This is a genomic window from Amycolatopsis sp. cmx-11-51 (assembly GCF_047608665.1).
In the GTDB taxonomy this organism is placed as follows: Bacteria; Actinomycetota; Actinomycetes; order Mycobacteriales; family Pseudonocardiaceae; genus Amycolatopsis.
In genome coordinates, this window is the sequence record NZ_JADNQO010000018.1 from 56,679 (window position 1) to 113,835 (window position 57,157).

Below are 57,157 nucleotides of genomic sequence, written 5' to 3' on the forward strand. Positions count from 1 at the left end.
CTTCCGCCTCGACTGGTCCAGTGCGGAACAGGTGGGGCGCAAGGCGGTCGCGGTGAACCTGACCGACATCGCCGCGATGGGGGCGCGCCCGACGTCCGTCCTGATGGGATTCGCCTGTCCACCGGACACCGAGACGTCGCTCGTCACCGAACTCACGCAGGGCATGTGGGCCGAAGCCGACCGCGCCGGCGTCGGGATCGTCGGCGGCGACATGGTGCGTGCCGATCAGATCGTGATCAGTGTCACCGCCTTGGGTGACCTCGGCGGTCGTGAACCGGTGAAGCGCTCCGGCGCCCGCCCCGGCGACGTCGTCGCGGTCTGCGGACGGCTCGGCTGGGCGGCCGCCGGGCTCGCCGTGCTCGGCCGGGGTTTCCGCTCACCGGTCAGCGTGGTCAACGCGCAGCGCTGCCCCGAACCGGACTACGAGGCGGGCGTCCGCGCGGCCGACGGCGGCGCGACGTCGATGATCGACGTGTCCGATGGGCTCCTGTCCGACCTCGGCCACCTCGCCTCGGCTTCCGGCGTGGGGATCGACGTGCGGACGGCGGATCTCGACGTGTCGAGCAGGCTGACCGAAGTCGGTACCGCGCTCGGCGCCGACCCGCTGAAGTGGGTGCTCACCGGCGGCGAGGACCACGCGTTCGCGGCCACCTTCCCCGCCTTCGCCGACCTGCCGGAGGGCTGGGCCGAGATCGGCGTGGTGACCATGCCCGATTCAGGGGTGACGGTGGACGGAAAGCAGTACGGACACAGCGGCGGCTGGGAGCACTGGCGCTAGGCGCGGGTCAGCGTGCGGCCCACCAGGTCGACTGGGCGGTGAGGGTGACCGGCCGCCTGGCCAGGGAGCCGAGCATCACCGCCCGTCCGACGCCGCGAGAGCGGAAGGCCTGCGGAGTGCCGACCCAGTAATGGCTGCCGAAGCCGTTCTAGACGGCCGTGACGCACGCCCCGGCGACTTCGCCGTCGAGTCGCGCGACGAACACCTCGACCGCCGGATGTCCGAGCAGAGCCGTGGGGAACACCTCACGCGCGCGGTAGGGCTCGAAGCCCGTGATCACCGCGCGTTCGGCCGCCCGCAGGTCCGTCTCCGCGTACCCCCGGACCACCTCCATCGCGGGTTCGGCGGTGAGGTCGGGCTCCTGGATCAGGACACGCAGTCCCGGGCGCTCGTCACCGGCGACGGCGAGGAAACCGCGACGGCGGATCACCTCGTGGCCGCGGGACCGGCCGGTCGCGGCCCGGAACGCGGCGGGGGGTTGCGGGCCTGGCGCAGTGGCGCCCCGGCTTCGGTCGACATGACCGGAACCCCAGGTGCGGAACGGCTTCGGCGACAGTGCCGATCACGCGGCGTCCGTATGGGCCGATCCCGGACGGCACGAGCTTTCCCCGCGGCACGGCTGCTCGCTAATCTCGCGCTCATGGACCTTCGTGTGCTGCCCTATGACCACCCCGACGCGGTGAAGCTGCTGGCCGAAGCCCAGCTCGAGCTGGCCGCCCGGTACGGCAGCGAAGACGCGACGCCGATGGATCCGGCCCAGTTCGCCTCGCCGCGGGGACTGTTCTTGGCCGCGTACCTCGATGACGCCCCGGTCGCGTGCGGCGCCTGGCGGTCGCATGACGGGCCCGACCCCTTGCTGCCCGGCGACGCCGAGATCAAGCGCATGTTCGTGCTGGCCTCGGCACGGGGGCGAGGGATCGCGCGGGCGATCCTCGCCGGCCTGGAGCGGACTGCCACCGAGGCCGGACGGCTGCGCATGGTGCTCGAGACAGGTGACAAGCAGCCGGAGGCCATCGCGCTGTACAGGTCGGCGGGTTACCGGGAGATACCGAGTTTCGGGTACTACAAGGACGAACCGGAGAACATCTGCTTCGGCAAGGCGCTGGTCTAGGAGAACGCAAGCCGGTCTACGCACTGGGCGACCTCGAACCCTCGATCCACCCGGCCGCCTACGTCCACCCCGACGCGACGGTGATCGGCGACGTCCGGATCGCGGCGTTCGCTTCGGTGTGGCCGTAGACGGTGTTGCGGGGCGACCACGGACACATCGAGATCGGCGAGGGCTGCCTGATCGCGTCGGGATCGGTGGTGCCGAACGGAACTGTCGTCGAGGACGGCGGGAATGGTCGTCGACGGGTATGTCGAGCGTGCGGCCCGGTTCCGGGTCGAATTCCGGCGGCTGGACCAGCGTCTTCCCCCTCCAATCACGCGAGATCGCCGTCTAAGCACGCGAGTTCGCTCTCCGATCACGCGAAACCCGTGGAGTAGAGCGCACTCGCTGGTGACCGGCGTCTCAACGCGGGCGGAAGAACCGGCCCCGACCGGCCTGGGTAAGCTCGCTCGCCGTGACCGCACGACCGCTGCAGGACATCGTCGAAGCAGGCTGGGCGCAAGCCCTCGAACCGGTGGCGCCTCAGGTCGCCGCGATGGGAGAGTTCCTCCGCGCGGAGATCGGCGCGGGCCGGACCTACCTCCCGGCCGGGGAACATGTGCTGCGGGCCTTCCAGCAGCCGTTCCACGACGTCCGGGTGCTGATCGTCGGCCAGGACCCGTACCCGACGCCCGGGCACGCCGTCGGGCTGAGCTTCTCGGTGGCGCCGGACACCCGGCCGATCCCGAAGAGCCTGATCAACATCTACAAGGAGTATTGCGAGGACCTCGGGCATCCGTTGCCGTCGAACGGCGACCTGACGCCGTGGGCCGACCAGGGTGTCCTGTTGCTCAACAGGGCGCTGACGGTGCAGCCGGGCAAGTCGAACTCGCACCAGGGCAAGGGCTGGGAGGACGTCACCGAGCAGGCCATCAAGGCCCTCGCGGCGCGGGACGAGCCGATGGTGGCGATCCTGTGGGGCCGCAACGCGCGGAACCTGAAGCCGATGCTGGGGAAGGTGCCGTGCATCGAGTCGGCCCACCCGAGCCCGCTTTCGGCGCACGCCGGGTTCTTCGGCTCGCGTCCCTTCAGCCGGGCGAACCAGCTGCTCGCCGACCAGGGCGCCGGTCCCGTGGACTGGAAGCTCCCCTGACCGACCCCCCGCAAGTAGTCCTCTAGTTGCGGTACTTGCACGCGCAACTACCGCAACCAGAGGACTAAACGGGCATAAAAAATGGCGGGTGCTCCGAAGAGCACCCGCCATTCCCCAAAACCCCGGCTCAGCCGCGAACGACCTTGCCCGCCTTGATGCACGAGGTGCAGGCGTTCAGGCGCTTGCGCTGGGACAGACCGATCTTGGCGTGAACGGTCTGGATGTTCGGGTTCCACCGGCGGTTGGTACGCCGGTGGGAGTGCGAGACCGACTTGCCAAAGCCCGGTCCCTTGCCACAGACGTCGCACACGGCAGCCACGTCGAACTCCTCTGGATATGGGACGAAAGAATGGTGCCCAGCACGCTGGGCAACTCGACCATAGTAACCAGTGGCTCAGAGCCCTCCGGCACCGGGTCGATACCCTCGCTGGAACAGCGAGGAGGTTACGGCGTGCGGGTGCTGGACGTGGCGGCGGTGTCGGCTTGGTCGGCGGCCTGTGTGCACAGCCTGTCGGTGCTGCGGCCGGTGATCGACGGCATCAACGTCTACCCGGTCGCCGACTCCGACACCGGCTCCAACCTGCTGTTCACCATGACCGCGGCCCGCGACGCGCTGGCGGAGGCCGAGCCGAGGACCGCCGCCGAGGCGCTGGCGGTCTTCGCCAGGGGCGCGGTCGCCGCGGCCAAGGGCAACTCCGGCGTGATCATGTCGCAGGTCGTGCGCGGGATCGCCGAGTCGGCGGCGGCCAGGGAGATCGACGGACCTGGGCTCGCGGAGGCGCTCGGGTGCGCGGACAGGGCCGCCACGGGTGCGGTGAGCCGTCCGGTCGCCGGGACCATCCTGACCGTCCTCCACACCGTCGCCGCGACCGTCCGCGACGCGACCGGGTCACTCGAAGAGGTGGCCGCCTCGGCGGCGAGTGTCGCCGCCGAGGCTCTGGAGGAGACCCCCAAACAGCTGCCCGTGCTGGCCGTGGCCGGGGTGGTCGACGCGGGTGCCCGCGGCCTGGTCGCGGTCCTCGACGCCCTTTCCGGCGTGCTCTCCGGCGGCGTCACCGAGCCGGCACACCCGCTCGAGGCGCATCACCACCACACGATCGAGGCACCGACGGCGTGGGAGGTCATGTACCTGCTCGACGGCGTCGAAGAGGAAAGCCTCCCCGCGCTGCGCAAAACCCTCAGCGGGCTCGGCGACAGCGTCACCGTGGCGGGTGACGGCGCGGGAAGCTTCGCCGTCCACGTGCACTGCGCGGACATCGGCGCGGCGCTGGAGGCCGGGATCGAGCTGGGCCGCCCCCGGAAAGTTCGGGTCGAACCGCTGATCACGCCCACGCCGGTCGAGGTCGGCGGCGGTATCGACCGCTCGGTGGTCGCCGTGGTCCACGGCGGGCAGCTGGCCGAACTGCTGCGGGCCGAGGGTGTCGCGGTGCTGTCCGTGCCGCCGGGGGGCTCGCCGACGGTCGAAGAGATGCTGGGCCTGATCAACGAGGCCGCCGGGCACCACGTCACCGTCCTCCCCGGCGGCCAGCGGCTGACGGCGGCCGCCGACGCGGCGGCGGGCCACGCGATGGCCGCGGACCGCGACGTCGTCGTCATCCCGTGCGTCTCCCCCGTTCAGGTGCTGGCCGCGCTGGCCGTGCACGACCCGGACCGCCGCACCAACGACGACGTCGTCGCGATGGCGGAAGCGGCCGCCGCCACCAGGCGTGGTGAGCTGCGGATCGCGCAGGAGGAGTCGCTAACCTGGGTGGGCAGGGCGCAGGCCGGCGACGTCGTCGGCCTCGTGGACGGCGAGGTCGTGCTGATCGAGCCCGCGCCCGCCTCGGAGACGAACCTGGTCGCGGCCGCGGTCAGCGTGCTGAACCGGATGCTGGCCCTCGGCGGCGAGCTGGTCACCGTGCTGACCGGTGTCGACGTGCCGGTCCGGCTGCCCGGCGAGGTCGCCGATCAGCTCCGCCTGGAACATCCCGAGATCGAGTTGACGAGTTACGCCGGCGGCCAGCCCGACGCCGTGCTGCTGATGGGGGTGGAGTGACCGCATGACGAACCTGCGCGCGGACCTGAAGCTGGTCGTGGGCGCGGCGACGGCGAAGGCACTCGCCAAGGGCCTCAAGATCGAGACGGTCAGCGACCTGCTGCGCCACTACCCTCGCCGCTACGCCGAACGCGGCCAGCTCACCGACATCGCCGGGCTTGAACTCGGTGAGCACGCGACCGTGATGGCGCGGATCGAGCGGGTCAACAAGCGCCGGATGAAGGCCCGCAACGGCACGCTGCTCGAAATGGTGATCACCGACGGCAAACGCCGCCTGCAGTGCACCTTTTTCAACCAGGCCTGGCGCGAAAAGGACCTCGTGCCCGGCAAGAACGGACTCTTCGCGGGCAAGGTCACCGCCTTCCGTGACGTCCTGCAGCTGGCGAACCCCGAGTACGAGCTGTTCGAAGCCGACCGGGAAGCCGAGGCGCTGGACGACTTCCTCGCCGAGATCATCCCGGTCTACCCGGCGGCCCAGGGGATCCCGACCTGGGTGATCGCCAAGAGCGTGCGGCAGGTGCTGGACGTGCTGGAGGTCGACGAGGACCCGATGCCGACCGAACTGCTCGCCCGGTACGGCCTGCCGGACCTCGAAAGCGCGCTGCGTGGCATCCACCGCCCGTCGGGCTGGGACGCGCTGAACTCCGCGCGCCGCAGGCTCAAATGGGACGAAGCCATGGCGGTGCAGCTGATCTTCGCGCAGCGACGGCATTCCCTGGTCTCCCGGCCCGCGAAAGCCTGCCCGCACACCGAGGGCGGCATCCTCGACGCCTTCGACAAGCGGCTCCCGTTCGCGCTGACCTCGGGCCAGCAGGAGATCGGCGAGGAGATCTCCCGGGATCTGTCCACCGAGCACCCGATGAACCGGCTGCTGCAGGGCGAGGTCGGTTCCGGCAAGACCGTGGTGGCGCTGCGCGCGATGTTGCAGGTAGTCGATTCCGGGCGGCAGGCGGCGATGCTGGCGCCCACCGAGGTCCTCGCCGCGCAGCACGCGAGGTCGTTGCGCGAGATGCTCGGCGACCTCGGGCAGGCCGGTGAACTCGGCGGCGCGGACAACGCGACCCGGGTGACCCTGCTGACCGGTTCGATGGGTGCCAAGGAACGCAAGAAGGCGTTGCTGGAGACGGTCAGCGGCGAGGCCGGGATCATCGTCGGCACCCACGCGCTGATCCAGGACACGGTGTCCTTCGCCGACCTCGGCCTGGCCGTGGTCGACGAACAGCACCGCTTCGGGGTGGAGCAGCGGGACGCGCTGCGCTCCCGCGGCTCCGACGAGACCAGCCCGCACGTGCTCGTCATGACGGCGACGCCCATCCCGCGTACGGTCGCGATGACCGTCTACGGCGACCTGGAGATCTCCGCCCTGCGCGTGATGCCGGTCGGCCGGTCGCCGATCGCGACCTCGGTCGTGCCGGTCGCGGAGCGGCCCGCGTGGCTGGACAGGGCGTGGCAGCGGGTCCGCGAGGAATGCGGCAAGGGGCACCAGGCCTACATCGTCTGCCCGCGCATCGGCGACGAACCGGCGTCGGACAAGGGCGACAAGCGGCCGGCGCTCGCGGTACTCGAGGTGGCACCCGAGCTGGCCGAAGGACCGTTGAAGGGGTTGAAGATCGGGGTCCTGCACGGCCGGATGCACGCCGACGACAAGGACGCCGTGATGCGGGCGTTCGCCAAGGGTGACCTGGACGTGCTCGTCGCGACCACGGTGATCGAGGTCGGTGTGAACGTGCCGAACGCGACCGCGATGGTGATCATGGACGCCGACCGGTTCGGCATCAGCCAGCTGCACCAGCTGCGTGGCCGGGTCGGCCGGGGCAGTGTGCCGGGGCTGTGCCTGCTGGTCACCGAGACCCTGGACGGGACGACCACTCGCGAGCGGCTCGCCGCCGTCGAGTCCACGACGGACGGTTTCGAACTGTCCAGAATGGACCTGGAACTGCGCCGCGAGGGCGACATCCTCGGTGCCGCGCAGTCGGGCAAGAAGTCGACCCTGAAACTGCTGTCGCTCCTGCAGGACGAGGACGTCATCGCCGAGGCGAGGGCTCGCGCGTTGGAAATCGTCGAGAAGGATCCGGCTTTGGGGAATTACCTGGGGCTCGCGCATATGATCGCCGACGTCGTCGATGAAGATCGTGTGGAGTATCTGGAAAAAAGCTGACGTGAACATCTCTGCCCGATCGGACCTTGTAGCCGGACGGGCCAAGGGCTTTCCTTGTTCTGCACAGCCTCGTTCTGTGCGCGCGAGGGAGGCTGGGGATGACGTCAGCGGTGCGGGTTCAGCTCGGTGAGGACGGGGCCGACGCCGAGCGGGTCGATCAGCTCGCCGGGTACCTCCGAAGCGAACTGATCGATCGCGGGGTCGCCGAGGTCAAGGCGCTGCCCGCCGGTCCGGCGCCGCTCGGCTCGCGCGCCTTCGATGTCGCGACGGTGGGCGGACTGCTGGTCACGCTGGGACAGTCCGCCGAGGGTCTGCGCTCGGTCGTCACGGCCGTGCGGGAATGGCTTTCGCGCGGCGGCCGGGTCAAACGCACGGTCCGGCTGGAGATCGACGGCGACGTGCTGGAGCTGTCCGAAGCGAGCCTCACCGACCAGGACAAGCTTGTCGACCTCTTCGTGAGCAGGCATTCGGCGTCATGACCGGCGAGCGGCGGGCCTTGATCATCGCCAACGGGGAGTACGACAACCCCGGGCTGAGCGCGCTTCGGTCCCCGGCGGCCGACGCCGAAGCGCTCGCCGAGGTCCTCGCCGACCGCGACATCAGCGAGTTCGACGTCCAGGTGGTGCGCGACGAGACCGCGCACGTGATCGCGAGCCGGGTCGAGGACCTGTTCGCCGACAGCGCGCCGGACGACGTCCTGCTGGTGCATTTCTCTTGTCACGGCTTGAAAAGCGAGTCCGGTGAGCTGTTCTTCGCCGCGCGCAACACCCGGCCGGAGCGGCTGGCGTCGAGTGCCGTTCCCGCCGACTTCGTCCAGCGCTGTATGCGGATGAGCCGGTCACGGAGCATCGTTCTCCTGCTGGATTGCTGCTACGGCGGCGCATTCAGCCAAGGGGTCGCGGTACGCGCCTCCGGTGAGGCCAACGTGCTCGACGCGTTCCCCGGCGGCGGTTTCGGCGGCCGTGGCCGTGCGGTGATCACCGCGTCGAACTCCATCGAGTACGCCTTCGAGGGTGATCACCTCGCCGACGACCACGTCCGGCCGTCGGTGTTCACCTCGGCACTGGTCGACGGTCTCCGGACGGGCGACGCGGACCGTGACGAAGACGGCTGGATCGCGCTCGGCGAGCTCTACGACTACCTGTTCGACAGTGTCCGCGAGCGGAACCCGAACCAGACGCCCAGCCGCGACATCGAGATGCAGGGCGAGCTGTATCTGGCCAGGAGCAGGCGCCGCCGGATCAAACCGGCCCCGGTCCCCGCCGATCTGCGCGCGGCGAGCGAGGATCCGAACATGTTCACCCGCCTCGGCGCGGTGACGGAACTCCAGCGGCGGCTGGCGAGCGACAACCTCTCCGTCGCCATCGGAGCCCACGAAGTCCTCACCACGATGGCGCAGACCGACATCCAGCACCTCGCCGAGGCCGCCGATCTCGCCCGCCGGGAAGCACGGGTGCGCGCCGAGTCCGACGTGGTGCGCTTCGGTGAAGTCGTCCGAGGATCGCGTCCGGTGGCGAGGATCCGGCTGGAGGGACCGCCGATCGCGCGGGCCTGCCGGTTCGCGCCGTCGCATGCCTGGCTGCAGGTGACCGAAGTCGCCGGCGGAGCCGACATTTCACTGGATCTACTGGAGATCGGGGCGTTCGACGGGCAAATCACCGTGACCGGGCCGACCGGGGAACTGGTGGTGCGGGTCGAGGGGCAGCTCGTCCAGGAACCGGCGACGCGTCCGGCACCCGCGCCGGAACCTGAACCAGCGCCGGTTCCCGTTCTCCCGCCGCCGCCCGAACCCGTGCGGCAGGCCGGATCCGTGGTTCCACGGGCCAAGGCCGATCCGTTCACCCGCGTGGCAGGCGGGTTCGCGATCGTGGCCGCGATCTACCTGGTGGTCATCGCGTCCACACTCGGTGGCAGCATGGAGGATTTCTTCGAGGACGGTGGCTGGACCGTGATCCCGCTCGTCGTGCTCGCTCTCGGTGTGGCGGTCGCGATGCTCGCCCCGAAGACGCGCCGGATGATCGGTCCGGGATCGCTGTGCGGGCTGGCGCTGCTCACGGCGACCCCGTCCGGCTCGGCCGTCTTCGTGCTCGCCGACGGGTGCCTGCTCATCGCCGCCATCTGCGCCTTGGTCGCGCTGCGGCGTGACCGGAGTTTCCGGCTCGGACTGGGCAAACCTCGTGACAATTTCGCCGTGACCGCCATCGTTCTCGCCGTCGTCACCATGGCCGGGCTGGCGATCCAGGCGGGCGAGCTGATCGGCTACTCGTCGAGTCGCGCCGACGAGGCCGCGAGCTACCTCATGGTCTCGGTGGTTCTCCTGCTCGGGACGGTGCTCGGCGCGCTTCTGCGGCCGGCGGCGTTCGGGACCGCCTTCCTCGGCGGTGTTGCCGGGGGCGGCCTCGTCATGGTGTGCGTGCTGTCCTACGCGCTCCCGAGCAGTTCGTCCGTGACCGGTGCGGGCTGGTGGATCGCACTGGGGGCGGTGCTGGCGCTCGCCGTCGTCACCGGCTTCGCCGCGTTCAGAAAGCCGGCGAAGGCCTAACGGGATCGCGGTCCGTGAAGGACTCCTTGAGGGACCCAGAGTCCCTCAAGGAGTCCTTCACGGACCCGGCACAAAAGCGCCTTCCCGCGCCGCCACCGCCACCGCCCGTGCCGTGACCCGGGCGTCCGCCACCGTGACACCCTCCCGCGACAAGAACAGCCGGTAGAACAGCGGTCCGCACACCGCCCGGATCATCTCGTCGCCATCCGTGCCGGGAGGGACCTCGCCCCGCGCGACGGCCCGCTCCGCGATCGGCGCCATCCGCACATGCCGGTCCTGATAGAAATCGTGGAGTGCCTCGGCCGCCTGCGGCGACTGGAAGGCCGCCAGTACCGACGCCGTCGGCAGTTCCTTCAGCGCCGGCTCGGTGAAGTATCGCACCACCTCGGCCGCCACCCCGTACAGATCGTCCTCGAGAGATCCGGTGTCGGGCGCCTTCCAGTCATCCTCCGCGCCCATCTGCAGCGCGGCGGCGACGAGGCCGTCCGATGACGTCCACCGCCGGTACACCGTCGTCTTGTGCACGCCGGACCGCTCGGCGACCGCGTCCACGGTCAGTTCGCTGAAGCCGCGTTCGGCCAGCAGTTCGAGGGTGGCGTGCAGAACGGCCTGGCGCGTGCGTTCGGTCCGGCCACCGGGCCGCTGGGTACCGGAGGTTGCCAATTGCTACTCCTGTTGCGTTAGTGTGGCCAGTATGTCAGACCCAGCGAAGATCGCCGAAATCATCGGGGACGCGAAGATCGTCGCCATCGGTGAGAACAACCACCACCTCCACGAGTTCGGGGACCTGCGCAATCGTTTGCTCCGCCACCTCGTCGAGCATCGCGGTTTCCGCGTGGTCGGTTTCGAATCCGGTTTCGCCGAGGGGAAGCTCGTCGACGAGTGGCTGAACGGCGCTCCTGGAGACGTCACCGACATCGGCCGCGACGGCTTCACCTTCTCGCTCGGCGAGTCGCCCGAGGCGCACGAAATGCTGACCTGGCTTCGCGAACGCGGCGACGTCCGGTACTTCGGCCTCGACGTGCCGAGTTCCGCGGGCTCGCCCGTGCCATCGCTGGCAGCCGTCCGCGCCTATCTGTCCACTGTGGACGAGCCTGCCGTGAGCCTTGTCGACGCGGCGATCGAGACGACAGCGGGTTACGCGTCGGTCAGCAGCGCGGAATCCCCGGCCAAGTACGCCGCACTCGACGCGGTCGCGAAAGACAGGGCCACCGCGGCGCTCACCAGGCTCAAGGCGCATCTCACCTCGTTGCGCCCGGTGTACGGGAACACCGATGCGCAAGCCGTCGCGGAGCACCACGCCGAAGGCGCACTGCGCGTCGACACCTACCTCGCCGAGGTGGCCGCGATGATGTCCGGCGACGCACCCGCCCTGCAGAGCGGTTCGCGCGACACGTACCTTGCCGAAACCGTGCGACTGATCAGGCGGCTGCACGGCGACGACACGAAGATCGTCGTGATGCTCCACAACGGACACTTGCAGCGTGTGCCGTTCTCGCCGTTCCCCGGACTCACCTCACCCTCGGCCGGAACACACCTCGCGGCCGAGTTCGGCGACGACTACTTCGCGCTGGCGCTCACCGCGGTCGAAGGTGAGACCACCGGCCTCAAGCCGGATCCGGCCGCTCGGCTCGGTTTCACCGTGTACCGCCAGGAACTCGACGCACCCGCCGACGGCAGCGTCGAAGCCGAGGGGCCTGGGCTGATGGACCTCCGCGCGCGACGCGGAACCGAGGGACCCCAGAGCATCCGTCACGCGCATATGTTCAACCCCGTCGATGTCGTCAACGCCTTCGACGCATTGGTCTGCTTCCCGGAATCGACGGTCAGTGGACACCTCACCTCCGACCAGCCCCAACCGATCGGGTGACGACCGGAGGTTGAGGTTGCCACCCGCGAGTGACAGGCGTAGGCCCGAGGCATGATCATTCGACTGGTACGGGTCATGGCCGCGCTGCCCCTCGTGGTGCTTCTGGCGCAGCCCGCCTCCGCGACGGAAGTCCAGCAGAACCCGCCGAACTGGGGGCTGGACCGGATCGACCAGCGAACGGGCCTGGATCAGCTCTATCACTACGAGACCGACGCCAAGGACGTCACCGTCTACGTGATCGACAGCGGCGTCGACGCGGCGCATCCGGACTTCGTCGGACGGGTGAAGCCCGGTAAGGACTTCCTCGACGGCGGCACGGACACCTCCGACACCAACGGCCACGGCACCTACCTGGCGGGCGTCGCCGCGTCGAGGACGTTCGGCGTCGCGAAGGGCGCGCAGATCGTCCCGGTCCGGGTGGTCGACGCGCAGGGTGGCGGGTCGATGAACAAGATCATCGCGGGTATCGACTGGGTGACGCAGAACGCACGGCAGCCCGCGGTCGCCGTCCTCGGCATCGGCGGCGCGCCCAACGACCGGCTCGACGCCGCCGTCCGCGCGCTCGCGGCGGTCGTCCCGGTCGCCCTTCCGGCGGGCGGCGAGGCCACCGACGCGGGGCAGTTCTCACCCGCCAGGGTGGCCGAGGCGCTCACCGTCGGCTCGACCGACGCGAGTGACCGGATCGACCCGACATCGAATCAGGGCCAGGTCGTCGACCTGTTCGCTCCCGGCGTGGACGTGCCGGGACCCAACGTCGGCGGCAGCGGCGGCAGGCTGCTCAGCGGGACCTCGTCGGCCGCCGCGCACGTCGCCGGGGTGGCCGCGCTGTACCGCGCCCTGCACCCCGCGGTCTCGGCGACGGACGTCACGAAGGTGCTCGTGGACCTCGCTTCGGCCGACGTGCTGACCGGTGTCCACGCGGGCACGGCGAACCGGTTGCTCCAGAGTCCTGGCGCGCAACTCGGGCGGGGATGACGTCCATCACCTGGGCAACAACTCCCGCCGTCCGAGACCGAGCAGGTAACGTGCCCCACCTACCGATCCGAAGATGGGAAGGACCGGCATGTTCCGCAAGGTACTGGTCGCCAACCGGGGTGAGATCGCCATCCGCGCGTTCCGCGCCGGATTCGAGCTCGGCGCGGGCACGGTGGCTGTGTTCCCGCACGAAGACCGCAATTCGCTCCACCGGCTGAAGGCCGACGAGGCCTATGAGATCGGCGAACCCGGTCATCCGGTGCGGGCCTATCTGTCGGTCGAGGAGATCGTGGCGGCCGCCAAGAAGGCGGGCGCGGACGCCGTCTACCCCGGCTACGGCTTCCTCTCCGAGAACCCGGACCTCGCGCGCGCGTGCGAGGAAGAGGGCATCACCTTCGTCGGGCCGAGCGCGGACATCCTCGAGCTGACCGGGAACAAGGCCCGCGCGGTCAAGGCCGCTCGCGAGGCCGGGGTTCCGGTGCTGGGCTCCTCCGAGCCGTCCTCCGACATCGACGCGCTGATCGCCGCGGCCGAGAAGATCGGCTTCCCGGTCTTCGTGAAGGCCGTCGCCGGCGGTGGCGGACGCGGGATGCGCCGCGTCGGTGACCCGGCGGTGCTGCGCGAGTCCATCGAGGCCGCCGCGCGCGAGGCCGAGTCGGCCTTCGGCGACCCGACGGTGTTCATCGAGAAGGCCGTCGTCGAGCCCCGCCACATCGAGGTCCAGATCCTCGCCGACGGCGAGGGCAACGTGATCCACCTCTTCGAGCGCGACTGCTCGGTCCAGCGACGGCACCAGAAGGTCATCGAGCTGGCCCCGGCGCCGAACCTGCCGTCCGAACTGCGGGATCAGATCTGCGCCGACGCGGTGAAGTTCGCCCGCCAGATCGGCTACCGCAACGCCGGCACCGTCGAGTTCCTGCTCGACAAGGACGGCAACCACGTCTTCATCGAGATGAACCCGCGGATCCAGGTCGAGCACACGGTGACCGAGGAGGTCACCGATGTCGACCTCGTCCAGTCGCAGCTGCGTATCGCCTCCGGCGAGACACTCGACGACCTCGGGCTCTCGCAGGACAAGGTGTACCTGCGCGGCGCCGCCCTGCAGTGCCGCATCACCACCGAGGATCCCGCCAACGGTTTCCGCCCGGACACCGGGATGATCAGCGCGTACCGCTCGCCCGGCGGCTCCGGTATCCGCCTCGACGGCGGGACCGCGTTCTCCGGCACCGAGATCAGCGCGCACTTCGACTCGCTGCTGGTGAAGCTCACCTGCCGTGGCCGTGACTTCCAGACCGCCGTCGGCCGCGCCCGCCGTGCCGTCGCCGAGTTCCGGATCCGCGGGGTGGCCACGAACATCCCGTTCCTGCAGGCCGTCCTCGACGACCCGGACTTCCGCGAAGGCCGCGTCACGACCTCGTTCATCGAGGAGCGCCCGCATCTGCTCACCGCGCGCCACTCGGCCGACCGTGGGACGCGGCTGCTGACCTACCTCGCCGACACGACGGTCAACAAGCCGCACGGCGAGCGTCCGCGCACCCTCGAACCGCAGGTCAAGCTGCCGAAGCTGCCCAAGGACCTCGAACCGGCGCCCGGCTCGAAGCAGAAGCTCACCGAACTCGGCCCGGACGGCTTCGCCCGCTGGCTGCGGGAGTCGCCGACCATCGGTGTCACCGACACCACCTTCCGTGACGCGCACCAGTCGCTGCTCGCCACCCGCGTGCGGACGAAGGACCTGCTCGCCGTCGCGCCGGTCGTCGCGCGGACCACGCCGCAGCTGCTTTCGCTGGAGTGCTGGGGCGGCGCGACCTACGACGTCGCCCTTCGCTTCCTGGCGGAAGACCCGTGGGAGCGGCTGGCGAAGCTGCGGGAAGCGGTGCCGAACATCTGCCTGCAGATGCTGCTGCGAGGCCGCAACACCGTCGGCTACACGCCGTACCCCACCGAGGTGACCCACGCCTTCGTCGAGGAGGCGACGGCGACCGGTATCGACATCTTCCGGATCTTCGACGCGCTCAACGACGTGGAGCAGATGCGCCCGGCGATCGAAGCCGTCCGCGAGACCGGTTCCGCGGTCGCCGAGGTGGCGCTCTGCTACACCTCGGACCTTTCGGATCCGGCCGAGAAGCTGTACACCTTGGACTACTACCTCAAGCTGGCGGAGCAGATCGTCGGCGCGGGGGCGCACGTCCTGGCCATCAAGGATATGGCGGGCCTGCTGCGGGCACCGGCGGCGGCACGACTGGTTTCCGCGCTGCGCAAGGAGTTCGACCTCCCGGTGCACATCCACACGCACGACACGGCCGGTGGGCAGCTGGCCACCTACCTCGCCGCGATCCAGGCGGGGGCGGACGCCGTCGACGGCGCCGTCGCCTCCATGGCGGGCACGACCTCGCAGCCGTCGCTGTCGGCACTGGTCGCCGCCACCGACCACTCGGACCGGCCGACCGGGCTGGACCTGCAGGCCATCGGTGACTTGGAGCCGTACTGGGAGAGCGTGCGCAAGATCTACGCGCCGTTCGAGGCCGGTCTCGCGTCGCCGACCGGGCGCGTGTACCACCACGAGATCCCGGGCGGGCAGCTGTCGAACCTGCGCACGCAGGCGATCGCGCTCGGCCTCGGCGAGCGGTTCGAGGACATCGAGGCGATGTACGCGGCCGCGGACCGGATCCTCGGACATCTGGTGAAGGTCACGCCTTCGTCCAAAGTGGTCGGTGACCTCGCGCTGCACCTCGTCGGCGCCGGCGTTTCGCCGGAGGACTTCGAGGCGGAGCCCAACAAGTTCGACATCCCCGACTCGGTGATCGGCTTCCTGCGCGGTGAGCTGGGCGACCCGCCCGGTGGCTGGCCGGAGCCGTTCCGCACCAAGGCCCTCGAAGGCCGCGCGAAGCCGAAGCCGGTGCAGGAACTGTCCGAAGAGGACCGCCAGGGGCTGGCCGAGAACCGGCGTTCGACGCTGAACCGGCTGCTGTTCCCCGGGCCCACGAAGGACTTCGAGGCGCACCGCGAGCAGTATGGTGACACTTCGGTCTTGCCGTCGAAGGACTTCTTCTACGGGCTGCGCCCTGGCGAGGAGTACTCGGTCGACCTGGAGCAGGGTGTCCGGCTGCTGATCGAGCTGGAGGCCATCGGCGAGGCCGACGAGCGCGGTCTGCGCACGGTGATGTCCACCCTCAACGGCCAGTTGCGCCCGATCCAGGTCCGCGACACCTCGATCGCGTCGGACATCCCGGCGACGGAGAAGGCCGACAAGTCCGATCCGAAGCAGGTCGCCGCGCCGTTCGCGGGCGTGGTCACACTGCAGGTGTCCGAGGGCGACGAGGTCGAGGCGGGTGCGACGGTCGCGACCATCGAGGCGATGAAGATGGAGGCCTCGATCACCGCTTCCACGGGCGGCAAGGTGTCGCGGCGCGCGATCAACGCCGTCCAGCAGGTCGAAGGCGGAGACCTGCTGCTGGTCCTGGAGTGACGTGAGCCGAAGGGGCCCTTCACCGCATGCGATGCGGTGAAGGGCCCCTTCGTCGCGTCTTACGAGGGGAAAGTCCCCTTCAGCTCAGCCGAACAGGCCGCGGATGTCGTCGGCGTCGAGTGAGCCACCGAACGCGTTGCCGTCGTCCATCACACCGGCGAACAGCTCGGCCTTCTTCTCCTTGAGCGCCATCACCTTTTCTTCGATGGTGTCCTTGGCGATGAGGCGATAGACCATCACGTTGCGGGTCTGCCCGATGCGATGCGTCCGGTCCACGGCCTGTGCTTCGGTCGCCGGGTTCCACCACGGGTCGAGCAGGAAACAGTAGTCCGCCTCGGTCAGGTTCAGCCCGACCCCGCCCGCTTTGAGACTGATCAGGAACACCGGCGCCGTTCCCTCTTTGAATCTCTTGAGCACCGACGCCCGGTTCCGCGTCTTCCCGTCGAGATAGCAGTATTCGACACCTTCGGCGTCCAGCCGGGTGCGAACGATGTCGAGGAACCCGGTGAACTGACTGAACACCAGCGCCCGATGCCCCCCGGCCACGACGTCGCCGAGTTGTTCGAGGAGGGCGTCGACCTTGGCACTGGCGAGATTCCGGTGCTTCTCGTCCACCAGCCCGGCGTGCAGGCTCAGCCGCCGAAGCAGAGTCAAGGAGCGGAGGATGGTGAACCGGTTCCGGTTGAGGTCGTCGATCAGGCCGAGCACCTTCTGCCGTTCCCGTTGCAAATGCGTTTGATAGATCTTGCGGTGCCGCGGCGGCAGCTCGACTTCGAGGATCTGCTCCTGTTTCGCGGGCAGATCGGTGAGCACCTGTTCCTTGGTGCGACGGGTGATCAGCGGTTTGATCCGCCGTCGCAGCTGGGCGAGCAGGTCGGTGTCGCCGTCCCTCTCGATCGGGCGCGCGTAGAACTCGGCGAACCGCGTGGGGTGGGGGAACAGGCCCGGCGCGGTGATCGACAGCAGCGACCACAGTTCCATCAGGCTGTTCTCCATCGGGGTGCCGGTGATCGCGAGCTTGACCGGTGCCGGCAGCCTTCGCGCGCATTGGTAGATCCGCGAGTGGTGGTTCTTGGCGAACTGCGCTTCGTCCATGATCAGCCCCGACCAGGACAGTGCGGCGTAATCGTCGAAGTCGAGCCGGAACAAGGTATGTGAGGTGACGACGAGGTCCGCGCCCTCGGCGATCTCGTCGAGGGCCGTACCCCGGCGTCGCGCGGTGTCCGAGATCGCCACCACGTTCAGTCCAGGGGAGAACCGCGCCGATTCGGCAGCCCAATTCGACACGACGCTGGTCGGCGCGATGATCAGGAACGGTGGGAGATCGGGGTCCTGCTGCTTGGCGTGGCAGATCAGCGCCAGCGACTGCAGTGTCTTGCCGAGCCCCATGTCGTCCGCGAGGATGCCGCCGAGCTGAAACCTCCACAGGAAAGTCAGCCAGCGGAACCCATCGAGCTGGTACGGGCGCAGGGTCGCGTCGAGTGTGTCCGGCGGTTCGACGACGTCGACGGTGTCGACCGAGCGCAGCGCGTCGAGCTGGCGCTGCCACTGCTTCGCCTGGCGGCCGACGACGCCGAGCGCGGCCAGTTCGTCCCAGAGACCGACCTGGTACCGGCTGATCCGCAGCGGGTCGCCAGGCGAGTCCTGCAAGGCGCGCGCTTCTTCGATCAGGGTGCGCAAGGTCCGCAGTTCGGCCTTCTCCAGGGAGAAGTAGGCGCCGTCCGGCAGCAACAGATGGGGATGCCCCGCGGCCAGAGCCAGGAACACCTCGGTGAACGGGACCTCGCGGCCCTCGGCGGTGATCGTGATGCCGAGGTCGAACCAGTCTGTCTCGCCGTGGATCTCTTCGGTGGACACGCCGATCGACAGCGTGTCGCTCACCTCGCGGTAGTCGGCGGGGTCGCCGCTGATCTCGACGTCGATTTCCGGCCGGTCCGCGAGCAGCGGCAGCGATTCCGTGGTGAAGTGGAGGGTTTCGTTGCCACGCAAAGTTTTCGGCTGGTTCGAGATTAAGGCGAGGTCGAGCCCGGCCAGGATTTCGGTTTCCTTGGCGAGGTCGCGGTACCCGCTGTCCGATTGTTCCGCCTGGTTCAACGGGACGTGCAGCAGGGAGTCCCCGACCGTGTAGGTCCACTCCCAGCTGAGGTCGACCGAGTGCCCCGACCCGTAGGCGGCGTTCAGCCTCAGTTTCGGATCGGAGATCACCGGAGGGACGAACGACTCGTCGGAGGAGATCATCGGCGCGATATGACGCAGCCGCGGGTAGTAGCTTTCGCGGAACCTGGTCACCTGCTTTGCTGGAATCGCGATCCGCTCGTTGGCGAGCACCAGCTGCTGAAGTGCCTGAGGGGCGGGCGTGGCGAGCCGTGCCAGCCGAAGCGGACGGCGGGTGGGATCGGGTTCCGCCTCGGCGTCCGCGCGTTCGTTGTACAGCAGCCCATGGCCTTCGGTTCCGAAGAAACCGAGCGGAACGGCGTCGACCGGGTATCCGCCGACGGTGAGGGCAGGCGTGATGGAGAGTGACCCGGACGCCGTGGCCTGGATGGCGTCCAACGAGTACTCGGCGCCCTCGGCGAGGACGACGTCGCCAAGGTGTTTGTGCGAGTGGATCAGGCGTAACCCGGCAGCCCGTGCCTCCTCCAGGATCGGCCAGAGCCGCCCGCTCTGGAACGAGCACAGGTCGATCGTTTTGGCTTGATAGGACTGATAGCCGTAGCCTCCGGCCTGATACAGGGCGTACAGCTCGTTGAGTATGCGCACGTGCGTGGGGTCGAGGCCTTGATAGCCGAGGTAACCGACGGAGTGCCAGGCCAGGTTGCCACTGACCCAGCCCTTTTTCTTACCCGGCTGCATCAGCTTGGCGAAAAGCCGCGCCGGCGTGTGCCCCTGCCTGCCGCGCTGGTTCCGCGAGCCGGGAACGACGGTCAGCTCGAGTGCCACCGGTATGGTGCCGGACGCGGTCTTCGGTTCCGTGCCGAGCAGCGGCCGCAGCACCGACTCCCAGGCGGGGACCTTCGGCTTGGCTTCTCGAACCGGGCGGGAGCCGATCGCGGTCAGGACCAGGGCCGCGACGTGTTTGCAGTTGTAGCCGACCGGGCAGGTGCAGCTACCCGCCTCGAAGGTCTCGCGTCGGTCGCCGAAGTCCGCCATGGTCTCGTAGACCGCGCCCCTGCCGCTTACTTGCCCGGTGAGGACGCCGAGCTTCGAATCCCAGGCCATGGTGAGCACGTGGCCGTTTCGCGCGTAGGCGCGGCCCCTGGCGTAGGAGGTCCTCCCGACGACCCGCTCGACGTCTGAGGGCTGACCATCGAAAACCACCCGCTGCATCACGGCAAGATATCGGCCGCCGTTCGCCTGCCCCGCCCGACCCGCCGGTGGGGATCCGGCTCAGTGATACAAGAGGTTTCTGTGGCTCCTGGGGCGCACTACTGTGTCGCGGGTGCTGATCAACGCCGTACCCCAGTTTCAGGGCGCGCTGACCGAGCGTGCGCCGGAGTTGCCCGAAGGCTGCGTCGCGCTCGCCGAGCTGGCGGGCCACGTCCTTGGCGTGCCGGTGCACCACATCCGGCAGAACCGCGAGACCTCGCCGGTCGTCGACGGCGTCGCCAACCGTGCCGTCCTCATCGGAGCGAACCGGGTGGCGCAGCTCGCCGCGCTGGAGGCGCCGGGCGGGCCGGTGCTCACCATCGGCGGTGACTGCGGTGTCGAACTCGTCCCGATCGGGGTCGCGCGCTATCGCTTCGGCCCTGGTCTCGGCGTCGCCTGGTTCGACGCGCACGCGGATCTCAACACCGCGGCGACGTCGCCGTCGGGCGCGTTCCACGGCATGGTGCTGCGTTCGCTGCTCGGCGAGGGTGATCCGGACTTCGCCGCGAACCCGCCGGTCGAACCAGGTCGTGTCGTCCTCGCCGGGACGCGGGTCTTCGACGAGGCAGAGCAGGCCGTGGTCGACCGGGGCCTGGTGGTCGAGTCCGCCGACACCGCCGCCGGACTGGTCGGCGCGGACAAGGTGTACGTCCACCTCGACCTCGACGTGCTCGACCCGGGGGAGTTCGACGGCCTGAACTACCCGGAGCCCGGTGGCTTGACGATCGAGCGTCTGGTGGCGATGCTTCGCGGGCTGAGCGGCTTCGAAGTCGTAGGCGCCGGGATCACCGAATGCGCGGGCACCGAGGTACGCGTGCTCGAGCCCGTGCTCGAAGCCCTCGGGGATTTGCTCACTGGAAAGCAGTGACGCTCCGTCACGGCTGACTCCGCTTCGGCCGTTCGTACGTATCGCGCGAGGCGTTTGCCGGGCACTTGTCATCAAAATTCAGGGATGACCCGTGAATTTGTCACGATGGTGACAAGAAATCGGTTTCTTCTGCGGAAGGTGACACATTTACGAGCTAGTGCGCGATGTGTTCGTTGTCACCTCACGACGATTGTGCGGTGCGCGGACGCTGGGCGGAGCAAAGGAGCTGCGATGTCGTTGGAGCGCGGAATCGAACACACTCCGTCTCCGGCTGCGCTGCCGCGCAAACTCGCCGACATCCTGAGGCCGGAACTGGGCAGTCTCGCCAACGAGATCGTCGACGAGATCCGGGCGACCATCCCCGCGTACGCGCGTCCGCTCGACGGGCCGTACGGCAAGTCGATCCGCGCGGGTGTCGAGTACGCGATCACGCTGTTCGTCGCCCAGATCGCGGAGCCCACCGTCTCGAAGGAACAGTCCCACGAGGTCCACCATCGGCTCGGGCAGAACGAGATGCGGGAAGGCCGCAGCCTCGACACCCTGCAGTCCGCCTATCGCGTCGGCGCACGCGTCTCGTGGCGGCGCATGATGCGCGTCGGCCGCCGCAGCGGGCTTTCGTCCGCCGTGATGTCGCAACTGGCCGACACGATGCTCGCGTTCATGGACGAACTCGCGTCCGTCGCGCTCGACGGGTATCTCGAGGCGAAGGCGCGTACGGCGGGCGCGTTGGACACCTGGCGCCGGAAACTGCTGCACCTGGTGCTGGAAACCCCGCCCGCGCCGACGAAGGCGATCGCGGAACTCGCGCAGCTGACCGGCTGGACGGTGCCCGAGCGCGCGACCCCGGTCGTGCTGCACCCGGTCAACGACACCGTCAGACCTCGGCGGCACAACGTGGTCGATTCGGACGTCCTCGCCGAACTCGACTGTGCCGAACCGCGTCTGCTCGTACCCGGCGAGATCTCCGCCGCGCGCCTGACCACCCTGCAGGCCGCGCTGCCGGACTACCGGCTGTCGATCGGCCCGTGCCGTCCACTCGACTCCGTCGCCGACGCGCTGCGCTGGGCGCGCGACGCCCTGCACCTTTCCGAACGCGGGATCATCCCGGCACGCCGGGTGATCCGCGCCGAAGAACACCTCGCGACGCTGCTCGTGAACGCCGACTCCGCGCTGACCTGCCAGCTGCGCGACCGCCTGTTCGCCCCGCTCGCCGAGATGACCGGGAAACAGCAGGAACGGCTGCTCGAAACCCTTCGCGCCTGGCTCGACAGCCAGGGCAACGTCGTCGACATCGCCGAGCGGCTCCAGGTCCACCCGCAGACCGTGCGATACCGCATGCGGCAGCTACAGGCGACCTTCGGCAAGCACCTGCGCGACCCGGGGGCACGGTTCGAGATGGAACTCGCGCTGCGGGCCGGGGTCGCTCCCGCCTCGGCGCCGGCCGGTTACGCGTTGCCGGACGTGCTTCCGGTGCCGCGCAAGAGTCCACAGTGGACGCCGAGCGGGTCGTAGTCCATGTCCTGTAAGTCTTACACATGATTGGACGGCGATCTCGTGTGATTGGACGGCGATCTCACGCATGCACGTGAGATCGCCGTCCAATCACGTGAGATCGCCGTCTGATCACGCGTACCGCACGTCAAGCATGCAGGATCTCGGGACACTAGCCAGCTGGGTGTCAGAAAGGGGCTTTCGGGACGAAACGTCCTGAAAGCCCCTTTCATGACACTCGCGCGAGCCAGGTCAGCGGCGCCCCACCGGCGGGTCCGTGTTCGGGCACTTGCGTTCGGCCTCCCAAGGAAGGCCTACCTGGTTGACCCCGATGCACGCCTGGTTCCCCGGTCCTGACCCCATTCCGCTCAGCAGGGAGTCGAGGTCCTCCTTGACCCCGCAGCCGGAGAACTTGGGCAGGGTGAAGCCCCTGAAGGCGGGGTCTGGATCGTGCCGATCGGTACGCAGCACACCGCCGGTGAACGCGTTCCAATTCGGCCCGCGCAGGTTCAACACGATCGGTTCGCTGGTCATGCAGTTGGCCCCGACATCGAGGGGGACGCCGTTGATGGTGATGTCTCTCAGTTTCCCGAAGAGTTCGATCCGTGCGATGGCTGTCGTCGTGGTGTCCCCATGCAACATGGTCTCGACGTCGAGGACGGTGTTGCCGGTTTTGTAGTCGGTCGGCAGGAGCTCCATCGTCCCGTTGATCGGGACGAAACCGAAGCCGAGGAAGGTCATCTTGCTCGGCGGCAAGATCGTGGAGCCGGTGCTGCGATGGGGAGGCGCGGGGTAGAGATAGTAGAAGGCGTTGAAGATGAACGAGGGGGTCAGCCGGACGAACGCCCCCAGTTTCTCCACCGACGACGTGCCTTGCGACTCGAAGGGCTGCAGGGGGAACACGGCGTCCGGCGGCGGATCTTCGTTCGCGGCGTGCGCTCCGGCGCCTGCCTTCTGCCCGGGTTTGTCAGTCTTCGGTTTCGCGACGCCCATCTCCAGCAGGGTGACGCTGCCCAGCTTGGTGTCCTGATCCGGGGCCTGCGTGCAGCTGACCGGTTTTGGCGGCGCGTCCGCCTGCTCCGCGGTCAGCGCGAGGGACGGCGCGCCCGTGGTGAGCCGGAGTTCGCCGGAGCGGGTCGCCACGATGTCGGGAACCTTGCCCGTCGCGACCAGCTTCAGCTCACCGGCGGCGGGCACCTTGGTCGCCGGGATCTCGAGGGTCACCGGAATCTGGGACTTCTTGTCCTCGCGGGCTGCCGTGAGCTCGATCGTCGCCGTGCCCGCCACCTCGGTGAGCGCGCCCAGTGCTCCCTCGCCGAGAATGAAGGTGAGAGAGAAGTCCTTGACTTGCACCGGCTTTCCGGTTTGGACGACCTTGGGCAGGGTGGCATGGACGTCCATGGTGACCGGACGTGCGCCGACCGGATCCGGGAAGACACAGGTGTTCGCCAGAGTTTGGCGCGCGGGGGAGGCCCCCTGCAGCGGCGCCTTCGGCGGGACCGTCGGATCGGTCGCCGCCGAGGAGGCCAGCGCACCGTTCACGCCCGCGAGCAGGATCACTCCCGCCAGCACGGGAAGCCTCCCGAGTGTCCGGCGAACCTGCTGCGTCATCTGAGTTTCCTCTCGCGTCAAACGACGGGGATCGCCGGGGCGAACGCGCGGTTCTGTGCCGGGTCGGTGTTTTTGACCGTACAGTTGAGCGTCCACGGGGTCCAGGTGCCGTCCCTCTTGTGGAAATCGACTTCGAGTTTGAACGTGGTGCCGAGCGCGACGGTCGCCTCGCCGGGGGCACCCGCCGTGAAAGTGGGGACGATGGTGGCCGCGTTCTGCGTGAAGCCGACCGTGCGAGGCCCTGGCACGTACGGGGTGATCTGCTCGGGCATGTCCAGTCCGGTGACGGTCGCCGAAGCGGGCGTGGTGTTCGTCGTGGTCAGCGGCGCGGTCACCTTGCCGCGGAGGCCGTCGTAGTTGGCGGCGCTGAAGATCGTCGCGTTGTGGATGGCGTTGAAGGTCGCGGTGCCTGCGATCGCCGCCGGGGTGAAGGTGCCGCCCGCCGCTACCGGGCCCGGGCTGTCGAACCTCGCCGTGATGTCGAGCGGTTGCTGTCCGATCATGGGGAAACCGCACAGGTGGACGACGGTTCCGGTCGCGTGCGAGGTGGCGGCCGAGGCCTGTCCGGTGGTGAGCAGGGAGGCCACGCCGGACACGATGACGGAAACCATGCCTGCCCGGCGAACCTGCTGTCCCACAAGGATTCCTCTCGCGCCGACGCTGACGGTCAGTTGATCGTGATCGCCGGGCTGAACGCGCGGTTCTGTGCCGGGTTCGTGTTCTTCACGGTGCAGTTACCCGTCCAGGGGCTCCACGATCCGTCCCTCAGGTGAAAATCGGCGTCGATGCGGAGCGTGGGACCGAGCGAGATGACCGCCTGGCCGGGTGTGCTCGTCCCGAAGGTGGGAACGACGGTGCTCGCGTCCTGGACGAATTGGACCGTGCGCGGCCCTGGAACGTACGGCGGGACCTGTTCGGGAATCCTCAGGTTCGTCACGGCCACCGAAGCCGGAGTGACGTTCGTCCCGGTGATCGGTGTGGTCACCGTCCCGCGAAGGCCGTCCCGGTTGGAGGCGTAGAGCACGGCGTTGAGCGTGGCGTCGAAGACGAAGCTCCCGGTGATTCCGGTCGGGGTGACGGTGCCACCCGCGGCCACTGAACCGGGGCCGGTGAAGTTCATCCTGACTTCGAGCGGTTGCTGGCCGAACGGAGTGCCGCACATGTAGGCGATGGCCCCCGTGGCGAAGGACGTGCCGGCCATGGCCGGTGCGGCCGTGAGTGTGGAAACCGCGCTGATCATGATGACGGAGGCCACGCCTGCCCGGCGGATCAGGCGAACCTGCTGTCCCATAGGGGTTCCTCTCGTGACCGGCGGTAAAGACCGTGCGGGGCGGGCGTCCCCGCCCCGCACGGGTGGTTCATCAGGTGATGGTGATGGACGGGCTGAACGCCCGGTTCTGTGCCGGGTTGGTGTTCTTCACCGTGCAGTTGAAGCTCCAGGCGGTCCAGGAACCGTCTTTCTTGTGGAACTCCAGCGGCGCGCTGATCGTGGTGCCGAGGGAGGCCGTCGCGGAGCCGGGCGTGCCGGCGGTGAACGTGGGAACACCGGTGCCCGCGTCCTGGGCGATGTTGAACGTCCGCGGTCCCGGCACGTACGGGTTGATCTGTGTCGGGACGTTGAGGTTCGCCACCGTCGCCGAAGCGGGGGTGGCGTTGGTGACGGTGACCGGCATGTTCACCTTGCCGCGGACGCCGTCGTAGTTGGCGCTGTTGAGCAGCGCGTTGATGGTGGCGCTGATCGTCGCGGTACCCGTGATGTTCGACGGCGTGAAGGTGCCGCCCGACGCGACCGAAGCCGGCCCGTCGAACTTGGCCGTCACGTCCAGTTGCTGCTGGCCGATGGCGGGAAAGTTGCACATGTACGCGACTTTGCCCGTCGTGTAGGGGGCGAGGGCGGCGGCCGTGCCGGCGGTGAGCAGGGCGATGGCGCCGAACACGATGCCGGTGGTGGCGGCACCGGCTGACAACTTGCCAAGTCTGCGGGACATACCTGTCATCTCCTTTGATCCAGTTTACGTCTCGGGCAGCTTTCCCCATGCGCCTTTCGGCGATTTTTTTGATCTTTTATGCTCGACTCGAGCGACTTTCTCGGTGGTGGGGTAAACCGAGGTTACCCGCGAGTTATGTACGTAACAAGGATTCATGTCGACATGTTTCGGAGTGGGTGCGGAACCCGTTCTTTCTTGTCAGCGCGCGCTGAATGCGATTATGAAGTTTGTCCGTGGATGACAAAGAAGCCGCCGATCGGCGGAGCCGGGTTAATATTTCCCGCATGGCTTCTGTCAATCGACGAACCGCGACACGGCGCGTGACGACTACCACGATAGCCGTAATGATCGCCACGGTTTCCCTTTCCGGCATCGCCCAAGCCGCGCCCACCGGCGAACCGCGGCCGTGGGGGAGCAACGACTACCAGCAAGGGCAGGGCACCGTTCCTCCCTCGGCGTTCGGCGCGAGCGCGGTCTCCGCGGGCGGGCTCACCCATCTGGCCCTCAAGGACGGCGGTGTGATCGCCTGGGGCAACGACAACTACGGCCAGGTCACCGTTCCGGCGGCGGCCACCTCGGGAGTCTCGGCGATCGCGGCGGGCTGGGCGCACGAACTGGCGCTCAAGAACGGCGGCGTCATCGCCTGGGGCAACGGCTTCTACGGCCAGAACGTGGTCCCGGCGGCCGCCAAGTCAGGGGTCACCGCGATCTCCACCAGCGCTTACTTCAACCTTGCGCTCAAGAACGGGGGCGTGCTGAGCTGGGGGTCGCGGACCGCCGTCCCCGCGACGGTTTCCTCGGGGGTCACCGCGATCTCCGCGGGTGTCGATCACGGCCTGGCGCTCAAGAACGGCGGCGTGCTCGGGTGGGGCAGCAACGTGAAGGGCCAGATCACCGTGCCGGCGGCGGCGACCTCCGGGGTGACGGCGATCTCGGGCGGGTTCCGCCACAGCATCGCGTTGAAGAACGGCGGCGTCATCGCCTGGGGTGACAACACTTACGGTCAGGCTTCGGTGCCGCCCGAGGCGCAGTCGGGCGTCGTCGCCATCGATGCGGGCTTCAACCACAACGTGGCGTTGAAGGCCGATGGGAGCGTCTTCGCCTGGGGTAGCAACCTGAAGCAGGAGAGCCGGGACACCAGCTCGGAACCGCCGATGGACATGTGGAAGTTCTCCGGTGCCTGTGCCCCGGTCTACGCCGTTTCCGCAGGTGACGGCACCGGCGTCGCGCTGGTCGATCCGAGCGCGCCGCAGTTCTGCTGATCACGGTGAGGTGGGTCTCGTGAGTGGTAAGGACGATCGCAGGCCCGTGAAAGCCCCTTCCCTACCTTGAGAGTCAGGGTCCCGGCGAAGTCGAGGTCTTGCAGGTCAGGCGGCTCTTCGTCGCGGGGTCACACCGGTCGCGGAACTTGGTCAACAAAGGTTCAGGGGCAGGTCTCCGCCAAGAACCCCGGCACACGCCCGAGTGGGGAGGATTTGGGACGTTCACCGTCCGAAATCCTCCCCACTCGGGCGTGCAGGCACTAGCGATACCAAGCCCGGATCACCGCCAGCAGTGCTGACCAGCAGGTCCGCGAAGGCCTCCTTTCCTACCTTGCGAGTAGGGAAGGAACCCTTCACGGCGGCCACCACAACGCTCACCTTGATCCCGGAAGCGATGCGCAGCAGGTGAAGGCAAACGGCGCGCCTGGGACGCAGGGGGTGGGTCTCGTGGAGGTAAAGACGGGTCAACAGAGGTTCCGGGACTTGCCCCCCGGCACACGCCCGAGCGGGGAAGATTTCGGACGTTGAACGACCTGAATCCTCCCCGCTCGGCCCTTGCAGGCATTAGCGATGCCAAGCCCGGATCACCACCAGCAGCGCTGACCAGCAGCTCCGCGACTTTGCCGGGACCCTGACCTACGCGCGAGCAAGGGGGCCTGAGGGTTGCCTAGACGTTCGACTTCATGTTCAGGTTGATCGTGTTGCCTGGACCGGAGATCAACGCGCCCAACGCGAGGTCGTTGATGAAGCAGTCCTTGAACTCGGGGATGGTGAACACACCCGACGAGGGAATCGTCTCGGCGAACAGGTCCACGTTCTTCGACACCAGGGTCAGGTCGAGCGGGGTGACCGTCTTGCAGGCCTTCGGCGCCGTCGGGAGCGGGATGACCGGCCAGAACAGGCCGACCACGATGTTGTCGATCAGCATGTTCGCCTGCGAACGGGTGGTCAGATCGCCGTTGGCCAGCGTGCCGGTGACCGGGCCGGTCGGCTCGATCCGCACTCGGGCCTTGATCTTGAAGACGCCCGAGACCAGCGAAATGTTCGCTGTCGAGGGCGGTAAGGACAGATTGCCTCGGATCCCGACGTTGTCACCGTCGATGACCAGGGCGCCGTCGAGCTGGCCGGGGCCAAGGTCGAGGGAGCCGCCGGTCTTCTTGACCACGGTCTTCCCGGTGACGGTGTAGGACACCGGGATCTCCACCGGGTCGTCCGCGAGGGCGGGGGTGGCGGCGAGACTGCCCGCCACGGCGATCGCGGAGGTGAGCGCGACGACCGTGCCGAGACGGCGACGGGCGGTTTTCGGGCGCGTTCGACCGAACATGGGATTCTCCTCGTTTTCTCTCCTGTTTTATAACGCGGACGAAAGGGGGAATGCCCGGTTTGTCACCGGGGTATGAGGTCGGTGATGACCCAGCCGTCGCCTTCGCGTTCGGCGGTGACCGAAAGCTGGGCAGCGGCCGTCGTCGAAGAATTGTTGTCGGCCCGGGTCGCCGCTTGATCGAGGAATACCAGCAGTCGTGCTTTGCCGCCGTCGAGTTCTTGGACGGCGGATGAGGAGACGCGGGTAGTGAGGACGAGTTTCTGCGCCGGAGCCTTTTCCCTGACTTGGGCGAACAACAGGTTGTACGACTCCAGCGCCTTACCTCTCAGCGCCGAAGCGGCCGCCTTTTCGGTGACGTCGGTCCGGTCGTAGGAATAGGAGAAGACCTTGTTGAGCGCCACCGTCACCGCGGAGTTCACCTCGGCCGTCGCGCCGACATCGGTGAGCGCGGTGTTGGCCGCCGACGGCGCCGCCGAGATCGACCTCGCCTCCAGCGTGAACCAGGCTCCCGCCGCCACCAGTACGGCGGCCGCGACCAGCAGGATCAGCGAGGTTTTCAGCCGTCGGGACGGCTGCTCGGTGACGACCTCGGTCTCGATTTCGACTGCGGTTTCGACTGCGGGCTCGGGGGTGGGGGCGGGTTCGGTGACGGCGTTCGCGTCGGTATCGGCCGTGGCGGTCATCGCGCACCCACCGGGAGCTGGTCGAGCGCGCTGAGCTTCCAGCCTTCGCCGGTCCGGGTCATCCCGGCGGCGAACCGGTTGCGCTTCGTCGTCGGCGCCGCGCCCTCCCGCGCCATCATGATCTCCACCGAGGCCAGCAGCTTGGCCGTTCCCGCGTGGTCGTCCAGTTCGCTGATCGCCGCGTCGAGCACCTTGCCCGTCGAGACCGTCGCGTTCTTGGTCAGCGTTTGCTTCGTCACGTCGTCGGTCTTGCCGAGCTGATCGCGCAGCGGACCGGTCGACGCGGCGAGCCAGTCGGCGATGCCCTGGTCGATCCGATGGTGGTCGAGGCTGGTCAGCCGGGCGACGAGTTCACGTCCGGTCTTCAGCGCTTCGTCACGCGAGTTCCCGTAGGCAACGGCCTCGGAACCCGTCGCGGTGAACCAGGTGTACCCGGCCCATCCCGCGAACGCGCAGGCCGCGACGAACACGGCGATCGCGATCTTCAGTTGCGCAGCCACAACATCTCCTCGAGGCTGGTGGACGTCGGCTGGCCGTCGGCGCCGAACCCGCCGGGGACGGCGGCGGGCGGGACGCCGCCCTTCGGCGCGTTCTGCGAACCGCGGACCGAACTCGGGTTGCCCTTTTCGAGCGTGCACGCGGCACCGGTGTTGAACGGCAGGGCCGAGAGGTCCCTGCTGTCGCGGATCTTCGTGTCCCCGTAGCCCTTGGTGCACGGCATCGGGTCGAAGAAGGTCAGGACCAGCTCGATCTTCCCGGACTTGTCGTCGACCGACGCGTCGACCGCCGATACCGCCTTCGGGGTGTTGATCAGCAGTTGCCGCAGGCCGTCGGTGCGCGCGGAGAACACCTGCGAGGTGGTGAGCAGGTTCGCCAGCAGGATCGGCAGACCCGGTTCGTTGTCCCGCAGCAGCCCGGAAATCTGGGTCGCCGCTTCGGGCGCGGTCGCGATCAAGGTGCGGAGGTCACCGTCCGAACGGGACAGCTGTTCGGCGAACTGCTTGGCGTTGTCGCTGAACTGCCGCCACGCCTGCGACGAGTCGACCTGGGTCTTCAGCACGGTCGCGCCGTCGGTCAGCAGTTTCTCCGTCTGCGGCAGGTGGTTCGCGGCCTGCTTGGTGAAGTCGGTGGTGGAATCGAGCAGCACCTGGAGGTCCGCGCCGGAACCACGTAGGGCGTTGTCGAGTTCGTCGACCACGATCCGCAGGTCTTCGGTCGGCACGGACGCGGTCAGTGAGTCCAGGTCGGTCAGCAGGTGCTGCACCGGCAGCGGCACGCTCGTCGCCTCACGCGGGATGACCGAACCTTCGGCGAGGAACGGGCCGTCGCCGGTCCGCGGTTGCAGGTCGACGAACTGCTCGCCGACCGCGGACCGGTTCGCCACGACCGCCCGTGAATTCGCGGGGATCCGCGGCGCGTCGTCGTCGATCAGCAGATCCGCTTCCATGCCACCGGCGGTGAGCCGCAGTTCGCCGACCCGGCCGACGGCGACGCCGCGGTAGGTCACCTCGCCGTTGGTGAACAGGCCGCCCCCGTCGGTCAGCGCGAGTTTCACGGTGTACCCGCTCGCCCCGAAGAGACGGTCGAGCCCCGCGTAGCTGGCCCCGACGAACGCCGTCGTGGCCAACGCGATGATGACGAACGCGATCACCTGGATCCGGACACGGGCGGTGAGCATCAGCTACCTCCGGAGGAGGGCAGCGGCAAGGTCGGGAGACCCGGCGGGACGCCTTCGCCCGGAGGCGGGAGTTCGACGCCCGGTCCCGGGATGAGGGAGGCGTAGACGTTCAGGTAGTCGCCCTTGATCCCCTCTCGCACGGCGTCGGTGAACGGGAACGTCGGCAGGATCTCCAGCGACTGGGGCAGGCTCTCGCCGGCGTCGGCCAGCCGTTTGAGGATCGGCGCGAGCGCGGTCAGATCGGCGACGAGGTCGTCGCGGCTCTTCTTGATCACGTCGACGCCGACGCCGGAGAGCTGGTCCAGCGCCTGCAGCATCGAGACCAGCTGGGTGCGCTGATCGGAGAGGCTCCGCAGACCAGGGGTGAGGTCGGTGAGCGCGCCTTCGACCTGCTTCTTCCGGTTGGCCAGTGTCGTCGAGAGGTGGTTGAGCCCGTCGAGCGCCGAAGTGATGTCGGTGCGGTGCGTGTCAAGGTTGGCCACCAACTGCTCCACAGTGGACAGGAACGAGCGGATCTCCTCCTCGTTGCCGTCCATCACCTTCGACAGTTCGCGGTTGATGGTCTGCAGCTGGCCGATGCCACCACCGTTGAGCAGCAGGGACAGCGCGCCGAAGATCTCCTCGAACTCGGGGTTGCGGTTCGTGCTCGCGACGGGGATGGTCGCGCCCTCGCCCAGTCTGCCTTCGGCTTTCGCCGCGCTCGGCGCGAGTTCGATGAACTTCTCACCGAGCAGGCTGGACTGCCGCAGCCGGGCGATGGCGTTGGCGGGCAGGAGAACGTCGCCGTTGACCACCAGGACGGTTTCGGCCGTCCAGCCGTCTTCGCCGAGCTGGATCGTCTCGACGCGGCCGACCGGGACGTCGCCCACCTTTACCGCGGCCTGCGGGACCAGGTCGAGCACGTCGGCGAACTGCACGGTCACCCGGTACGGATGGTCGCCGATGTCCGCGCCACCGGGAAGCGGCAGGTCGTAGACGCCCTTGAAGTCGCCGGAGCAGCCGGTGAGCGCGACGCAGCAGGCGGCGAGCACGGCGATGGCGCGTTTCCCGGTCATCAGCGCCCCCCGACGTAGGTGTCACCGGTGGGAGGCAGCGGGAGCGGGGCGTATTCGAGCAGGTTGCCGCGGCTCTGCAGTTTCCCGGTCTTCGGGTCGACGGCCTCGAGCACGTTCGTCACCGCCAGCGGGATCGTGTCGAGGGTTTCGGCCAGCGCGGCGCGTTTGTCGACCAGTGTCCCGGTGGTCACCGCGAGCTTGTCCACATTGGACTTGATCAGCGCACGATTGTCGCGGATGAACTTCTGGATCTCGGCCAGCGCGCCGCCGAGACCCTTGAGCGCGCCGGCGAGTTCGTCCTTGTTCCGGGCGAGGGTGCCGGTGACCGACGCGAGCTGCTTGTTGACCTCGCTGACGTTCCGGTCGTTGGTCGCCAGCATCGAGGTGAACCGCTGCAGTTCGTCGACGGTGGCGAACAAGCTTTCCGAGTTCCCGGACAGGGTCCTGGCGAGGTCGGCGAAATTGCGCACCGACTCGTTGAACGGTTTGCCGTTGCCCTGCAGGTTCTTCGCGCCGGTGCGCAGCAGTTCCGAGAGCGCGCCGTCGGCGTTCGCCCCCTTGGGCCCGAGCGCCTTGGCGAGGGTGTCGAGGCTGGAGTAGAGCTGGTCGAGTTCCACCGGCGTGCCGGTACGTTCGACGGGGATCACCGCGCCGTCGCCCAGCCGGTTCCCGGAGCGGGTGAGCTTGGTGAACTGGACGTACCGGTCGGCCACCACGCTCGGTGCCACGACCAGGACGCCTGAGTCGACGGCGATCGGCGTGGAACCGTCGACGGTCAGCACGACCTTGACCTGTTCCCCTTCCGGGGTAACCGATTCGACCTGCCCGACGCGGACGCCGAGCACCCGCACGTCCGATCCACTGTAGACACCGACGGCGCGGGAGAAGTACACGGTGACGCGGTCGAGCCCGCTGCCGGAGAAGATCCACCAGAGACCGCCGACGACGGTCAGCGCCAGCACGAGTGCCAGGGTGACGAATCTGCTGGTCATCGGCCACCTCCCGGCATCTTCGGGGTGCACGGGTCCCGATTCTCCGGGACGAGACCGCACAGGTAGCCGTCCACCCAGCGTCCGTTGCCGAGCGAGTTGTTCACCACGCGGAAGTACGGCGCGGCGAGGTCGAGGCTCTTGGCGAGATTGTCGTTCTGCCGCTGCAGGATGTCGGTCACCTCTCCGAGCTGGCTGAGCGCGCCGCCGAGCTGGTCCTTGTTGTCCTTCACCAGGCCCGAAAGCTGGGTGGCGAGGTCTTTCGTGCCGGTGAGCAGGTCGTGGATCGCCTGCCGCCGGTTGTCCAGTTCGGTCAGCAGGAGGTTGCCGTCCGAAAGGAGTTTGGCGAAGTCGTCGTTCGAGTTCGCGAGCGTGGTGGTGAGACCGTGGGCGTTCGACAGCAGGCTGGCGAGTTCGTTGTCCCTGGAGGACACGGTCTTCGACAGCGACGTCAGCCCGTCGAGTGCTTTCCGGATGTGCTCTGGCGAGTTCTTGAACGTGTCGCTGAGCGTGGTGAAGCTCTCCGCGAGCTGGTCGGTGTCGATCGCGCCCGCGGTGTCGGCCAGCCCGTTGAACGCCTCGGTGACGTCGTAGGGCGTCACGGTCCGGGTGCGCGGGATGACCTGCTTCGGGTTCTGCACCGTCTCGCCGGTGGGGCGCAGCGAGAGGAACTTCCGGCCAAGCAGGGTCTTGATCTTGATCTCGGCGGCGGTCTTGTCGCCGACCCACGCGTCCTTGACCCGGAAGCTGACCACCACATGGTCTTCGGCCAGTGCGACGTCGCTCACCTCGCCGACCTTGATCCCGGCGATCCGGACCTCGTCGTCGGTCTGCAACCCGGCCGCCTCGGAGAATTCGGCCTGGTAGGTGGTTCCGGAGCCGATGATCGGGAGGTCCTGATAGTTGAGCGTCGCGGCCAGCAGCCCGGCGGCGACGACGCTGCCGACGAGACCGATGACGATCGGGTTCCGTTCCTTGAAAGGTTTCACGAAGTGCACCTCTCCGCCGTCGCCGGTACCCCGCGGGGAGGGGTGCTCCGGAGGACGGCCGAGCACAGGTAGAAGTTCATCCACGATCCGTAGGAGCCGATCCGCCCCAATTCGTTCAGCTTCCCCGGGAGGACGGTGAGGACCCGCTCGACTTCGGCCTTGCCGGTGTCGGTCGTCAGCTGACCGGAGAGCAGGCCGAGACCTTCGATGCTGTCCTTGAGCGGCTTCCTGCCCTGTTCGAGCAGACCGGCCGTGGCGGTGGTGAGGTCCGCGATCCCGGAGATCGCTTCCCCGATCTCGGTCCGGTCTCCGGCGAGGCCGGACACCAGCTCCCGCAGCGTGGAGACCAAAGTGGACAGTGCGTCGCCCTTGCCGTTGATGGTCTTCAGCACCGTGTCCAGATTCGTGATCACGTCACCGATGACCTTGTCGCGACCGGCGAGGGTGGTGGTCAGCGAACCCGTGTGCGCCAGCAGGCTTTCCACCGTGCCGCCTTCGCCTTGCAGCACCTGGACGATCTCGCCGGAGAGCTGGTTGACGTCCTTCGGGGACAACGCCTGGAACAGCGGTTTGAAGCCGTTGAACAGTTCCGTGAGGTCGAGCGCGGGAGTCGTGCGCTCCAGCGGGATCTCCGCTCCGGGCTCGAGGAGTTCGCCTGCGCCCTTGCCGCGTTCGAGGGCGATGTAGCGCTGACCGACCATGTTGCGGTACTTGATCACCGCGGTCACGTCGGCGGGCAGCCTGCGCTGGGAGTCGAGGGTGAACTTGATCCTGGCCAGGCTGTGGTCGGCGATCTCGAGTTGCTCGATCTGGCCGACCCGCACGCCGGAGATCCGGACGTCGTCACCGACGTTCAGCGAAGTCGCGTCGAGGAATTTGGCGCTGTAGGTCTTGGTGTCGCCGAGGCCGGTGTTCGTGATGGACACCGCCAGCAGCACCGTGGCCAGTGTCGTGACGACGACGAAGATCAGCCCCTTGATCAGGGGGCTCACGAAGTTCCTCATCGCAGGGTCACCTCCGTGCCCCGGTAGAGCGGGCCGACGAGCACGCTGCCCCACGCGGGGACCTGATTGGCCGGGACACCGGCCGACGGCGCGACCAGGGTGGAGATCAGTTCCCGTTCCTGCGGCGAGTTCGCCAAGCCGAGGTCACCTTCCGTACCGGGCACCGAATCGCTGCCGACGGCGGCGATTCCCTGGCTCATCAGGCCGTTCGACGGATAGCAGCGCGGTTCACCGGTGGCGTTGTAGACCGGGTCGTCCTTGCCGGGCACGTATTTCTCGCGCGGCTGGCTGATGGTGATCTCCGCGTGCAGTCCGGGTTCGTCGGTGCCCTCGCCCAGCACCTTGTCCATCTGGGGCTTCAGTTTGGCCAGCGCGTCCAGCGTGCAGGCGAAACTCGGGGAGTACTTCGCGGCGACCTCGAGCGGTGCCCGGCTGTCGGCGGCGAGGGCGATGATGTTGGCGCGGTTGTTGGTGAGGAACGTGGTGATGTGCTGGGAAGACGACGTCACCCGCTGGTACACCGTCGCCAGTTCCGCCCGCTTCTCCTCGACGGTGTCGAGCGTGACCGCCGAGGCGCTCAACGCGTCGAGGAGATCCGGTGCGATGTCGCCGTATAGCTTCGAAACCGTAGCCAGGTCGCGGATGTTGTCGTTCAGCGCCGGGAGGTTCGGGTTGAACTTCTTCAGGTAGTCCGCCGCGGTGGCCAGGGTGTCGCCGATCTGGTCGCCGCGGCCTTCCAGCGCGGTGGCGACCGTGGTCAGCGTGGTGGCGAGTTTCTGCGGCTGCACCGCTTTGAGCAGTGGCAACAGGTTGTCGAAGACCCGCTCGAGTTCGATCGCGTTGGCCGAGCGGTCCTGGGGGATCACGTCACCCGAGCTCAAGGGTTCGGCCGTCGATCCATCCGGAATGGACAGTTGCACGTAGCGTTCGCCGAACAAGGTCTTCGGCACGAGGAGCGCGGACACGTTCTTCGGCAGCTGGGAGACCTTGCCGGGCTCCATGGCCAGGTCGATCTCCGCGCCCGCCGTCGTCGCGCGGACGTCGCGGATCTCGCCGACCACCACACCCCGCGCCTTGACCTGCCCGCCGACGCGCAACTGGTTGCCGACCCGGTCCGCCCGCAGGGTCACCGGGACCGATTCGACGAAATCCTTCTGGTAGATCTTGATCGACAGCAGCACGAAGGCGGACATCACCACCAGGAACAACACCCCGGCCGTCCTGACCCCGGCTTTGCGCAGCCCACGCCGGCTCATCCGGCCACCTGCACCGTCGTGGTCGCGCCCCAGATCGCGAGGCTGAGGAAGAAGTCCAGCACGCTGACCGCCACGATCGCGGTCCGCACCCCGCGGCCGACCGCCACGCCCACCCCCGCGGGGCCGCCGCTCGCGCGAAAGCCGTAGTAACAATGGGCGAGCACGATCACCACACTGAACACCAGCACCTTGCCGAACGACCAAAGCACGTCGCCGGGTGGCAGGAACAACAGGAAGTAATGGTCGTAGGTGCCCGCGGACTGGCCGTAGAACCAGACGGTGATCTGGCGCGACGCGAGATACGAGGTCAGCAGGCCGATCGCGTACAACGGGATGACCGCGAGGAAGCCCGCGATGATCCGGGTGGTCACCAGGTACGGGACACTGGGGATGCCCATCACTTCGAGCGCGTCGATCTCCTCGGAGATCCGCATCGCGCCCAGCTGCGCGGTGAATCCGCAGCCGACGGTCGCCGACAGGGCGAGGCCCGCGACGAGCGGTGCGATCTCACGCGTGTTGAAGTAGGCGGAGACGAACCCGGCGAACGCCGACGTGCCGACCTGGTTGAGCGCCGAGTAGCCCTGGAGCCCGACGACCGTGCCGGTGAATACGGTCATCCCGATCATCACGCCGATCGTGCCGCCGATGACCGCGAGCGCGCCGCTGCCGAAGCTCACTTCGGCCAGCAGACGGGTGATCTCGCGGAGGTAGCGGTGCATCGCGCGCGGCACCCAGGCGAGCGCTTTGAGGAAGAAGAGGATCTGGTCGCCGAGCGTGTCCAGGAAACCGAACCGGCGGTCCACGGCCTCGCGGACCCGTGTCGCGCGGGTGGGTGTCGTCGTGGTCATCAGCTGCCCTTCGCCGGGACGAGCTGCAGGTAAAGCGTCGTCAGCACGAGGTTCAACAGGAACAGGAGCAGGAACGTGATCACCACGGATTGGTTCACCGCGTCACCGACGCCTTTCGGGCCACCTTTCGGATTGAGCCCGCGATAAGACGCGACGATCGCCGCGACGAAACCGAAGATGACCGCCTTGATCTCGCTGATCCAGAGGTCCGGCAGTTGCGCGAGAGCGGAGAAACTCGCCAGATACGCACCCGGTGTCCCGTTCTGCATGATGACGTTGAAGAAATAGCCGCCGAGGACGCCGACCACGCTGACCATTCCATTGAGGAATGCCGACACCCCCATCGCGGCGAGTACCCTCGGCACGATCAGGCGCTGGATCGGGGAGACCCCGAGCACCTCCATCGCGTCGATCTCCTCGCGGATCGTGCGTGACCCGAGGTCCGCGCACATCGCCGACCCGCCTGCACCCGCGATCAGCAACGCCGTCACGATCGGGCTGGCCTGCTGGATGATCGCCAGCACACTGGCCGCGCCGGTGAAGGACTGCGCGCCGATCTGCGCGGTCAGCGAGCCGATGTGCAGCGCGATCACCGCGCCGAACGGGATCGCGACCAACGCCGTCGGCAGGATCGACACACTCGCGATGAACCAGAACTGCTGGATCAGTTCACGAGCCTGGAACGGCCGCCGGAAAGTCAGGCGGACGACGTCGAGGGCGAGTGAGTAGAGCCTGCCGGTCTCCCGGAGCGCACCCGCACCGGGAAATGAGGGTGCGTTAGTCCGGACGCCCACGCCGACCCTCCAGTTTTCCGGGCACGGCGAATACACCCCAGGTTGCGCAATTCCTCTGCTCCGAATGGCGGAACGGAATAGTTGAATTGGGGCAACAGGGTGTTACCGTGCGGTTTGCTACTGGTCGGTACGCTAATCACGTGCCTGCTTGGTGACAAGAACTTCGGTGCGATCAAGACGTCACGTCCTGATAACCGGTGAATTCTTGTCCCTTTGTGACAAAGGCGGGTGTGGGTCTTGTCGGTTCTTTCGTGTTCGGGGATGTGACGGCGGGGCCGGGTTGGTTGAGGGCGAGTGTTCGGTGGGTGCCACACCCTCATGGGGGTCCAAGACTCTCGAGCGGTCCTCGATCGGCCCTTCGGCCAAGAGGTCCTGCCCCTTGCCTTGCGCAGTAGATAGGGATGCCTTGGGCGTGCTACGACCCACCCGGGTGTCGCGAAAGCCACTTTCGCGACATCAGATGTCCCGAAAGTGGCTTTCGCGACACGGCCAGCCGGCAGTAGATGCCCAAGACACTCTTGGCCCTAACCCCGAATCGCCACTCACGACCACCCGGCCCACTCGGTACCGGCGCCGTGGCGCGAAGGTCGAGATTCCTCGGCTGAACTGGTCCGTGAAGGGCTCCTTGAGGGACCCTGAGTCCCTCAAGGAGCCCTTCACGGACCAGCGTGTCGGGCAGTTGGGCCAGCGCCAGGGCTTCAGCGCGCCAGGTCGGACACCAGTTCGTACGACCGCACCCGGTCCGCCTGGTCGTGCACCATGGTCGTGATCATCAGCTCGTTCGCGGCCGTGTCGGTCAGCAGCGTCTCGAGTCCCTTGTGGACCGTTTCTGGCGAGCCGATGATGCTGCTCGAAGCCCGGTCCTCGATGAACACGCGCTCGATGTCGGTGTACGGGTAGGCCGCCGCGTCTTCCGGCGTCGGCAGCGGGATCGGGCGGCCCTTGCGCAGGCTGAGGAAGGTCAGGCCGCTCGGGGCGGCCAGGTACTGGGCCCGCTCGTCGGTGTCGGCGGCCACCACGGACACGCCGAGCATCACGTACGGCTCGTCCAGGACGTCCGACGGTTTGAACGCGTCGCGGTAGATGGCCACGGCGGGAAGTGTGTTCTCGGCGCTGAAGTGGTGCGCGAACGAGAACGGCAGGCCCAGTTCGCCCGCCATCCGAGCGCTGAAGCCGCTCGACCCGAGCAGCCACACCGGCGGCTTGTTGCCCTCGGCGGTCACGGCGTTGACCGCGCGCTGGTCGGAGTGCTCGAAGTAGGCCAGCAGTTCCGCGAACTGCTGCGGGAAGTTCTCGGCGGTGAGCCCGCCGGGGCCGCGCAGCGCCAGCGCCGTCCGCTGGTCGGTGCCGGGGGCGCGGCCGATGCCGAGATCGATCCGGCCGGGGTGGAACGCCTCCAGGGTGCCGAACTGTTCGGCCACCACCAGCGGCGCGTGGTTCGGCAGCATGACCCCGCCGGAGCCGACCCGGATGCGTTCGGTGGCCGCCGCGACCTGGCCGATCATCACGGCGGTCGCGGAGCTCGCGATACCGGGCATGTTGTGGTGCTCGGCGAGCCAGTACCGGTGATAGCCGAGTTCCTCGGTCCGGCGGGCCAGGTCGAGGGTGTTGCGCAGCGAATCGCCCACACCGCCCCCGGCCACGACGGGCGAGAGGTCGAGCACGGACAGCGGGATGTCAGGCAAAGAGGTCACGCCCGTACAACGCGGCGGGCACCTGATCCCTTCCCGTGACTCAGGACACCTGTCGGGCGATCGAAATTAACCGACGTGATAAGGCCCGTACTCGACTGACTTTGCCCGTTTCCACGGTACGGTTGCCACCGAATGCGAGCGTGGGAAAACCACTGCAAAGAAAGGATTAAGGGGTGCCGCGTCCGGAGCGACCTTTGGACCCCGGGGACGATCCGTTGCTGGAGTTCGCCGCCGATCTCCGGCGATTGCGGGAGAAAGCCGGAAACCCGACGTACCGCGAGCTGGGCAGGCGTGCCCACTATTCCGCGGGCACCCTGTCCGAGGCCGCCGGCGGGAAGAAGATGCCCAGCTTGGCGGTGGCCTTGGCCTACGTCCGGGCGTGTGACGGGCCCGAGGCGGAGTGGGCGGCCCGATGGCACGACGTGACCGAGCGGACGCGCGCTGGAGTCAGCGATTCACCGGTTGTCCCGTCGAATGGGGAATCGGCCCCTTATATCGGGTTGACCGCATTCGGGCCGGATGACGCGAGCCGATTCTTCGGTCGCGAACGACTTGTCGAGAAACTCGTCACCAGGCTTTCGGGGCAGCGATTTCTCGCCGTTCTGGGCGCCTCCGGTTCCGGTAAGTCGTCGTTGCTCCGGGCGGGCCTGGTGCCCGCCGTCGGCGAAAAGTCCGTCACCTTGCTGATGTCCCCCGGTTCCCGGCCGCTGCAGGAGTGCGCCGTCCAGTTCGGCGCCGCGCTCGGGCTCGCGCCCGGCGGGCTGCTCGCCGAGTTCACCGGACACCCACGCAACCTCGGCCTCGCCGCCCGTCAGCTGGTCGCCGACCGCGAGGGCGACGTCGTGCTGGTCGTCGACCAGTTCGAAGAGGTCTTCACACTCTGCCAGGACGCCGACGAGCGGGCGGCCTTCCTGTCCGCGCTGATCACCGCGACGACCGAGCCGGAAAGCCGGACCCGGGTAGTCCTCGGCATCCGCACCGACTTCTACACGCACTGCGCGCGGCATCCCGAACTGGTCGAGGCCATGCAGGACGCGCAGATCCTCGTCGGCCCGATGAGCACCGAGGAACTGCGGCAAGCCATCTCGCGACCGGCGATCGACGCCGGGTACCGCGTCGAGAACGCGCTGGTCTCACGACTCGTCGCCGACGCGACCGGGCAGCCCGGCGTGCTGCCGCTGCTCTCGCACGCACTGCTGGAGACCTGGCGCCGCCGCCACGGCAACACCCTCACCCTCACCGGCTACGAGTCCACCGGCGGGATCGAACGGTCGGTCGCACAGACCTCCGAGCACACCTTCACCGCGCTGAGCGAACGTCAGCAGCGGCTGGCGAACCAGATCTTCCTGCGGATGACGGCGCTCGGCGAAGGCACCGAGGACACCAAACGCCGCATCACCCGCGACGAGGTGGACGCCGACGACCCGGACGTCGCCGTCGTGCTGGACAGGCTGGCGTCGTCACGGCTGGTCACCCTCGACGACAACGGCATCGAGATCGCGCACGAGGCGCTGATCCGCGGCTGGCCGCGCCTGCGCGAGTGGCTCGCCGAGGACCGTGAGGGCCTGCGCGTGCACCGCCAGCTCACCGAGGCGACCGACGCGTGGGAATCGGTCGGCCGCGACGACGGCTGGCTCCACCGTGGCGCACGACTGGCCATCGCCGTGGAATGGGCCAGCGCGCACGACAGCGCGCTCTCCCAGCGCGAACGCCGGTTCCTCGACGCGAGCGTGGCCATCGAGAACCACGAGCAGGCCGTCGCGCGGCGCCGGACGCGGCGGCTGCGCCAGCTGGTCGCGCTGCTGGCCGTGCTGCTGGTGCTGGCGACGGCCGCGATGGTGTACGCCGTCCGGGCCGAACAGACCGCGACCAGCCAGCGCAACAGCGCGCTCGCGCAGAAGGTCGCCGGGCAGGCAGGCGGGATGCGGGAGACGAACCCGGCGCTGGCCGCGCAGCTCGCGCTGGCGGCGTACCGCATCGATCCGGGGGCGGAGACCCGCAGCAGTGTGCTCGGGATGTTCGAGTCGCCGTATTCGACCCGCCTCGACGGGCACGCGAACCGCGTCAACTCGACCGCCCTGCGCGGCGACGGCCAGGTGCTGGTGACCGGGAGCTGGGACCAGACGGCCAAGTTGTGGGATGTCAAGGACCCCCATCGGCCGATCGAACTGGCCACGCTGTCCGGGCACACCGCCAACGTCAACTCGGTGGCGTTCAGCGCCGACGGCGGTGCGGTCGCGACGGCGGGCTGGGATGACACCGCGCGCCTGTGGAACGTCGCCGATCCGGCGAAACCCGGGTCGGGCGTGGTGGTCGGGGCGCATCCGAGCCGGGTCAACGCGGTGGCGTTCAGCCCGAAGGCGGCGGTGCTCGCCACCGCGGACGGCGAGGGCGCGGTGCGGCTGTTCGACGTCCGCGATCTCGCGAGGCCGATGCTCATGGCCACCCTCACCGGGCACACCGGCAACATCAACGGGCTGGCCTACGCCCCCGACGGGCGGACACTCGTTTCGACCGGCGCCGACAAGACCGCGCGGCTGTGGGACGTCGCCGACCCGCGCACGGCCAAGCCGCTCGGCGTGGTGACCGGGCACACCGGCCTCGTCCACGCCGCGGCGTTCAGCCCGGACGGTCGCACGCTGGCCACCGCGAGCGCGGACCAGACCGCGCGCCTGTGGACCATCGCCGACCCGCTGGCGCCGTCGCCGCTGGGAACGATGGCCGCGCACCGGACCATCGTGCGGTCGGTGGCGTTCAGCCCCGACGGGACGACGCTGGCCACGACCGGTTTCGACCGCAACGCGCGGCTGTGGGACGTCACCGATCCGAAGGTGCCACGCGAGAAACCCCTGCTCACCGGGCACACCGCGGCGGTGGTCTGGGCGGTGTTCTCCCGCGACGGCCGCACACTGGTCACCGCGAGCGACGACCAGACGGTGCGGCTGTGGGATCTGCCGGGGCCCGCGATCAGCGGTCCGGCGAGGTCGGCGTGCCGGGCGGTGTTCAGCTCCGACGGAAAACTGCTGGCCACCGGCAGTCAGGACGGCGCGGTGCGCCTGGTCGACGTCACCGACACCCGCAACCCGCGTGAGCTGAGCAAGGTCACCGGCTTCAGCGAGGGTGTCTGCGGTCTCGCGTTCAGCCCGGACGGCCGGGCACTCGCGGCGGGCTCCTGGGATCACACGATGCGGCTGATCGACGTCAGCGATCCGCGTGAACCGGTCGACGCCGGCGTCTTCACCAGGCCAGAGGAGGAGGTCGACCCGGTCGCGTTCAGCCCGGACGGGCGGACGCTCGCGACCGCGGGCAGCGGGCACACGGTGAAGCTGTGGGACGTGGCCGACATCCGGAGACCCGTCGAACTCGCGACCCTCACCGGGCACGACGACGACGTCCATTCGATCGCGTTCGGCCCGGACGGCCGCACCCTGCTGACCGGTGGCTGGGACCACACCGCGCGGTTATGGGACATCTCCCTGGCGAAGGCGCCGAAGCAGCTTTCGGTGCTGAAGGGACACACCGACACGGTGTTCTCGGTGGCCTACAGCCCGGACGGCGAATTCGCCGCCACCGGCGGCGCCGACCGCACCGCGCGGCTCTGGGACGTGACGAACCCGGCGGCGCCTCGCGAGGCCGCACTGCTCACCGGGCACACCGACAACGTCATCTCGGTGGCGTTCAGCGGGGACGGGAAGACCTTCGCGACCGGCAGCTACGACCGGTCCGTGCGACTATGGGATGTCTCCGATCCGGGCGCGGTCCGCGAAACGGCGACCCTGACCGACGATGTCGACCGGGTCAACGCGGTGGCGTTCGCTCCCGACGGGCACACCCTCGCGGGCTCCGTCGCGGACGGCAGCGTGCGGTTGTGGGAAGCCAGCCCGGAGCGGGCGGCCGAACGCATCTGCGCGACCGTCTACCCGCGGATCACGGCGGCAGAGTGGGAGCAACACCTGGCTGGGCTCGAGTACCGGCCTCCGTGCCCTTGACCACCGCCAATTCGTTGTTCGGCGTTGTTGTTCGGTGGAAGCGCCGTGACACCGAACAACGATTAGACGCTAGAAATACCCCTGGACGTGCGATGCGTCCCGATGTCGTTCACTCACCGGGGGTCTGAAGGGCTCCTTCAGGACATACACCAGTGCCCTGAAGGAGCCCTTCAGCTTATCTACCGCAAGTAGTCCTCTAGTTGCGGTAGTACGCGATCGCAACTACCGCAACTAGAGGACGAAACGCGGCGGCGAGGGGTCAGGCGGCGGGGATCCAGTCCGGGTTCGAAGCCAGCACGGTCAGCTGCTGGGTCGCTCGCGTGAGAGCGACGTACAGCACCCGGCGTCCGGTGGTCGACTCCGTGATGAGGTCGTTCGGTTCCACCAGTACGACGGCGTCGTACTCGAGGCCCTTGGAGTCGAGGCTGCCGACGACCTTGAGCCGCTCGTCCGAAAGCTCGCCCAGCCAGCCCTCGACCTCGGGCACCCGGTCCATCGCGGTGATCACGCCGACGGTGCCTTCGACGGCCCCCATCAGCTCTTTCACCGCGGCCTGCGTCGCCGCCTCCAGTCCGGAGGCCTCGACCGGACGGACTTCCGGCGTGATGCCGGTCTGCCGCACCGCGCGCGGGAGCTCGTCGGCTTCGGCGTGCCCGGCGACGACCTTCGCGGCCAGATCGAAGATCTCCGCCGAGTTCCGGTAGTTGGTGCGCAGGGTGAACCGGCGCCGCGTCGTCTTGACCCCGAAGGCCTGGTCCCGCGCCATCGCGGCCTCGGCCGGATCCGGCCACGAGCTCTGCACCGGGTCGCCGACCACGGTCCAGCTCGCGTACTTGCCGCGCCGTCCGACCATCCGCCACTGCATCGGCGAGAGGTCCTGCGATTCGTCGATGACGACGTGCGAGTACTCGTCGTAGTGCTCGGGCCTGGCCGGGGCACCACCGCGCTCCGGGTTGACCTCGATGCTCTGCCTGCCCTTGCGCCGCTTCGGCGGGGGGCCGATCAGGACGCGCAGCTCGTCGAGCAGCGCGATGTCCGCGATCGTCCAGCCACGCGAACGATCGGCGAAGTCGGCGGCGAGCATGCTGATCTCACCGCGGTTGAGCAGGCCCTTCGCCGCGACGGCGAGCCGCTTCTCGGCGCCGAGCCAGCGCAGGATCTGCGCCGGGTACAGGATCGGCCACCAGACCACCAGGAACCGGTGGAACTCGATGCGCTCGCCGAGTTCGGCGACCAGTTCGGCCTTGTCGATCTGACGGCCGTCGTCCTTCGCGTGCTGCTCGGCCTTCGAGGCGAGCGCGTCGAGCAGCAGCTCGGCGGCGCGGATCCGCGACCGGTTCGGTGGCCCGCCCGCGGTGTGCACCTTGCGGCGCACCTTGTCGAGCTCACGCGCGTTCAGCCGCAGCACCTCGCCGCGGTAGACGATCTTCATGTCCTCGGGCGCGTCTTCCGGCGCGTCCCGCAGCGCGCGCAGCAGGATTTTGCGCATCCGCAGCGACCCCTTGATCGCCGCCAGCGGGGCCGGGTCCTGACGGGTCGCTTCGAGGCCGTCGAGGACCTCGCCGAGCGCGCGCAGTTCGACGTTCGTCTCACCCATCGACGGCAGCACCCGCGAGATGTAGCTGGTGAACACCCCGGACGGGCCGATCACCAGCACACCCGCGCCGCCGAGCTGGCGGCGGTGGCGGTAGAGCAGGTACGCCGCGCGGTGCAGCGCGACCGCGGTCTTGCCGGTACCGGGGCCGCCGGTGATCTCGGTGACACCGCGCCACGGTGCCCGGATGACCTCGTCCTGCTCCTTCTGGATGGTCGCGACGATGTCCCGCATCTTCTCGCCACGCGACCGCCCGAGCGCGGCCATCAGCGCGCCTTCGCCGACGATCCGCATGTTCTCGGGGACCGCGCCGGCGATCAGGACGTCGTCGTCGACGTCGAGCACGTTCTGGCCGGAGCACCGGATCACCCGGCGCCGGACGACGTCCATCGGCTCCTCGGCGGTCGCCTGGTAGAACGCCGCCGCCGCGGGCGCGCGCCAGTCGGTGACGAGGTTGTCGAACTCGGCGTCGCGGATGCCGAGACGACCGACGTAGATGTGGTCGTCGTCGAGGTGGTCGAGCCTGCCGAACACCAGGCCCTCGTACTCCGCGTCGAGGGTCTGGAGGGTCTGGTTGGCGTGGAAAACCATCATGTCGCGCTCGAACAGCATCGACGCCTGTTCGAAGATCGCTTCACGCCCGGCGCCATGGCCGATCTCATAGCCCTTGGCACGCATGGCCTCAGCCTGGGCTCGCAGTTCGGCCAGCCTGGTGTAGACCGTGTCCACATGGGCTTGCTCGATGGCGATCTCGGCCCGTCTGACCCGAGGTTCGGACACGCAACGCTCCTAAACGCTTCTATCGCCTCCGAGGGCGAAGGACGACTCTACGCGAGCTGGGCGGCGGCTTCACCAAGTCCCGTCCAACGTCACGGCGGAAGCCGTTGAGGCACGATGCCCCAATGACCAGGATCGTGGCGGGGACCGCGGGCGGCAGGCGGCTGAAGGTCCCGCCGAAGGGCACGAGGCCGACGTCGGAACGCGTGCGTGAAGCGCTGTTCAACGCGTTGGAGGTCGCCGGCGAACTGCGGGGGGCCCAGGTCCTCGACCTCTACGCCGGTTCGGGCGCGCTCGGGCTGGAGGCGCTGTCGCGGGGCGCGGCGGGCGCGCTGTTCGTCGAACACGACCGGCGCGCGGTCGAAGTGCTCAAGGGGAACGTCGCCGCGCTGGGACTCGGCGGCACGGTCCGTGCCGGGACCGTCGAGTCCGTCGTCGCCGCTCCGGCGCCGGGAATGTTCGACATCGTCCTCGCGGATCCTCCGTACGCTGTGGATTCCACCCGCCTGGGAGAGGTCATGGCCGCGCTGGCGGGCCAGTGGGTCGCGGACGGGGCGCTGGTGGTGATCGAGCGGGCCGCGCGGGACGGCGAGCCGGACTGGCCGCCGGGCTTCGAGCCGATGCGGACGAAGCGCTACGGCGACACCGCGCTCTACTGGGCGGAATATCAGGTGTGAGACGGCGCACGGATGAACGCGCAGGGGTGCCTTCTCCTTGGTAGCGTCCGCGCCATGCGGCGTGCGGTCTGTCCCGGGTCCTACGATCCGGCCACCAATGGACATCTCGACATCATCGAGCGGGCGGCGAAGCTGTTCGACGAGGTCGTCGTCGCGGTGGGGGTGAACAAGAGCAAGAAGGGCCTGTTCACCACCGAGGAGCGGATCGACATGCTGCGCGAGATCACCGCGAAGCTGCCGAACGTGCGCGTCGACTCGTGGCAGGGACTTCTGGTCGACTACTGCCGTGAGAACGACATCGTCGCGGTCGCGAAGGGGCTGCGCTCGGTCAGCGATTTCGACTACGAACTCCAGATGGCGCAGATGAACCGCGAGCTGACCGGGCTCGAAACGCTGTTGATGGCGAACAACCCGGAGTACGGGTTCGTGTCGAGCTCGCTGGTCAAAGAGGTGACCGCGCTCGGTGGCGACATCGAGCACCTGGTGCCGCCGGTGGTGTTCAAACGCCTCGGGGAGAAGTACTCCGAACGAGGTTGACCCGAACGGCCGAAGCCGTTGGTCGGTCAGTGGTGAGCGGCGATGAAGAGTTCATCTCGACGCCTCCTGGTGAATACACGATCGGGTTACGGTCCGAAAATGACCCACAAACGATCGCGGATCGCCGCCGCGCTGCTCGTTCTGGTAGTCACCTTTTTCGGGGGGATCAGTGCCGCGCAGGCCGCCTCCGTCTCGATCCAGCAAAACCCCTGTGGGGATCTCACCGGCTTCAAACACTCGTCGCTGTCTTCGCTGCCCGCCGAGGCGACGACGACGTACAACCTCATCCAGAAAGGTGGGCCGTACCCGTATCCGGACAAGGACGGGACGGTCTTCTCGAACCGGGAGAACATTCTCCCTAAGTGTGCTTCGGGCTACTACCACGAGTACACCGTCCCGACCCCGGGCTCCTCGAACCGCGGCACGCGCCGCATCGTGACCGGGACCGGCGGGGAGTACTTCTATACCGGGGACCATTACAGGTCCTTCTCCGTGATCGACGTCAACGGCGCGCCGTCACCGTCCTGCGGTGACACCTCGAAGCTGACGAAGGTCGGCTACTCGACGCTGTCCTCCGCCGCGAAGTCCGTGGTGGACAAGGCCCGCGGCGGCGCGACCGGCACGGTCTACGAGAACCGCGAAGGCGTGCTGCCGTCGTGCGCCGCCGGCTACTACCAGCTGTTCCCCGTCGGCACGAGCGACCGCGTGATCTCCGGAAAGGGCGGCGAGATCGTCTACACCCCGGACCGCTTCGCGACCTTCAAGCTGGTGAATCTCAACGGCTGAGCCGTCCGTGCAACGTTCCGTGCCTCCCCGTCCGTGAGTTACACCGGAACACGGATGAGGAGGCACGATGCGGGCTGGGGACGATGCGAGCTTCAGGGAGTTCGCCAGGGACAAGGCGCTACCGCTCAGGCGGACGGCGTACCTGCTCTGCGGCGACTGGCATCTCGCGGAGGATCTTGTCCAAACCGCGCTCATGAAGCTCTACCGGGTCTGGCCGAAGGTCCGCCGGAAAGGGCCCGTCGACAACTACACGAGGCAGATCCTGATGCGCTGCTGGCTCGATGAGCGGCGGCGACCGTGGCGGAGCAGAGAGAACCGCGACGGCGTCGTCCCCGAAGAGCCCACAGCCCCGGCTGACGCCGGGATCTCGGATTCGCTGCTTCGCGCCCTCGCCGAGGTTCCACCGAAACAGCGCGCCGCCGTCGTGCTGCGCTACTGCGCCGATCTCCCGGTCGCGGAGGTCGCCGTCGCGCTGCGCTGTTCGGAAGGGACGGTCAGGAGCCAGGCCGCGCGAGGGCTCGACGCCCTCCGCGCGGCCATGCAGAGACAGCACGACGAGGCTGTCTTCGGGAGGAGCGCGTGATGGACGAACTCGAAAACAGGCTGCGCGGGATCGAACTGGCCGAGCCGCCGCTCGGCTTCGACCCGGACGAGGTCGCCGGGACGGCGGCGAAGAAGGCCCGGAACCGGCGAGGGATCGTCGCGACGGGGGCCGCGACACTGGCGGTGATCGCGGCGGCAGTGGTCATCGTGGCGCCGGGAGGCGGCCCTGAGCGGCTCGCGCCCGCCGCGTCGTCGCAGCAGGCCCCGCCCGTGCCGAAGGACGATCTCCAGCACCTGAAGGACGTGGTGCCGAAGGTGATCGTCGGCGCGAAAGACATCGAAGTGAGGAACTTCGTGGGGTACGGGGACCTGAAGACCTCGGAAATCAGGTACACCGACGAGGAAGGGAGGCCGCGAGGCGTCAACCTCACGATCAGCGGTCCGGCGAGCACCAAGGACGGATATCCGCGCGAAGACCGGTGCGACCTGGGGAAGAGGCCCGACGGTATCGGGTCGGACCGTAAGCCGACGCGGTGCGTGGAACTTCCCCAGCCGGACGGAAACTTCGTCGTGATCGCCGAAACCGCGCCGAAGTCGGCGGACGGGACGGAAGGCGACATCATCGTCGGCCAAGGCTTCTCGGTCAGAAATCCCGTCACCCGCAACGCGATCGCCTTCCGGCCCGGTGGCGGCTCGGTCAACATCTTCGACCTCGGCACGCTGGACGACGCCGCCCGCGTTCGCCCGTCCCTGACCGACCAGCAGCTGCTGGCGCTGATCCTGGATCCGGCGTTCGTCCCGAAGTGATCATGGCGCGCGGTACCGGGCGGGACACGCCCGGTACCGCGCGCTTTCACCCCTTCCGACGGTGATGAGGGCAAACTGAGCTCAGGGAATGTGGGGATCGCTGTAGGTAGGGAGTGTGCCGTGTACCGGGTTTTCGAGGCGCTCGACGAGCTCGTCACCATCGTGGAGGAAGCCCGCGGCGTGCCGATGACCTCCAGTTGCGTCGTACCGCGCGGGGACACCCTCGAGCTGCTCGACGACATCCGCGACGCCCTGCCGGGCGAGGTGGACGACGCGCAGGACGTCCTCGACAAGCGTGATCAGCTGATCCAGACCGCGCGCACCGAGGCGGCGGAGACCGTCTCGACGGCCAACGCCGAGGCGGACCGCGCGGTCGCCGACGCGCAGGCCGAGGCCGAGCGCATCCTCGCCGACGCCCGCGCCCGCGCCGAGCAGATGATGAGCGACGCGCACGGCGAGGCCGAGCGGATGGTCGCCGCCGGCCAGGCCGAGTTCCAGAACCTCACCGACCGCTCGCGGGCCGAGTCGGAGCGGATGATCCAGGCGGGCCGCGACGCCTACGAACGCGCCATCGAGGACGGCCGCGTCGAACAGGCCCGGCTCGTCTCGCAGACCGAGGTCGTCCAGGCCGCCCACGGCGAGGCGGCCCGCATCGTCGACGAGGCACACGTCGAGGCCGACAAGCAGCGAACCGACTGCGACGCCTACGTCGACGGCAAGCTGGCCGAGTTCTCCGAACTGCTGGCGACCACGCTGCGGACGGTCGACTCCGGGCGCAACCACCTGCGGTCCCCGGTCAACCTGCCGGGCAACAGCCGTACGTCGCTCTACGACTACCAGGCCTGACAGAGGTTCAGGGAAGTGCCCCCTCCGGTACACGCCCGAGTGGGGAAGATTGCGGACGTTCACCGTCCCAAATCCTCCCCACTCGGCCCTGGGCAGGCACCAGAAATGTCAAGCCTGGACTGCCGCCAGCAGCGCTGACCAGCAGCCCCGCGACTTTGCCGGGACCCTGGTACCTAGCGCAAGGAAGGGGCCTTCAGGTACGTGGGAATCGAGTTTCCTCGGCTGAGCCGAGGGGAGGGGACCTTCACGCGCCGTGGTTGTGACTGACAGGGCTACTGGGGCGACCGGCCAAGTGTTCCGAGTCCTTCAAGGACTGCGATCCCGACTCATCCACCGGAGGTACCTCTCTTGAGGGGTAGGGCAAAGGTGGCGTGTCAGAGGGTCGCTGCCCCCATGGCCCGCCACCGCGGCCTGCTACCAAGCCTGACCGTAAACCGCTGGCGGTACCTGCGTACCCTGGTGATCGATGTCTGAGAACAAGTCGCCGCAGGCCAGGCCTGCGCAACTGGACGACCGAAGCCCCTGGGTGCTCAACACCCGCGAGCTCGGCCGCCACGCCGGCCTGAGCAAGGCCGTCCAACGCGCCATCCCCGTCGAGTCCGCGCTCGGTGTGCCCGACGTCATCACCATCGACGCCGGCTCCAGCCTGGAACTCGACCTGATCCTCGAGTCGGTCGTCGAGGGCGTCCTCGTCAGCGGCACGGCTTCCGCCGTCGCGACGGGGCACTGTTCGCGGTGCCTCGACCCGGTCACCGAGGACGTCGAGGTCGACCTGACCGAACTCTTCGCCTATCCCGGCTCCGCGACCGAGGAGACCACCGACGAGGACGAGATCCCCCGTCTGGTGGACGACCGGATCGATCTCGAGCCGACGGTCCGTGACGCGGTGGTGCTCGCGCTGCCGCTTGCCCCGTTGTGCACCGAGGATTGCCAGGGTCTGTGCATCGAATGCGGCGTCAAGTGGGCCGATCTCGAGCCCGGGCACGGGCATGAGAAGATAGATCCTCGGTGGGCCACACTGGTGAGCCGTTTCGGTGACGAAACGGGCGATGACCAGGCCGATGGCCCCGGAAAGCAAGCCTGACGAGCACCAGCTCGTTCCGGAGAAGCAAGTTCGCTCGCGACCGCGGGCAGACCGTCTGAAGGAGATCTACTCGTGGCCGTCCCGAAGCGGAAGATGTCGCGATCCAACACCCGCGCGCGCCGCAGCCAGTGGAAGGCGGCTCCGGTTCAGCTGGTGCCCTGCTCCAACCGCGCCTGCAAGCAGCCGAAGCTCCAGCACATCGCGTGCCCGGCCTGCGGCCAGCACAACGGTCGCCAGGTCGTCGAGCCCGCCTGATCGGCAGCTGACGACATGGGGGGTAAGTCGGCCGGTGGACCACCCGCTGACCCCGCACCACTGCTCGAGGCGCTCGGGATCACCATCGAACCCGAGCTGCTGACGCTGTCGCTGACCCACCGTTCTTATGCCTATGAGAACGGTGGGTTGCCGCCGAACGAGCGCTTGGAGTTTCTCGGGGACGCGGTGCTGGGTCTGGTCGTCACCGACCACCTCTACAACACGCATCCCGACCTGGCCGAAGGTCAGCTCGCGAAGCTCCGTGCCAGCGTGGTCAACATGCACGCGCTGGCCAGGGTCGCGCGCGGCCTCGGCGAAGGCGGACTGGGTACGCATCTGTTGCTGGGCAAGGGCGAAGAGCTCACCGGCGGCCGGGACAAGGCGAGCATCCTCGCCGACGGGCTCGAAGCCGTCATCGGCGCCGCGTACCAGCAGCACGGCATCGACCTCGCACGCAAACTCGTGCACCACCTGTTCGACGGTCTGCTCGCCGAAGCGCCGTTGCGCGGTGCCGGCCTGGACTGGAAGACCAGTCTCCAGGAGTTGACCGCGTCGGCAGGGCTTGGCGTGCCCGAGTACAAGGTCGAGGACACCGGTCCTGATCACCGCAAGGAGTTCAGTGCCACCGTGCTCGTCGGCGGGCGTGAACTCGGCTACGGCTCGGGGACGACCAAGAAGGAAGCCGAGCAGAAGGCCGCCGAGACGGCCTGGCGACAGCTTTCGGCCGAACTCGACATCGAACAGCCGCCGAAAACAACCTGAGTCGCCTCAAGAGCGTTTCTCGCACTCCGCCGCCACTCGCACGACCGTTCAGGTCACCTGTGAGAGGGCGGCGGAGGCGTTTTCGCTGGCTATCCCGGCGACCGGCGGCTCGGAGCCCGCGGGCTGGTCGAGACCGAAGGCCTGTTCGCGGCTCCGGCCTCTGTCCGTCGACGAAAGCCCACAGCCGGGCGTGACCTTCCGTTGGCCGGTGGGAGAATCGGACGCATGCCCGAACTCCCCGAGGTCGAGGTGGTCCGTGCCGGGCTGGAGGCACACGTCTCCGGCCGGACGATCACCGAGGTCGAAGTTCTCCATGCCCGCGCGATCCGCCGCCACGAACTCGGCGCGGAGGACTTCAGCGGACGGCTCTCCGGCATCAAGATCACCGCCGCGCGCCGTCGTGGCAAGTATCTGTGGCTGGATCTGTCGGACGGTCAGGCCATGCTCGCCCACCTCGGCATGAGCGGCCAGATGCTCGTCCAGCCCGAAGAGGCACCTGACGAGAAGCATCTTCGCGTGCGATTCCGCTTCGCCGACAACGGGCCGGAGTTGCGCTTCGTGGACCAGCGGACCTTCGGAGGTCTCGCGCTCGCGGAACTCACCGAGGTCGACGGGACGGCGCTGCCGAGCACCATCGCGCATATCGCCCGCGACCCGATGGACCCGCGCTTCGACCTCGATCAGGCCGTTCGCGCGCTGCGGTCGAGGCGGACCGAGATCAAACGCGCTCTGCTCGACCAGACCCTTGTCTCCGGCATCGGCAACATCTACGCCGACGAAGCCCTCTGGCGGTCCAAGCTCCACTGGGCCCGTCCGACCGACAAACTCACCGCGGCCCACGGCCGGACCGTGCTCACCGCCGCCAGTGAGGTGATGGCCGCCGCGCTCGTCGCGGGTGGGACGTCGTTCGACGCGCTCTACGTCAACATCAACGGCCAGTCCGGGTACTTCGACCGGTCGCTCGACGCCTACGGCCAGGAAGGCCTGCCCTGTGGCCGATGCGGGACGGCCATCCGTCGTGATCCCTTCATGAACCGCTCGTCGTTCTCCTGTCCGCGATGTCAGCCACGCCCGCGCGTGAGGTGAAAACTGTCGTGTATGAATGCGGGCACCGCGTCAACTAGCATGAACGGGCACGACATGTAGGGAGTGGGATGGTGGCCGCGACCGAGCCCGGCAAGACGACGCTCGCCGAAAAGATCGACAAGCTGTTCCAGATCGTGCTGAGACCCGATCGTGAGCCGTACAGCCATGAGGAGGTCGCCAAGGCCTGCCGTGAGGCCACCGGCGAGAGTTTCTCGACGACCTACCTCTGGCAGTTGCGCACGGGGCGCCGCGACAACCCGACGAAACGCCATCTCGAGGCGCTCGCCCAGTTCTTCGGCGTCTCGCCGGCGTACTTCTTCGACGACGAGCAGAGCGCCAAGATCGGCGAAGAACTCGCGCTCCTCGGCGCACTCCGCGACGCCGGCGTCCGCGACGTGGCACTGCGCGCTGTAACGCTTTCGCCCGACGGGCTCGACACCATCAGCGACATGATCGACGCGATCGCCCGCAGAGAATCCGGACGGGGCGGCCCGAAGAGGGAGGTGTGAGGTGGACCGCGGCCGTAAGGAGTTGTGGCGACGCTGCCGGAACCTCGCCGACGGTGTGAGCCTCCCCGAGCCTTTCAACGCCGAGGCCTTCACCGCCGAACTGGCGGCTGAACGCGGCCGCCCGATCGAGTTGATGCAGGTCGACGTCCCCTCCAGTGGCCCGTGCGGGCTCTTGATGAGCACCGAACGCGCGGACTACATCCTCTACCCGACCAACACGACCGCCCTGCACCGGCGGCATATCCTCCTGCACGAGGTCGGCCACCTGCTGTGCGGTCACGTCGGTTCGGACGCGGGCGCCGACGGCATCGCGCTCGACGCCGCCGCCAGCAAGACCCTCATGCCGAACCTGTCGCCCGAACTCGTCCGCCGTGTTCTCGGCCGCACGAGCTACAGCGCCGTCGAGGAACGGGAGGCCGAACTGCTCGCCAGCCTCCTCGCGCAGCGCGTCGCCAGGACGGCGGTGCGCGGAGTGGCGCACACCGATGAGAGCGGGAGCGACCTCGCCGGTGGGATGGCCAGGGTCGACAACCTCTTCGGCAGCCGGAAGCGGCGCCTGCCATGACCGAGACCATCGCGTACTTCTGCTGCGTGGTGGCCTTCGCGGGCTTCGGTTACAAACTGATCCAGGCTCGCCACACCCAGCCGTTGCGGCGGATGTGGTTCCTGAGCGCCTTCGGGATGTGCATCGCGGGCGGCATCATGCTGCTCACCCCGGCCATGGAGAACGCCGTCGGCATCGAAGAGCCCATCGGCAGTCTTCGCAATCTCGCGGCCGACTTGCTCAAGATCGGCGCGATGGCCTTCGCGGTCGCGTTCGCGCATTCGCTGAAACTGGGGGAGGGCAAGCGGATCGGCTGGCACGTGGTGCTTTCCTGGACCGTGGTGGCCGCCGAGATCGCGCTCTTCCTGCTCTCCGACAGTTATCGCGTCGGTGAACACACCGCCGCCGGTCCTGGCAGGCTCGGCTGGTTCGTCGCGTACAACGTCGCTTTCCTCGCGTACGGCCTGATCAGCTTGCTGACCTTCTCGATCGTCTTCGCCCGTTTCGCGCGCCATGCCGATCCCGGCCCGCTTCGCACCGGGCTGTGGCTGCTCGTCGGTGGTGGGGTCGCCGCGCTGGGCTGGACCTTCTGGGACGTCGACGACATCTACATCCTCGCCACCACCGGTGAGGTCGACGCCGGCGAGGACACGCTCTCGTCGATCCTGGCGGCGTTGAGCGTCGGCCTCGCCGGGGCGGGCGCGACGCTCAGCGTGTGGGGTCCGGCGCTGGCGACCCCGTTCCGCCTGCTCGGCACGTACCGGACCTACCGCCGGATCGAACCGTTGTGGACCGCGATGCGCGAGGCCGTCCCGGGAATCGCGCTGGACCCGGGCCCCGGTATGCCGGGTGGCGTCGAATTCGCCTTGTACCGCCGGGTCATCGAGATCCGGGACGGCCATCTCGCGCTGCGCCCGTACTTCGATCCGGACATCCCGCCGGTCGCGGAAGCCGAGGCACGCAAGGCGAAGATCCCCGCAGCCCGTGTTCCCGCGACGATCGAGGCCGCGGCCTTGGCCGCCGCGCTCGTCGCCTCCGAGGCGGGCCGCCGGTACGCCCCCGACGACGTTCCGGCGACCTACCTCGAAGAGCCCGACATCGCCACCGAAGCGGCGTGGCTGGTGGAGGTCACGCACGCTTGGCGACGGTCCACTGTGGTCGGACGGATCCGGGACCGTGCCCGCGAGGCCGATTTCGCGTGATTGAACGGGTAACACACGTGATTGAATGGATAACACACGTGATTAGACGGGTAACACAGGAGTTCGCCGTCTAATCACGCGAGTTCGCCGTCTGATCACGTGTGTTACCCGTCTGATCACACGACCGCGAGGACGGCGGCGGCCGCCGAGACCAGGCCGAGCCAGATCGACGGGACGACCTCCTTGGCCCCGTCGCCCGCCCGCAGGTGCGAGATCGCCGCGCCGATCAGCAACGCCACCAGGCCGATCGCCGCGGCGACGCCGATGGGTGCCCAGAACATCCCGGCCACCAGTCCCACCGCACCGGCGACCTCGAGGGCGCCGATCCCCTGGATCGCCCGGACGGAGAAGCCGAGCCTCTCGGTCCGGGCGATCACCGACGACTGACGCAGAATCTTCGCCACCCCCAGCGGGGCGAAGATTGCGGCCAGCATCGACGCCAGCACCACATAAGCCACGGCCATGACGAACTCCTTGGTGTGGAAGGACTTTCAGACCGTGACGCGGCGCATCGTGGCGAACCCGCCGCCGGCGGCGATGGCCACCAGCACCGCGAGCACCCCGGTCACCCCACCCACGGTCAGCGTGCTGAAGAAGGTGCCGATCTTCGACCAGGAGTCGGTCCAGGTGAGCACCATCACGATGCCCAGCAGCACCAGGACCTGCGCCGCGCCGAACACGACGACACCCGGCACCGCGGCGCGCCGGTAGATCAGGCCGTACCACATGCCGTAGACGAACATCAGCGTCAGCAACACGAACGAAGTGAGCAGCGTCAGATACCAGGGGCCGTCGAGCAGCCAAGGCACCCGGAAGTAGTTGAGTTCGAGCCCCCAGCCGCCGGTGGCTTCCTCGATCGCCTGGAACACGACGATCCCGACCGAATACAGCGCGGACAATCCGGCGATCAGCAGGACGGTGCCCAGGTAATACGACCGCCTCGACACGCCGAGCGCGAGCCCGAACGGCAGTGACTTCGTCATGCTCAAGGCGCCGCAGACGAACATGAACACGAAGAGCGTGAACAGGCCGCCGGAGTAGTTCTCTTTTTCTTCTTGCAAGGTCGCGAAGATGGTGAGGTTCACCAAGAACGCGAAGAGTGTGACGCCGACCGGGAGGACGAGGTATTGGAGCCGGTCCACCAGGTGATAACGCGCGACAGTGATCAGGGTGTTCATGCGGACGCCTCCTCTGCGATCTGTCCGTTGGAGGTGTGCACCATCAATTGCTGCAGGGACAACGGTTCCAGCTTCAGGTGCAGGGCTTGTGCCCGTGCCTTCGCGGCGACGTCGAGTGCGTCGGCGACGGTGACCGAAGCCCGCGAACCGATCTTGCGGCGGTGCAGCACCCGGCGGCCGGCGACGAAGGCCTCCACCGCCGTGGCCGGCCCGCTGACCGTCGCGGCCGAGCCGCGCAGTTCGTCGGCGGGTGCGTCGAGGACGACGCGGCCCTTGTCGATCATCACGACGTGCTCCAGCAGATCGGCCACTTCGTCGATCAGGTGCGTGGAGAGCAGCACCGTGCGCGGATGACTGGAATAGTCGTCGAGCAACCGGTCGTAGAACAGTTGCCGGGCGACGGCGTCGAGGCCCGCGTACGGCTCGTCGAGCAGCGTGAGTTCCGCTCGCGCCGCCAGCCCGAGCGTGATCGACAACGCCGAGCGCATCCCGCGCGAGAGCTTCTTGATCGGCCGCTTGAGCGGCAGGTCGAAGTCGCGGAGCAGGGTGTCGGCCAGTTCTGCGTCCCAGTTCGGGTAGAACCAGGACGCCGCCGCGAGGGCGTGCCGCACCTTGAAATCCGGGAACTGCTGGTCTTCGCGGACGAGCACCATGCGCCGGAGCACCCGCTCGTTCTCCATCGGGCTCTCCCCGAAGACGCGGACCGTGCCCGCGGTGGCGAACTCCTGCGCCGTGACGATGCGCAGGAAGGTGCTCTTGCCCGCGCCGTTGCGGCCGAGCAGGCCGGTGATCTTGCCTTCTTCGATGTCGACCGAGACATCGCCGAGTGCGAGGTGGTCGCCGTAGCGCCGGGTCAGGCCGGTGGTCGAAATGGTCGGCGTCATGCGGCGGGTCCTCCGTTCCGGTGTCCGTTCCCGCGGATGAGCGAGATCAGGGTTTCGTCGTTGATGCCGAGGCGCCTGGCTTCGACCAGCATCGGCTCGAGGTACTGCTCGGCGAACCGTTTCCGCCGGT

At 68.2% G+C, this 57,157-nt stretch carries 52 protein-coding genes and 1 pseudogene (2 of these 53 only partly in view); 28 read left to right on the forward strand and 25 right to left on the reverse strand.

What is annotated here, in order from left to right; translation table 11 throughout:
- Positions 1-778 carry the 3' portion of a thiamine-phosphate kinase gene (locus ACM6LU_RS34730; RefSeq protein ID WP_414942087.1) on the forward strand. It extends 179 nt beyond the left edge of the window, so 778 of the gene's 957 nt are visible here — the last part of the coding sequence; the start codon falls outside the window, past its left edge; it ends in the stop codon at positions 776-778.
- A 148-nt stretch (positions 779-926) separates the two neighbouring features.
- On the opposite strand, the gene ACM6LU_RS34735 is transcribed toward ACM6LU_RS34730, so the two are convergent.
- Positions 927-1,208 carry a hypothetical protein gene (locus ACM6LU_RS34735; protein WP_414942088.1) on the reverse strand — a complete coding sequence of 94 codons (282 nt, stop codon included), beginning with the start codon at positions 1,206-1,208 and terminating at the stop codon, positions 927-929.
- A gap of 210 nt (positions 1,209-1,418) precedes the next feature.
- On the opposite strand from ACM6LU_RS34735, the gene ACM6LU_RS34740 reads away from it, so the two are divergent.
- From ACM6LU_RS34740 to ACM6LU_RS34750, 3 genes and pseudogenes are all read left to right on the forward strand, one after another.
- Positions 1,419-1,889, forward strand: a complete 471-nt coding sequence (locus ACM6LU_RS34740) for a GNAT family N-acetyltransferase (protein ID WP_414942089.1) — start codon at positions 1,419-1,421, stop codon at positions 1,887-1,889.
- Positions 1,865-2,183, forward strand: a pseudogene (locus ACM6LU_RS34745) (gamma carbonic anhydrase family protein); the annotation flags it as partial. The gene ACM6LU_RS34740 and the pseudogene ACM6LU_RS34745, both read left to right, overlap by 25 nt.
- Positions 2,184-2,343: 160 nt before the next feature.
- Complete coding sequence (locus tag ACM6LU_RS34750) at positions 2,344-3,021, forward strand: uracil-DNA glycosylase (RefSeq protein ID WP_414942090.1); 678 nt, start codon at positions 2,344-2,346, stop codon at positions 3,019-3,021.
- Positions 3,022-3,148: 127 nt separating this feature from the next.
- On the opposite strand, the gene rpmB is transcribed toward ACM6LU_RS34750, so the two are convergent.
- The gene (gene rpmB, locus ACM6LU_RS34755; protein WP_007031450.1) at positions 3,149-3,340 is read right to left on the reverse strand and encodes a 50S ribosomal protein L28; all 192 of its coding nucleotides are present in this window, start codon (positions 3,338-3,340) and stop codon (positions 3,149-3,151) included.
- Positions 3,341-3,472: 132 nt separating this feature from the next.
- Here rpmB and ACM6LU_RS34760 point away from each other — a divergent pair, with 132 nt between their 5' ends.
- The 4 genes from ACM6LU_RS34760 (at position 3,473) to ACM6LU_RS34775 (ending at position 9,756) form a co-directional block, all read left to right on the forward strand.
- Positions 3,473-5,056 carry a DAK2 domain-containing protein gene (locus ACM6LU_RS34760; RefSeq protein WP_414942091.1) on the forward strand — a complete coding sequence of 528 codons (1,584 nt, stop codon included), beginning with the start codon at positions 3,473-3,475 and terminating at the stop codon, positions 5,054-5,056.
- A gap of 4 nt (positions 5,057-5,060) precedes the next feature.
- Positions 5,061-7,214, forward strand: a complete 2,154-nt coding sequence (gene recG, locus ACM6LU_RS34765; RefSeq protein WP_414942092.1) for an ATP-dependent DNA helicase RecG — start codon at positions 5,061-5,063, stop codon at positions 7,212-7,214.
- A 98-nt stretch (positions 7,215-7,312) separates the two neighbouring features.
- The gene (locus tag ACM6LU_RS34770; protein WP_414942093.1) at positions 7,313-7,693 is read left to right on the forward strand and encodes a hypothetical protein; all 381 of its coding nucleotides are present in this window, start codon (positions 7,313-7,315) and stop codon (positions 7,691-7,693) included.
- Positions 7,690-9,756 (forward strand): caspase, EACC1-associated type, encoded by a 2,067-nt coding sequence (locus ACM6LU_RS34775; protein WP_414942094.1) that lies wholly within the window; start codon positions 7,690-7,692, stop codon positions 9,754-9,756. Before ACM6LU_RS34770 ends, ACM6LU_RS34775 begins: the two co-directional genes overlap by 4 nt.
- Before the next feature lie 57 nt (positions 9,757-9,813).
- On the opposite strand, the gene ACM6LU_RS34780 is transcribed toward ACM6LU_RS34775, so the two are convergent.
- A complete protein-coding gene (locus tag ACM6LU_RS34780) occupies positions 9,814-10,419 on the reverse strand; it encodes a TetR/AcrR family transcriptional regulator (RefSeq protein WP_414942095.1) in 606 nt (201 codons plus the stop codon).
- Positions 10,420-10,450: 31 nt separating this feature from the next.
- Between ACM6LU_RS34780 and ACM6LU_RS34785 the strand changes: the two genes are divergently transcribed.
- The 3 genes from ACM6LU_RS34785 (at position 10,451) to ACM6LU_RS34795 (ending at position 16,067) form a co-directional block, all read left to right on the forward strand.
- On the forward strand, positions 10,451-11,626 hold the full coding sequence (locus ACM6LU_RS34785) for an erythromycin esterase family protein (protein ID WP_414942096.1): 1,176 nt from the start codon (positions 10,451-10,453) through the stop codon (positions 11,624-11,626).
- A gap of 51 nt (positions 11,627-11,677) precedes the next feature.
- The gene (locus ACM6LU_RS34790; RefSeq protein ID WP_414942097.1) at positions 11,678-12,601 is read left to right on the forward strand and encodes a S8 family serine peptidase; all 924 of its coding nucleotides are present in this window, start codon (positions 11,678-11,680) and stop codon (positions 12,599-12,601) included.
- 88 nt (positions 12,602-12,689) lie between these two features.
- Complete coding sequence (locus tag ACM6LU_RS34795) at positions 12,690-16,067, forward strand: pyruvate carboxylase (RefSeq protein ID WP_414942150.1); 3,378 nt, start codon at positions 12,690-12,692, stop codon at positions 16,065-16,067.
- Positions 16,068-16,151: 84 nt separating this feature from the next.
- On the opposite strand, the gene ACM6LU_RS34800 is transcribed toward ACM6LU_RS34795, so the two are convergent.
- Positions 16,152-19,394, reverse strand: coding sequence for an SNF2-related protein (locus ACM6LU_RS34800; protein WP_414942098.1), 3,243 nt, complete (start codon positions 19,392-19,394; stop codon positions 16,152-16,154).
- 112 nt (positions 19,395-19,506) lie between these two features.
- Here ACM6LU_RS34800 and ACM6LU_RS34805 point away from each other — a divergent pair, with 112 nt between their 5' ends.
- Complete coding sequence (locus ACM6LU_RS34805; RefSeq protein ID WP_414942099.1) at positions 19,507-20,301, forward strand: arginase family protein; 795 nt, start codon at positions 19,507-19,509, stop codon at positions 20,299-20,301.
- A 231-nt stretch (positions 20,302-20,532) separates the two neighbouring features.
- Positions 20,533-21,813 (forward strand): PucR family transcriptional regulator, encoded by a 1,281-nt coding sequence (locus ACM6LU_RS34810; RefSeq protein WP_414942100.1) that lies wholly within the window; start codon positions 20,533-20,535, stop codon positions 21,811-21,813.
- Between the two features lie 231 nt (positions 21,814-22,044).
- On the opposite strand, the gene ACM6LU_RS34815 is transcribed toward ACM6LU_RS34810, so the two are convergent.
- The 4 genes from ACM6LU_RS34815 to ACM6LU_RS34830 all read right to left on the reverse strand — a co-directional run bounded on the left by ACM6LU_RS34815 (position 22,045) and on the right by ACM6LU_RS34830 (position 25,391).
- Positions 22,045-23,403 (reverse strand): DUF6801 domain-containing protein, encoded by a 1,359-nt coding sequence (locus tag ACM6LU_RS34815; RefSeq protein ID WP_414942101.1) that lies wholly within the window; start codon positions 23,401-23,403, stop codon positions 22,045-22,047.
- Between the two features lie 17 nt (positions 23,404-23,420).
- Positions 23,421-24,041: a DUF6801 domain-containing protein gene (locus tag ACM6LU_RS34820; RefSeq protein WP_414942102.1), complete on the reverse strand. Its 621-nt coding sequence runs from the start codon at positions 24,039-24,041 to the stop codon at positions 23,421-23,423.
- 29 nt (positions 24,042-24,070) lie between these two features.
- On the reverse strand, positions 24,071-24,694 hold the full coding sequence (locus ACM6LU_RS34825; protein ID WP_414942103.1) for a DUF6801 domain-containing protein: 624 nt from the start codon (positions 24,692-24,694) through the stop codon (positions 24,071-24,073).
- Positions 24,695-24,764: 70 nt separating this feature from the next.
- Positions 24,765-25,391, reverse strand: coding sequence for a DUF6801 domain-containing protein (locus ACM6LU_RS34830; protein WP_414942104.1), 627 nt, complete (start codon positions 25,389-25,391; stop codon positions 24,765-24,767).
- A 344-nt stretch (positions 25,392-25,735) separates the two neighbouring features.
- Here ACM6LU_RS34830 and ACM6LU_RS34835 point away from each other — a divergent pair, with 344 nt between their 5' ends.
- On the forward strand, positions 25,736-26,653 hold the full coding sequence (locus tag ACM6LU_RS34835) for an RCC1 domain-containing protein (RefSeq protein ID WP_414942105.1): 918 nt from the start codon (positions 25,736-25,738) through the stop codon (positions 26,651-26,653).
- 667 nt (positions 26,654-27,320) lie between these two features.
- Here ACM6LU_RS34835 and ACM6LU_RS34840 read toward each other — a convergent pair.
- The 12 genes from ACM6LU_RS34840 to ACM6LU_RS34895 form a co-directional block, all read right to left on the reverse strand.
- Positions 27,321-27,977 carry a hypothetical protein gene (locus ACM6LU_RS34840; protein ID WP_414942106.1) on the reverse strand — a complete coding sequence of 219 codons (657 nt, stop codon included), beginning with the start codon at positions 27,975-27,977 and terminating at the stop codon, positions 27,321-27,323.
- 62 nt (positions 27,978-28,039) lie between these two features.
- The gene (locus ACM6LU_RS34845) at positions 28,040-28,660 is read right to left on the reverse strand and encodes a hypothetical protein (protein WP_414942107.1); all 621 of its coding nucleotides are present in this window, start codon (positions 28,658-28,660) and stop codon (positions 28,040-28,042) included.
- Positions 28,657-29,160: a hypothetical protein gene (locus ACM6LU_RS34850; RefSeq protein ID WP_414942108.1), complete on the reverse strand. Its 504-nt coding sequence runs from the start codon at positions 29,158-29,160 to the stop codon at positions 28,657-28,659. The genes ACM6LU_RS34845 and ACM6LU_RS34850 overlap by 4 nt, the downstream gene beginning before the upstream one ends.
- Positions 29,145-30,338: an MCE family protein gene (locus ACM6LU_RS34855; protein ID WP_414942109.1), complete on the reverse strand. Its 1,194-nt coding sequence runs from the start codon at positions 30,336-30,338 to the stop codon at positions 29,145-29,147. The genes ACM6LU_RS34850 and ACM6LU_RS34855 overlap by 16 nt, the downstream gene beginning before the upstream one ends.
- Positions 30,338-31,393 (reverse strand): MCE family protein, encoded by a 1,056-nt coding sequence (locus tag ACM6LU_RS34860; protein WP_414942110.1) that lies wholly within the window; start codon positions 31,391-31,393, stop codon positions 30,338-30,340. Before ACM6LU_RS34860 ends, ACM6LU_RS34855 begins: the two co-directional genes overlap by 1 nt.
- Positions 31,393-32,385: an MCE family protein gene (locus tag ACM6LU_RS34865; protein WP_414942111.1), complete on the reverse strand. Its 993-nt coding sequence runs from the start codon at positions 32,383-32,385 to the stop codon at positions 31,393-31,395. The genes ACM6LU_RS34860 and ACM6LU_RS34865 overlap by 1 nt, the downstream gene beginning before the upstream one ends.
- Entirely contained in the window at positions 32,382-33,371 is a 990-nt protein-coding gene (locus tag ACM6LU_RS34870; RefSeq protein WP_414942112.1) for an MCE family protein, read from the reverse strand. The genes ACM6LU_RS34865 and ACM6LU_RS34870 overlap by 4 nt, the downstream gene beginning before the upstream one ends.
- Positions 33,368-34,375 (reverse strand): MCE family protein, encoded by a 1,008-nt coding sequence (locus ACM6LU_RS34875; RefSeq protein ID WP_414942113.1) that lies wholly within the window; start codon positions 34,373-34,375, stop codon positions 33,368-33,370. Before ACM6LU_RS34875 ends, ACM6LU_RS34870 begins: the two co-directional genes overlap by 4 nt.
- A complete protein-coding gene (locus ACM6LU_RS34880; RefSeq protein WP_414942114.1) occupies positions 34,372-35,631 on the reverse strand; it encodes an MCE family protein in 1,260 nt (419 codons plus the stop codon). The genes ACM6LU_RS34875 and ACM6LU_RS34880 overlap by 4 nt, the downstream gene beginning before the upstream one ends.
- On the reverse strand, positions 35,628-36,479 hold the full coding sequence (locus ACM6LU_RS34885; protein WP_414942115.1) for an MlaE family ABC transporter permease: 852 nt from the start codon (positions 36,477-36,479) through the stop codon (positions 35,628-35,630). Before ACM6LU_RS34885 ends, ACM6LU_RS34880 begins: the two co-directional genes overlap by 4 nt.
- Positions 36,479-37,273: an MlaE family ABC transporter permease gene (locus ACM6LU_RS34890; RefSeq protein ID WP_414942116.1), complete on the reverse strand. Its 795-nt coding sequence runs from the start codon at positions 37,271-37,273 to the stop codon at positions 36,479-36,481. The genes ACM6LU_RS34885 and ACM6LU_RS34890 overlap by 1 nt, the downstream gene beginning before the upstream one ends.
- A gap of 698 nt (positions 37,274-37,971) precedes the next feature.
- Complete coding sequence (locus tag ACM6LU_RS34895; RefSeq protein WP_414942117.1) at positions 37,972-38,967, reverse strand: LLM class flavin-dependent oxidoreductase; 996 nt, start codon at positions 38,965-38,967, stop codon at positions 37,972-37,974.
- A gap of 194 nt (positions 38,968-39,161) precedes the next feature.
- On the opposite strand from ACM6LU_RS34895, the gene ACM6LU_RS34900 reads away from it, so the two are divergent.
- Positions 39,162-42,956 carry a helix-turn-helix domain-containing protein gene (locus tag ACM6LU_RS34900; protein ID WP_414942151.1) on the forward strand — a complete coding sequence of 1,265 codons (3,795 nt, stop codon included), beginning with the start codon at positions 39,162-39,164 and terminating at the stop codon, positions 42,954-42,956.
- Positions 42,957-43,215: 259 nt separating this feature from the next.
- Here the strand turns inward: ACM6LU_RS34900 and ACM6LU_RS34905 are convergent, their stop codons facing one another.
- Positions 43,216-45,330, reverse strand: a complete 2,115-nt coding sequence (locus ACM6LU_RS34905) for a HelD family protein (RefSeq protein ID WP_414942118.1) — start codon at positions 45,328-45,330, stop codon at positions 43,216-43,218.
- Positions 45,331-45,434: 104 nt separating this feature from the next.
- Here ACM6LU_RS34905 and rsmD point away from each other — a divergent pair, with 104 nt between their 5' ends.
- The 13 genes from rsmD (at position 45,435) to ACM6LU_RS34970 (ending at position 54,965) form a co-directional block, all read left to right on the forward strand.
- Positions 45,435-46,004: a 16S rRNA (guanine(966)-N(2))-methyltransferase RsmD gene (gene rsmD, locus ACM6LU_RS34910; protein WP_414942119.1), complete on the forward strand. Its 570-nt coding sequence runs from the start codon at positions 45,435-45,437 to the stop codon at positions 46,002-46,004.
- Positions 46,005-46,058: 54 nt separating this feature from the next.
- Positions 46,059-46,541, forward strand: coding sequence for a pantetheine-phosphate adenylyltransferase (coaD, locus tag ACM6LU_RS34915; RefSeq protein ID WP_414942120.1), 483 nt, complete (start codon positions 46,059-46,061; stop codon positions 46,539-46,541).
- A 99-nt stretch (positions 46,542-46,640) separates the two neighbouring features.
- Positions 46,641-47,327, forward strand: a complete 687-nt coding sequence (locus ACM6LU_RS34920; RefSeq protein ID WP_414942121.1) for a ribonuclease domain-containing protein — start codon at positions 46,641-46,643, stop codon at positions 47,325-47,327.
- A 67-nt stretch (positions 47,328-47,394) separates the two neighbouring features.
- A complete protein-coding gene (locus ACM6LU_RS34925) occupies positions 47,395-47,910 on the forward strand; it encodes an RNA polymerase sigma factor (RefSeq protein WP_414942122.1) in 516 nt (171 codons plus the stop codon).
- The gene (locus ACM6LU_RS34930; RefSeq protein ID WP_414942123.1) at positions 47,910-48,677 is read left to right on the forward strand and encodes a hypothetical protein; all 768 of its coding nucleotides are present in this window, start codon (positions 47,910-47,912) and stop codon (positions 48,675-48,677) included. Before ACM6LU_RS34925 ends, ACM6LU_RS34930 begins: the two co-directional genes overlap by 1 nt.
- A gap of 120 nt (positions 48,678-48,797) precedes the next feature.
- Positions 48,798-49,523 (forward strand): DivIVA domain-containing protein, encoded by a 726-nt coding sequence (locus tag ACM6LU_RS34935; protein WP_414942124.1) that lies wholly within the window; start codon positions 48,798-48,800, stop codon positions 49,521-49,523.
- A 466-nt stretch (positions 49,524-49,989) separates the two neighbouring features.
- On the forward strand, positions 49,990-50,607 hold the full coding sequence (locus tag ACM6LU_RS34940) for a YceD family protein (protein ID WP_414942125.1): 618 nt from the start codon (positions 49,990-49,992) through the stop codon (positions 50,605-50,607).
- Between the two features lie 72 nt (positions 50,608-50,679).
- Complete coding sequence (gene rpmF, locus ACM6LU_RS34945) at positions 50,680-50,862, forward strand: 50S ribosomal protein L32 (protein WP_005160412.1); 183 nt, start codon at positions 50,680-50,682, stop codon at positions 50,860-50,862.
- A 15-nt stretch (positions 50,863-50,877) separates the two neighbouring features.
- Positions 50,878-51,624 (forward strand): ribonuclease III, encoded by a 747-nt coding sequence (gene rnc / locus ACM6LU_RS34950; protein ID WP_409490137.1) that lies wholly within the window; start codon positions 50,878-50,880, stop codon positions 51,622-51,624.
- 225 nt (positions 51,625-51,849) lie between these two features.
- Positions 51,850-52,710 carry a bifunctional DNA-formamidopyrimidine glycosylase/DNA-(apurinic or apyrimidinic site) lyase gene (gene mutM / locus ACM6LU_RS34955; protein ID WP_414942126.1) on the forward strand — a complete coding sequence of 287 codons (861 nt, stop codon included), beginning with the start codon at positions 51,850-51,852 and terminating at the stop codon, positions 52,708-52,710.
- 68 nt (positions 52,711-52,778) lie between these two features.
- The gene (locus ACM6LU_RS34960; protein WP_414942127.1) at positions 52,779-53,219 is read left to right on the forward strand and encodes an XRE family transcriptional regulator; all 441 of its coding nucleotides are present in this window, start codon (positions 52,779-52,781) and stop codon (positions 53,217-53,219) included.
- Between the two features lies 1 nt (position 53,220).
- Positions 53,221-53,784: a hypothetical protein gene (locus tag ACM6LU_RS34965; RefSeq protein WP_414942128.1), complete on the forward strand. Its 564-nt coding sequence runs from the start codon at positions 53,221-53,223 to the stop codon at positions 53,782-53,784.
- Positions 53,781-54,965 carry an MAB_1171c family putative transporter gene (locus ACM6LU_RS34970; protein ID WP_414942129.1) on the forward strand — a complete coding sequence of 395 codons (1,185 nt, stop codon included), beginning with the start codon at positions 53,781-53,783 and terminating at the stop codon, positions 54,963-54,965. The genes ACM6LU_RS34965 and ACM6LU_RS34970 overlap by 4 nt, the downstream gene beginning before the upstream one ends.
- 116 nt (positions 54,966-55,081) lie before the next feature.
- Here the strand turns inward: ACM6LU_RS34970 and ACM6LU_RS34975 are convergent, their stop codons facing one another.
- The 4 genes in view from ACM6LU_RS34975 to ACM6LU_RS34990 are tightly spaced (at most 27 nt apart) and all read right to left on the reverse strand, a layout consistent with a single transcriptional unit that may run on beyond the window.
- On the reverse strand, positions 55,082-55,429 hold the full coding sequence (locus ACM6LU_RS34975; protein WP_414942130.1) for a DoxX family protein: 348 nt from the start codon (positions 55,427-55,429) through the stop codon (positions 55,082-55,084).
- A 27-nt stretch (positions 55,430-55,456) separates the two neighbouring features.
- On the reverse strand, positions 55,457-56,143 hold the full coding sequence (locus ACM6LU_RS34980; RefSeq protein WP_414942131.1) for an ABC transporter permease: 687 nt from the start codon (positions 56,141-56,143) through the stop codon (positions 55,457-55,459).
- Positions 56,140-57,027 carry an ABC transporter ATP-binding protein gene (locus ACM6LU_RS34985; protein ID WP_414942132.1) on the reverse strand — a complete coding sequence of 296 codons (888 nt, stop codon included), beginning with the start codon at positions 57,025-57,027 and terminating at the stop codon, positions 56,140-56,142. Before ACM6LU_RS34985 ends, ACM6LU_RS34980 begins: the two co-directional genes overlap by 4 nt.
- Positions 57,024-57,157: the end of a GntR family transcriptional regulator gene (locus ACM6LU_RS34990; protein ID WP_414942133.1), read on the reverse strand. 244 nt of this gene lie beyond the right edge of the window; only the last 134 of its 378 coding nucleotides appear in the window; its start codon lies beyond the right edge, outside the window; it ends in the stop codon at positions 57,024-57,026. Before ACM6LU_RS34990 ends, ACM6LU_RS34985 begins: the two co-directional genes overlap by 4 nt.

Coding starts and splice junctions, on each gene's coding strand:
- ACM6LU_RS34865 (WP_414942111.1), bottom strand. CDS start 32,385: ATGACCAGCAGATTCGTCACCCTGGCACTCGTGCTGGCGCTGACCGTC.
- ACM6LU_RS34785 (WP_414942096.1), top strand. CDS start 10,451: ATGTCAGACCCAGCGAAGATCGCCGAAATCATCGGGGACGCGAAGATC.
- ACM6LU_RS34790 (WP_414942097.1), top strand. CDS start 11,678: ATGATCATTCGACTGGTACGGGTCATGGCCGCGCTGCCCCTCGTGGTG.
- rnc (WP_409490137.1), top strand. CDS start 50,878: ATGGGGGGTAAGTCGGCCGGTGGACCACCCGCTGACCCCGCACCACTG.
- ACM6LU_RS34810 (WP_414942100.1), top strand. CDS start 20,533: ATGTCGTTGGAGCGCGGAATCGAACACACTCCGTCTCCGGCTGCGCTG.
- ACM6LU_RS34835 (WP_414942105.1), top strand. CDS start 25,736: ATGATCGCCACGGTTTCCCTTTCCGGCATCGCCCAAGCCGCGCCCACC.
- ACM6LU_RS34830 (WP_414942104.1), bottom strand. CDS start 25,391: ATGTCCCGCAGACTTGGCAAGTTGTCAGCCGGTGCCGCCACCACCGGC.
- ACM6LU_RS34985 (WP_414942132.1), bottom strand. CDS start 57,027: ATGACGCCGACCATTTCGACCACCGGCCTGACCCGGCGCTACGGCGAC.
- ACM6LU_RS34770 (WP_414942093.1), top strand. CDS start 7,313: ATGACGTCAGCGGTGCGGGTTCAGCTCGGTGAGGACGGGGCCGACGCC.
- ACM6LU_RS34775 (WP_414942094.1), top strand. CDS start 7,690: ATGACCGGCGAGCGGCGGGCCTTGATCATCGCCAACGGGGAGTACGAC.
- ACM6LU_RS34845 (WP_414942107.1), bottom strand. CDS start 28,660: ATGACCGCCACGGCCGATACCGACGCGAACGCCGTCACCGAACCCGCC.
- coaD (WP_414942120.1), top strand. CDS start 46,059: ATGCGGCGTGCGGTCTGTCCCGGGTCCTACGATCCGGCCACCAATGGA.
- ACM6LU_RS34980 (WP_414942131.1), bottom strand. CDS start 56,143: ATGAACACCCTGATCACTGTCGCGCGTTATCACCTGGTGGACCGGCTC.
- recG (WP_414942092.1), top strand. CDS start 5,061: ATGACGAACCTGCGCGCGGACCTGAAGCTGGTCGTGGGCGCGGCGACG.
- ACM6LU_RS34815 (WP_414942101.1), bottom strand. CDS start 23,403: ATGACGCAGCAGGTTCGCCGGACACTCGGGAGGCTTCCCGTGCTGGCG.
- mutM (WP_414942126.1), top strand. CDS start 51,850: ATGCCCGAACTCCCCGAGGTCGAGGTGGTCCGTGCCGGGCTGGAGGCA.
- ACM6LU_RS34975 (WP_414942130.1), bottom strand. CDS start 55,429: ATGGCCGTGGCTTATGTGGTGCTGGCGTCGATGCTGGCCGCAATCTTC.
- ACM6LU_RS34800 (WP_414942098.1), bottom strand. CDS start 19,394: ATGCAGCGGGTGGTTTTCGATGGTCAGCCCTCAGACGTCGAGCGGGTC.
- ACM6LU_RS34880 (WP_414942114.1), bottom strand. CDS start 35,631: ATGAGCCGGCGTGGGCTGCGCAAAGCCGGGGTCAGGACGGCCGGGGTG.
- ACM6LU_RS34860 (WP_414942110.1), bottom strand. CDS start 31,393: ATGACCGGGAAACGCGCCATCGCCGTGCTCGCCGCCTGCTGCGTCGCG.
- ACM6LU_RS34795 (WP_414942150.1), top strand. CDS start 12,690: ATGTTCCGCAAGGTACTGGTCGCCAACCGGGGTGAGATCGCCATCCGC.
- ACM6LU_RS34920 (WP_414942121.1), top strand. CDS start 46,641: ATGACCCACAAACGATCGCGGATCGCCGCCGCGCTGCTCGTTCTGGTA.
- ACM6LU_RS34960 (WP_414942127.1), top strand. CDS start 52,779: ATGGTGGCCGCGACCGAGCCCGGCAAGACGACGCTCGCCGAAAAGATC.
- ACM6LU_RS34940 (WP_414942125.1), top strand. CDS start 49,990: ATGTCTGAGAACAAGTCGCCGCAGGCCAGGCCTGCGCAACTGGACGAC.
- ACM6LU_RS34930 (WP_414942123.1), top strand. CDS start 47,910: ATGGACGAACTCGAAAACAGGCTGCGCGGGATCGAACTGGCCGAGCCG.
- ACM6LU_RS34840 (WP_414942106.1), bottom strand. CDS start 27,977: ATGTTCGGTCGAACGCGCCCGAAAACCGCCCGTCGCCGTCTCGGCACG.
- ACM6LU_RS34740 (WP_414942089.1), top strand. CDS start 1,419: ATGGACCTTCGTGTGCTGCCCTATGACCACCCCGACGCGGTGAAGCTG.
- ACM6LU_RS34875 (WP_414942113.1), bottom strand. CDS start 34,375: ATGAGGAACTTCGTGAGCCCCCTGATCAAGGGGCTGATCTTCGTCGTC.
- ACM6LU_RS34855 (WP_414942109.1), bottom strand. CDS start 30,338: ATGCTCACCGCCCGTGTCCGGATCCAGGTGATCGCGTTCGTCATCATC.
- ACM6LU_RS34925 (WP_414942122.1), top strand. CDS start 47,395: ATGCGGGCTGGGGACGATGCGAGCTTCAGGGAGTTCGCCAGGGACAAG.
- ACM6LU_RS34970 (WP_414942129.1), top strand. CDS start 53,781: ATGACCGAGACCATCGCGTACTTCTGCTGCGTGGTGGCCTTCGCGGGC.
- ACM6LU_RS34885 (WP_414942115.1), bottom strand. CDS start 36,479: ATGACCACGACGACACCCACCCGCGCGACACGGGTCCGCGAGGCCGTG.
- ACM6LU_RS34825 (WP_414942103.1), bottom strand. CDS start 24,694: ATGGGACAGCAGGTTCGCCTGATCCGCCGGGCAGGCGTGGCCTCCGTC.